This window comes from Domibacillus aminovorans (genome assembly GCF_001643235.1).
Lineage (GTDB): Bacteria > Bacillota > Bacilli > Bacillales > Domibacillaceae > Domibacillus > Domibacillus aminovorans.
Genome location: NZ_LQWY01000031.1, coordinates 1 through 57,671 on the forward strand (window position 1 = coordinate 1; position 57,671 = coordinate 57,671).

At 41.2% G+C, this 57,671-nt stretch carries 57 protein-coding genes, 1 pseudogene and 2 other annotated features (1 of these 60 running past the window's edge); of the genes and pseudogenes, 16 read left to right on the forward strand and 42 right to left on the reverse strand.

The genetic code is table 11. The features are described 5' to 3' along the window. Positions 1-1,192, forward strand: a 1,192-nt coding sequence (locus AWH49_RS11360; RefSeq protein WP_063965802.1) for a xylulokinase, incomplete at its 5' end; no start/stop codon positions are given. Positions 1,193-1,609: 417 nt separating this feature from the next. Here AWH49_RS11360 and AWH49_RS11365 read toward each other — a convergent pair. The 4 genes from AWH49_RS11365 to AWH49_RS11380 are packed head-to-tail and all read right to left on the reverse strand — an operon-like array spanning position 1,610 to position 4,158. Further along, positions 1,610-2,083: an acyl-CoA thioesterase gene (locus AWH49_RS11365; protein WP_063965803.1), complete on the reverse strand. Its 474-nt coding sequence runs from the start codon at positions 2,081-2,083 to the stop codon at positions 1,610-1,612. Positions 2,084-2,124: 41 nt separating this feature from the next. Next, positions 2,125-2,544 (reverse strand): universal stress protein, encoded by a 420-nt coding sequence (locus AWH49_RS11370; protein WP_034285104.1) that lies wholly within the window; start codon positions 2,542-2,544, stop codon positions 2,125-2,127. A gap of 16 nt (positions 2,545-2,560) precedes the next feature. After that, a complete protein-coding gene (locus tag AWH49_RS11375) occupies positions 2,561-3,880 on the reverse strand; it encodes an FAD-dependent oxidoreductase (RefSeq protein ID WP_063965804.1) in 1,320 nt (439 codons plus the stop codon). Further along, positions 3,880-4,158, reverse strand: coding sequence for a GNAT family N-acetyltransferase (locus AWH49_RS11380; protein ID WP_063965805.1), 279 nt, complete (start codon positions 4,156-4,158; stop codon positions 3,880-3,882). Before AWH49_RS11380 ends, AWH49_RS11375 begins: the two co-directional genes overlap by 1 nt. 153 nt (positions 4,159-4,311) lie before the next feature. On the opposite strand from AWH49_RS11380, the gene trhA reads away from it, so the two are divergent. After that, positions 4,312-4,965: a PAQR family membrane homeostasis protein TrhA gene (gene trhA, locus AWH49_RS11385; protein ID WP_063965806.1), complete on the forward strand. Its 654-nt coding sequence runs from the start codon at positions 4,312-4,314 to the stop codon at positions 4,963-4,965. A gap of 186 nt (positions 4,966-5,151) precedes the next feature. Here trhA and AWH49_RS11390 read toward each other — a convergent pair. The 12 genes and pseudogenes from AWH49_RS11390 to AWH49_RS11445 all read right to left on the reverse strand — a co-directional run. Continuing rightward, positions 5,152-5,346: pseudogene (locus tag AWH49_RS11390) on the reverse strand (YebC/PmpR family DNA-binding transcriptional regulator); the annotation flags it as partial. Positions 5,347-5,766: 420 nt separating this feature from the next. Beyond that, positions 5,767-8,763 (reverse strand): response regulator, encoded by a 2,997-nt coding sequence (locus tag AWH49_RS11395; protein WP_063965808.1) that lies wholly within the window; start codon positions 8,761-8,763, stop codon positions 5,767-5,769. Between the two features lie 749 nt (positions 8,764-9,512). Further along, complete coding sequence (locus tag AWH49_RS11400) at positions 9,513-9,809, reverse strand: hypothetical protein (protein ID WP_063965809.1); 297 nt, start codon at positions 9,807-9,809, stop codon at positions 9,513-9,515. 278 nt (positions 9,810-10,087) lie between these two features. Further along, positions 10,088-11,008 carry a tyrosine-type recombinase/integrase gene (locus tag AWH49_RS11405; RefSeq protein WP_244886810.1) on the reverse strand — a complete coding sequence of 307 codons (921 nt, stop codon included), beginning with the start codon at positions 11,006-11,008 and terminating at the stop codon, positions 10,088-10,090. A gap of 223 nt (positions 11,009-11,231) precedes the next feature. Next, complete coding sequence (locus tag AWH49_RS11410) at positions 11,232-11,951, reverse strand: YebC/PmpR family DNA-binding transcriptional regulator (protein WP_063965811.1); 720 nt, start codon at positions 11,949-11,951, stop codon at positions 11,232-11,234. A gap of 133 nt (positions 11,952-12,084) precedes the next feature. Then, complete coding sequence (locus AWH49_RS11415) at positions 12,085-12,444, reverse strand: replication termination protein (protein WP_018393366.1); 360 nt, start codon at positions 12,442-12,444, stop codon at positions 12,085-12,087. Between the two features lie 101 nt (positions 12,445-12,545). After that, positions 12,546-13,211: a DUF421 domain-containing protein gene (locus AWH49_RS11420; RefSeq protein WP_063965812.1), complete on the reverse strand. Its 666-nt coding sequence runs from the start codon at positions 13,209-13,211 to the stop codon at positions 12,546-12,548. Continuing rightward, on the reverse strand, positions 13,211-14,194 hold the full coding sequence (gene spoVAD / locus AWH49_RS11425) for a stage V sporulation protein AD (protein ID WP_094777167.1): 984 nt from the start codon (positions 14,192-14,194) through the stop codon (positions 13,211-13,213). Before spoVAD ends, AWH49_RS11420 begins: the two co-directional genes overlap by 1 nt. 81 nt (positions 14,195-14,275) lie before the next feature. Further along, complete coding sequence (locus AWH49_RS11430; protein WP_063965813.1) at positions 14,276-14,599, reverse strand: phospholipase D-like domain-containing protein; 324 nt, start codon at positions 14,597-14,599, stop codon at positions 14,276-14,278. Beyond that, positions 14,586-15,650 carry an acetyl-CoA C-acyltransferase gene (locus tag AWH49_RS11435; RefSeq protein WP_082862799.1) on the reverse strand — a complete coding sequence of 355 codons (1,065 nt, stop codon included), beginning with the start codon at positions 15,648-15,650 and terminating at the stop codon, positions 14,586-14,588. The genes AWH49_RS11430 and AWH49_RS11435 overlap by 14 nt, the downstream gene beginning before the upstream one ends. Then, positions 15,647-17,053, reverse strand: coding sequence for an AMP-binding protein (locus tag AWH49_RS11440; RefSeq protein WP_082862800.1), 1,407 nt, complete (start codon positions 17,051-17,053; stop codon positions 15,647-15,649). Before AWH49_RS11440 ends, AWH49_RS11435 begins: the two co-directional genes overlap by 4 nt. A gap of 29 nt (positions 17,054-17,082) precedes the next feature. Further along, positions 17,083-17,637 carry a biotin transporter BioY gene (locus AWH49_RS11445; protein WP_018393372.1) on the reverse strand — a complete coding sequence of 185 codons (555 nt, stop codon included), beginning with the start codon at positions 17,635-17,637 and terminating at the stop codon, positions 17,083-17,085. A gap of 364 nt (positions 17,638-18,001) precedes the next feature. Here AWH49_RS11445 and tatA (AWH49_RS11450) point away from each other — a divergent pair, with 364 nt between their 5' ends. The 5 genes from tatA (AWH49_RS11450) to tatA (AWH49_RS11470) all read left to right on the forward strand — a co-directional run bounded on the left by tatA (AWH49_RS11450) (position 18,002) and on the right by tatA (AWH49_RS11470) (position 22,120). Then, positions 18,002-18,199, forward strand: a complete 198-nt coding sequence (gene tatA, locus AWH49_RS11450; protein ID WP_063965814.1) for a twin-arginine translocase TatA/TatE family subunit — start codon at positions 18,002-18,004, stop codon at positions 18,197-18,199. A gap of 12 nt (positions 18,200-18,211) precedes the next feature. Next, the gene (tatC, locus tag AWH49_RS11455; protein ID WP_063965815.1) at positions 18,212-19,066 is read left to right on the forward strand and encodes a twin-arginine translocase subunit TatC; all 855 of its coding nucleotides are present in this window, start codon (positions 18,212-18,214) and stop codon (positions 19,064-19,066) included. Between the two features lie 289 nt (positions 19,067-19,355). Continuing rightward, on the forward strand, positions 19,356-20,114 hold the full coding sequence (locus AWH49_RS11460) for a gluconate 2-dehydrogenase subunit 3 family protein (RefSeq protein ID WP_063965816.1): 759 nt from the start codon (positions 19,356-19,358) through the stop codon (positions 20,112-20,114). Positions 20,115-20,183: 69 nt separating this feature from the next. After that, positions 20,184-21,896, forward strand: a complete 1,713-nt coding sequence (locus tag AWH49_RS11465) for a GMC family oxidoreductase (RefSeq protein WP_063965817.1) — start codon at positions 20,184-20,186, stop codon at positions 21,894-21,896. A gap of 17 nt (positions 21,897-21,913) precedes the next feature. After that, positions 21,914-22,120 (forward strand): twin-arginine translocase TatA/TatE family subunit, encoded by a 207-nt coding sequence (gene tatA, locus AWH49_RS11470; protein ID WP_018393377.1) that lies wholly within the window; start codon positions 21,914-21,916, stop codon positions 22,118-22,120. A 101-nt stretch (positions 22,121-22,221) separates the two neighbouring features. On the opposite strand, the gene trhO is transcribed toward tatA (AWH49_RS11470), so the two are convergent. Beyond that, positions 22,222-23,178: an oxygen-dependent tRNA uridine(34) hydroxylase TrhO gene (trhO, locus tag AWH49_RS11475; protein WP_063965818.1), complete on the reverse strand. Its 957-nt coding sequence runs from the start codon at positions 23,176-23,178 to the stop codon at positions 22,222-22,224. Between the two features lie 245 nt (positions 23,179-23,423). Here trhO and AWH49_RS11480 point away from each other — a divergent pair, with 245 nt between their 5' ends. Both AWH49_RS11480 and AWH49_RS11485 read left to right on the forward strand, forming a co-directional pair. Beyond that, positions 23,424-24,593: an aminotransferase class I/II-fold pyridoxal phosphate-dependent enzyme gene (locus AWH49_RS11480; RefSeq protein ID WP_063965819.1), complete on the forward strand. Its 1,170-nt coding sequence runs from the start codon at positions 23,424-23,426 to the stop codon at positions 24,591-24,593. Positions 24,594-24,609: 16 nt separating this feature from the next. Continuing rightward, complete coding sequence (locus AWH49_RS11485) at positions 24,610-25,968, forward strand: TrkH family potassium uptake protein (RefSeq protein ID WP_280512827.1); 1,359 nt, start codon at positions 24,610-24,612, stop codon at positions 25,966-25,968. Positions 25,969-26,004: 36 nt separating this feature from the next. Here the strand turns inward: AWH49_RS11485 and AWH49_RS11490 are convergent, their stop codons facing one another. The 3 genes from AWH49_RS11490 to bioB all read right to left on the reverse strand — a co-directional run bounded on the left by AWH49_RS11490 (position 26,005) and on the right by bioB (position 27,820). Beyond that, entirely contained in the window at positions 26,005-26,355 is a 351-nt protein-coding gene (locus AWH49_RS11490; protein ID WP_063965820.1) for a MaoC family dehydratase, read from the reverse strand. Continuing rightward, positions 26,348-26,746, reverse strand: a complete 399-nt coding sequence (locus AWH49_RS11495) for an FAS1-like dehydratase domain-containing protein (RefSeq protein WP_063965821.1) — start codon at positions 26,744-26,746, stop codon at positions 26,348-26,350. Before AWH49_RS11495 ends, AWH49_RS11490 begins: the two co-directional genes overlap by 8 nt. 75 nt (positions 26,747-26,821) lie before the next feature. Beyond that, positions 26,822-27,820: a biotin synthase BioB gene (gene bioB, locus AWH49_RS11500; RefSeq protein WP_063965822.1), complete on the reverse strand. Its 999-nt coding sequence runs from the start codon at positions 27,818-27,820 to the stop codon at positions 26,822-26,824. A gap of 180 nt (positions 27,821-28,000) precedes the next feature. On the opposite strand from bioB, the gene yidC reads away from it, so the two are divergent. The 3 genes from yidC to AWH49_RS11515 all read left to right on the forward strand — a co-directional run bounded on the left by yidC (position 28,001) and on the right by AWH49_RS11515 (position 30,761). After that, on the forward strand, positions 28,001-28,762 hold the full coding sequence (gene yidC / locus AWH49_RS11505; protein ID WP_063965823.1) for a membrane protein insertase YidC: 762 nt from the start codon (positions 28,001-28,003) through the stop codon (positions 28,760-28,762). Between the two features lie 180 nt (positions 28,763-28,942). Further along, positions 28,943-29,635: a 5-bromo-4-chloroindolyl phosphate hydrolysis family protein gene (locus AWH49_RS11510; RefSeq protein ID WP_063965824.1), complete on the forward strand. Its 693-nt coding sequence runs from the start codon at positions 28,943-28,945 to the stop codon at positions 29,633-29,635. Then, on the forward strand, positions 29,580-30,761 hold the full coding sequence (locus AWH49_RS11515; RefSeq protein ID WP_063965825.1) for a toxic anion resistance protein: 1,182 nt from the start codon (positions 29,580-29,582) through the stop codon (positions 30,759-30,761). Before AWH49_RS11510 ends, AWH49_RS11515 begins: the two co-directional genes overlap by 56 nt. A gap of 45 nt (positions 30,762-30,806) precedes the next feature. Here AWH49_RS11515 and AWH49_RS11520 read toward each other — a convergent pair whose 3' ends face one another. Both AWH49_RS11520 and AWH49_RS11525 read right to left on the reverse strand, forming a co-directional pair. Further along, a complete protein-coding gene (locus AWH49_RS11520; protein ID WP_063965826.1) occupies positions 30,807-32,690 on the reverse strand; it encodes a vWA domain-containing protein in 1,884 nt (627 codons plus the stop codon). 1 nt (position 32,691) lies between these two features. After that, on the reverse strand, positions 32,692-33,564 hold the full coding sequence (locus AWH49_RS11525) for an ATP-binding protein (RefSeq protein ID WP_082862803.1): 873 nt from the start codon (positions 33,562-33,564) through the stop codon (positions 32,692-32,694). A 236-nt stretch (positions 33,565-33,800) separates the two neighbouring features. Between AWH49_RS11525 and AWH49_RS11530 the strand changes: the two genes are divergently transcribed. Together AWH49_RS11530 and AWH49_RS11535 are read left to right on the forward strand one after the other, a co-directional pair. Continuing rightward, positions 33,801-34,085 (forward strand): hypothetical protein, encoded by a 285-nt coding sequence (locus AWH49_RS11530; RefSeq protein ID WP_034290409.1) that lies wholly within the window; start codon positions 33,801-33,803, stop codon positions 34,083-34,085. A gap of 300 nt (positions 34,086-34,385) precedes the next feature. Then, positions 34,386-34,889 carry a MerR family transcriptional regulator gene (locus AWH49_RS11535; protein WP_063965827.1) on the forward strand — a complete coding sequence of 168 codons (504 nt, stop codon included), beginning with the start codon at positions 34,386-34,388 and terminating at the stop codon, positions 34,887-34,889. Between the two features lie 101 nt (positions 34,890-34,990). Here the strand turns inward: AWH49_RS11535 and coaD are convergent, their stop codons facing one another. The 5 genes from coaD to AWH49_RS11555 form a co-directional block, all read right to left on the reverse strand. Continuing rightward, a complete protein-coding gene (coaD, locus tag AWH49_RS11540; RefSeq protein ID WP_018393391.1) occupies positions 34,991-35,473 on the reverse strand; it encodes a pantetheine-phosphate adenylyltransferase in 483 nt (160 codons plus the stop codon). Between the two features lie 201 nt (positions 35,474-35,674). Continuing rightward, positions 35,675-35,800, reverse strand: a complete 126-nt coding sequence (locus tag AWH49_RS20040) for an IDEAL domain-containing protein (RefSeq protein ID WP_152333498.1) — start codon at positions 35,798-35,800, stop codon at positions 35,675-35,677. 323 nt (positions 35,801-36,123) lie between these two features. Further along, positions 36,124-36,540, reverse strand: coding sequence for a Rok-like winged helix domain-containing protein (locus tag AWH49_RS11545; protein WP_051928013.1), 417 nt, complete (start codon positions 36,538-36,540; stop codon positions 36,124-36,126). 31 nt (positions 36,541-36,571) lie between these two features. Further along, positions 36,572-36,778, reverse strand: coding sequence for a DUF6501 family protein (locus AWH49_RS11550; RefSeq protein WP_063965828.1), 207 nt, complete (start codon positions 36,776-36,778; stop codon positions 36,572-36,574). Positions 36,779-36,780: 2 nt separating this feature from the next. Beyond that, positions 36,781-38,220, reverse strand: a complete 1,440-nt coding sequence (locus tag AWH49_RS11555; RefSeq protein ID WP_063965829.1) for a bifunctional ADP-dependent NAD(P)H-hydrate dehydratase/NAD(P)H-hydrate epimerase — start codon at positions 38,218-38,220, stop codon at positions 36,781-36,783. A 192-nt stretch (positions 38,221-38,412) separates the two neighbouring features. On the opposite strand from AWH49_RS11555, the gene sda reads away from it, so the two are divergent. Further along, positions 38,413-38,547 (forward strand): sporulation histidine kinase inhibitor Sda, encoded by a 135-nt coding sequence (sda, locus tag AWH49_RS11560; RefSeq protein ID WP_018393397.1) that lies wholly within the window; start codon positions 38,413-38,415, stop codon positions 38,545-38,547. A gap of 45 nt (positions 38,548-38,592) precedes the next feature. Here sda and odhB read toward each other — a convergent pair whose 3' ends face one another. From odhB to AWH49_RS11575, 3 genes are all read right to left on the reverse strand, one after another. Further along, positions 38,593-39,828 (reverse strand): 2-oxoglutarate dehydrogenase complex dihydrolipoyllysine-residue succinyltransferase, encoded by a 1,236-nt coding sequence (gene odhB, locus AWH49_RS11565; protein ID WP_063965830.1) that lies wholly within the window; start codon positions 39,826-39,828, stop codon positions 38,593-38,595. Between the two features lie 90 nt (positions 39,829-39,918). After that, positions 39,919-42,744: a 2-oxoglutarate dehydrogenase E1 component gene (locus AWH49_RS11570; protein WP_063965831.1), complete on the reverse strand. Its 2,826-nt coding sequence runs from the start codon at positions 42,742-42,744 to the stop codon at positions 39,919-39,921. Between the two features lie 456 nt (positions 42,745-43,200). After that, positions 43,201-43,425 (reverse strand): hypothetical protein, encoded by a 225-nt coding sequence (locus AWH49_RS11575; protein ID WP_034290399.1) that lies wholly within the window; start codon positions 43,423-43,425, stop codon positions 43,201-43,203. Positions 43,426-43,645: 220 nt separating this feature from the next. Between AWH49_RS11575 and AWH49_RS11580 the strand changes: the two genes are divergently transcribed. Continuing rightward, the gene (locus AWH49_RS11580; RefSeq protein WP_244886823.1) at positions 43,646-44,446 is read left to right on the forward strand and encodes an ABC transporter ATP-binding protein; all 801 of its coding nucleotides are present in this window, start codon (positions 43,646-43,648) and stop codon (positions 44,444-44,446) included. A 51-nt stretch (positions 44,447-44,497) separates the two neighbouring features. Here the strand turns inward: AWH49_RS11580 and trpA are convergent, their stop codons facing one another. From trpA to AWH49_RS11640, 12 genes are all read right to left on the reverse strand, one after another. Continuing rightward, positions 44,498-45,280 carry a tryptophan synthase subunit alpha gene (trpA, locus tag AWH49_RS11585; RefSeq protein WP_034290396.1) on the reverse strand — a complete coding sequence of 261 codons (783 nt, stop codon included), beginning with the start codon at positions 45,278-45,280 and terminating at the stop codon, positions 44,498-44,500. After that, positions 45,280-46,488 carry a tryptophan synthase subunit beta gene (gene trpB, locus AWH49_RS11590; RefSeq protein ID WP_018393403.1) on the reverse strand — a complete coding sequence of 403 codons (1,209 nt, stop codon included), beginning with the start codon at positions 46,486-46,488 and terminating at the stop codon, positions 45,280-45,282. The genes trpA and trpB overlap by 1 nt, the downstream gene beginning before the upstream one ends. A 1-nt stretch (position 46,489) precedes the next feature. After that, positions 46,490-47,098, reverse strand: a complete 609-nt coding sequence (locus tag AWH49_RS11595; RefSeq protein ID WP_063965833.1) for a phosphoribosylanthranilate isomerase — start codon at positions 47,096-47,098, stop codon at positions 46,490-46,492. A gap of 1 nt (position 47,099) precedes the next feature. Beyond that, the gene (trpC, locus tag AWH49_RS11600) at positions 47,100-47,870 is read right to left on the reverse strand and encodes an indole-3-glycerol phosphate synthase TrpC (RefSeq protein ID WP_034290390.1); all 771 of its coding nucleotides are present in this window, start codon (positions 47,868-47,870) and stop codon (positions 47,100-47,102) included. Continuing rightward, the gene (locus tag AWH49_RS19255; RefSeq protein WP_018393406.1) at positions 47,867-49,480 is read right to left on the reverse strand and encodes a bifunctional anthranilate synthase component II/anthranilate phosphoribosyltransferase; all 1,614 of its coding nucleotides are present in this window, start codon (positions 49,478-49,480) and stop codon (positions 47,867-47,869) included. The genes trpC and AWH49_RS19255 overlap by 4 nt, the downstream gene beginning before the upstream one ends. Further along, positions 49,477-50,871, reverse strand: coding sequence for an anthranilate synthase component I (trpE, locus tag AWH49_RS11610; protein WP_244886824.1), 1,395 nt, complete (start codon positions 50,869-50,871; stop codon positions 49,477-49,479). Before trpE ends, AWH49_RS19255 begins: the two co-directional genes overlap by 4 nt. Before the next feature lie 53 nt (positions 50,872-50,924). After that, positions 50,925-51,138: a binding site (T-box leader), on the reverse strand. A 52-nt stretch (positions 51,139-51,190) separates the two neighbouring features. Continuing rightward, positions 51,191-51,425: a binding site (T-box leader), on the reverse strand. A 151-nt stretch (positions 51,426-51,576) separates the two neighbouring features. Continuing rightward, positions 51,577-52,443 (reverse strand): carbon-nitrogen hydrolase family protein, encoded by an 867-nt coding sequence (locus AWH49_RS11615; RefSeq protein ID WP_018393409.1) that lies wholly within the window; start codon positions 52,441-52,443, stop codon positions 51,577-51,579. 227 nt (positions 52,444-52,670) lie between these two features. Further along, complete coding sequence (thrB, locus tag AWH49_RS11620; protein WP_063965834.1) at positions 52,671-53,573, reverse strand: homoserine kinase; 903 nt, start codon at positions 53,571-53,573, stop codon at positions 52,671-52,673. Further along, the gene (gene thrC / locus AWH49_RS11625; protein ID WP_063965835.1) at positions 53,570-54,634 is read right to left on the reverse strand and encodes a threonine synthase; all 1,065 of its coding nucleotides are present in this window, start codon (positions 54,632-54,634) and stop codon (positions 53,570-53,572) included. The genes thrB and thrC overlap by 4 nt, the downstream gene beginning before the upstream one ends. Continuing rightward, positions 54,634-55,935 carry a homoserine dehydrogenase gene (locus AWH49_RS11630; RefSeq protein ID WP_063965836.1) on the reverse strand — a complete coding sequence of 434 codons (1,302 nt, stop codon included), beginning with the start codon at positions 55,933-55,935 and terminating at the stop codon, positions 54,634-54,636. Before AWH49_RS11630 ends, thrC begins: the two co-directional genes overlap by 1 nt. A 152-nt stretch (positions 55,936-56,087) precedes the next feature. Next, positions 56,088-57,578 carry a glycosyl hydrolase family 28-related protein gene (locus AWH49_RS11635; RefSeq protein WP_063965837.1) on the reverse strand — a complete coding sequence of 497 codons (1,491 nt, stop codon included), beginning with the start codon at positions 57,576-57,578 and terminating at the stop codon, positions 56,088-56,090. A gap of 39 nt (positions 57,579-57,617) precedes the next feature. After that, positions 57,618-57,671 carry the 3' end of an NRDE family protein gene (locus tag AWH49_RS11640; protein ID WP_063965838.1) on the reverse strand. 720 nt of this gene lie beyond the right edge of the window, so 54 of the gene's 774 nt are visible here — the last part of the coding sequence; the start codon falls outside the window, past its right edge; it ends in the stop codon at positions 57,618-57,620.

Here is a 57,671-nt window from a genome sequence, read left to right on the forward strand (position 1 = left end):
TGCCTTTTTCTCTAAATCGGAGATTTTAATTTTCATGGGAGTTGGAAGAGAAACAGTCAAAAAACTATTAATGAATTCTATATTCACAGGCTTTCAAATGCCATCGTTGTTATGGATTAAAAAGAATGAACCATTTGTTTACGAAAAAATAAATAAAGTGCTATTGCCGAAAGATTATATCCGTTTAAAACTGACAGGAGAATGTGGTACCGATTTTACAGATGCTTCAGCTACATTAGCATTTGATATTCAAAATAGAAAATGGGCTTTTGAATTAATCAAAAAAGTAGGTTTGAATCCCGATTTTTATCCGGAGGTACATGAATCGATTGATATTGCCGGCCAAGTTACAGTAAAAGCCGCTGAAGAAACAGGGTTGGCGGCTGGGACGCCTGTTGTTTATGGTGGCGGTGATCAATCCATGCAATCCATCGGCAACGGCATTGTGAAACCCGGCCAAGTATCTTTGACGATTGGAACTGGTGGTCAAACCTTTTCTATTATTCCAGAACCTATTTATGAGACTGAAATGAGAACTCACACATTTTGCAATGCAGTGCCCCAGACATGGAGTATCATGGGAGCGAATTTAGCTGCCGGTTTGTCGCTCAGCTGGCTTAATAAAAAAATATTAAATAACCTTTCTTACTCGGAAATCAATGAATTGGCCAAGCAAGTTACACCCGGTAGTGAAGGGTTACTGTTTCTCCCTTACCTATCTGGAGAAAGAACTCCTCACATGGATGATTTAGCAAGAGGAACTTTTTTAGGCTTGACTTTACAGCATAGCAGAGCACACCTTATTCGTTCTGTTATGGAAGGTGTAGTTTTTGCTTTAAAGGATTCCATAGAAATTTTTCATTCTTTAAATATAAAAATGGACACATTTATTGCTTCAGGTGGAGGAGCAAGAAGCGATGTATGGCTGAAAATTCAAGCTAATATTTTAAACAAAGAAATTTACAAAGTAAACCAGTTAGAACAGGCCTGTACTGGTGCTGCTATTACAGCGGGGGTTGGCATTGGAAAATATGATTCCATTCAAAGTGCTTGTGAAACTATTATTAGAATTAACCCTGAACCTGTTCGTCCAGATCCAACAGTTGCCGGATTTTACAACGAAATATACGAGCTTTATAAAAATGCTTATGTACAGAACAAACAATTGTTCCATCAACTTGCTATGAAGTAAGACCTTTAGGTCAGTTTCAAACCAATAACAGATTCAAAAAAAGATGCTTTATGCGGTATAGTGGTTAAAGTTTTACATTGTCTTTCGGAAACTTCAAATCAAATAACATCGGTCCTAGATCTTCAGTCAGGTCAATCGCTTCGTCTGCTTGTTCCGGCTCCGAAAAGTGAACGGCACATTCGCGAGTACCAAAGTAAGGCCGCTGAAAGCATTGTCCTTTCGCTTGATTTTTTTAAGTTAAAAACAAAAAAGGCGAACGATTGACGTGCTAAGAGACACGCTTCGTTCGACCTTACTTCTATTCCCTTGTCTAAAGACTATGGGAGGGAGGGATGCATATTATTGAACTGAAGAATTACCTGGGTTATTTTCTCATCGTTCACATACAAAAATAATATAAATTTAAGTACACTTACATTACCGAATCATGGATCTATTTTTTCTATGCTCCTTACGAGCAGGAGCCGTTTCGAACAGTCTTTTTTCTTCTTGTGTATGAGGTATTACTTTTGGAACAGGAATAGGTTTACCATTTTGATCAACGGCTACCATTGTAAGGAAGGACTCCGTCGTTAAAGTTTTCTTATCTGATAATAAATCAGTAGAGTGAACTTTTACATAGACTTCCATAGAAGTACGTCCCGTTGACGTAACAAAAGCTTCTAAACTAAGAGCATTTCCAACAGTGGCAGACGATAAAAAGTCCACAGAATCAATAGAAGCTGTCACAACTACATTGTTGCAGTGCTTCATAGCTGACAAAGCAGCAATTTCATCAATATAAGATAGAACCTTTCCACCAAAGATTGTTTGTAAATGATTAGTGTCTGGCGGAAGGACCAATTTTGTCTGAACGGTTCTTGAACGTTCTACTGAATAAGCTTTTTCCATAAATTCTCCCTCCATGTTGCATGTTGGCGGTTTTAGCTGTTTTATTTTACAATCATGACTGGACAATTCACTCGCTTGACGACTTTATGGCTGACACTACCTAGAACAAACTGCTGCAAGTTATTAAGACCGCGGCTGCCGAGAATAACAAGGTCCACTTTTTCTTCATTCGCATATTTTACAATCGTTGGGCCTGGTTCACCGTGCTTCAACATGACGGAATAGCGGATCCCTTTTTGTTTAAACAATAATTCATGGCGCTTCAGCTTGTCGCGCCGTTCTCTTTGCGCAGCGACAAGACTATCTTGATGAAGCACGGCTTTTTTTGAATCATCATAATTAATAATATAGAGCATCGTAATTATACAGTTAGACGACATTTTTGCAAGGTTCCCTGCTTGTTTTGCCGCCCGGTATGAATGATCAGATCCATCTGCGGCTAAGAGAATATGTTTATACATAAAATTCCTCCCACCTTTATTTCGCTCGGCGTGCTACCTGCTGAATTGGGTCCCATACACCGTTGACAGGAGGAGAATAGCTTAGGTCGAGATCTTCCAATTCTTCAATGGTCATTTTGTTAAAAAGAGCTGTTGCAAGCACGTCAATTCTCTTATCAGCTCCATTAATACCGATTGCTTGGCCTCCGAGAAGCAGGCCTGTATCCGGATGATATAAAAGCTTGATGTGAAGCGGCAATGCTCCAGGATAATAGCCCGCTATATCTCGTGTTTGAATGCTCGATGTTTTATACGGAATCTCGAGTTTTTTTGCGTCATTTTCAGTTATACCAGTAGACGCGGCGATTAAATCAAAAAATTTCATTACGGACGTGCCGGTAATGCCGGGAAATAATCGTGTTTTTCCTGACATATTCAATCCTGCAATCCGTCCCTGCTTGTTTGCCGTCGTGCCGAGTGGAATATAGTCCGGTGTTTGTTTGACGATATGAAAATGAGTCGCACAGTCGCCAGCAGCATAAATGCCAGGAATGGATGTCTCCATTTTATCGTTGACAATAATAGCTCCATTATCAAGCATATTCATACCAGTATCTTTTAAAAAGTCTGTATTCGGACGAATGCCGACAGATGCAATAATAAGATCGGCTTTGTGCGTATTAAGATCTGTTTTGATCTGTCCGTCTTCAATAGCTTGTATTTGTTCATTTAATGTGAGTACAACCTCATGACGTTCTGCTTCTAAATGAAGATGTTTAGACATATCCGCATCAAACATTTTCGCAATGTGGCTGCTTCGTTGTATAATCCGAATCCGTTTATGTAGCCGGTGAATATTTTCAGCCAGTTCAAGACCAATATACCCTGCCCCAATAATAGCCACGTCTTGAACACTATCATCAAGACTTTGGATAAGCCGCTCCGTATCAGGTATCGTCTTTACGACATGCACGTTATCCGCCGTTGCTCCTTCCCATTTTGGAACAATTGGGCTTGCACCGGTCGCAATCAGTAATCGATCGTATGGAATCGTAAACGACTGCCCATTTTGATGGTTTGTACCGGATACGTTTTTTTGTTTAAGATTGATAGAGGATGCTTCATGTAAAATACGAGCATCTATGCCGTATTTTGAGCGGAATGTATCAACACTTCTCGCAATGAGCTTTTCAGTTGATTCAATGAGACCGCCGATGACATATGGCAGCCCGCACTGACCATATGAATAAATAGGTCCTTTTTCAAGAACAGTAATCTCGGCTTGTTGATCATTGCGAACGATTTGCATGGCAGCGCTCATGCCAGCTGCGTCCCCTCCAATAATAACGTAGCGCATTATTTTAGTACCAACATGTCATTATATTGGCTGCCATGAGAAAATTTAGCCTTTACGTATGAACAGGTTGGAATAATTTTTAAGTTATTTTCACGCGCATAGGTAACGAGTGCATCAAGAAGCTTTACTGCTACACCGCCGCCACGCAATTCTTCTGATACATACGTATGATTGGCATTAATTTTCCCCTCACCTGCAGGAACATAGGTAATTTCCGCTACACGCTTACCTTCTCTTTCTATATAAAACATACCCTCTTTATGTTGAATCGTTTCCATTTTTATAAAACCCCTTTCAAATAGCCTTCTATATTAGTATACCCATTTACGCACAAGTGTTTAAACCCATTTACATATTCCGTACAGGAATAATACGGGATGAATATGATACAATAAAGTCATTATTTGATCGCTTGGAAAGGAGTTGTCGTGATGAAAGATTCTTCGACAACACATGTTTTTTCAAAAGGTGAAGAAATCGCCAATTCAATTACGCATGGCATCGGTGCATTACTCAGCATCGCAGCGCTTGTCTTGCTTATAGTCTTCTCTGCACTGTACGGGGACGGCTGGCATTTAGCGGGGTTTACAGTGTTTGGTGTCACAATGTTTATGCTGTATACGTCTTCTACACTTGTTCATAGCTTCCCACAAGGAAAAGTAAAAGACTTATTTGAAATTTTTGATCATGCGTCTATTTACTTTTTTATTGCCGGTACGTATACACCATTTTTACTTATTGCAGTGAAGGGTACACTCGGTTGGTGGTTGTTCAGCATTGTCTGGGGGATCGCTCTAATTGGTACCATATTTAAATGCTTCTTTGTGAAAAGATTTATCCTCTTCTCTACGTTGCTTTACGTTGTGATGGGCTGGTTGATTGTCTTTGCTTGGGGCCCTCTCGTTGCTGCACTGCCACCAGCAGAATTTGCATTTCTTATAATAGGGGGTCTTTTATATACTGTCGGTGCCATTTTTTATGTGTGGCGCGGATTTAAATATCATCATATGATCTGGCATTTGTTTGTTCTTGCCGGCAGCATATTTCACTTTTTTGCTGTCCTCGGTTTACTGCCAGACGCATAAAAAAATCCAACTTTGAATCCAAAATGGATTTTTTTTCGAATTAAAATAGAATAACCGAGAACATTCATGACTTCGTTCATGATTATTCTCGGCTTCAGATACGATTTTGCAAATCTTGATTAGAAAAAACGATCCAATCTAAATGAGCAGACCTTTCGTTATATCACAAAGGTCTGCTTTCATATATTATTCACCATAATCCACATTATGGTACACTTGCCCGACATCTTCTAAATCTTCTAATGCATCAATTAATTTTTCAAATTGTTCTTGTGCGTCTGCTGGAAGTGTTAGATCATTTTGTGCAAGCATTGTTAGTTCTGCAACGGTAAATTCAGTTATGCCAATATTTTTAAATGCTTCTTGCACAGCATGAAATTGACTTTTCAACGTTTATATTGCTCACTTTTTATATAGACATATATCATATCATAGTAAGCACTTTTTCACCATAGCATAGTCTGCGTATATCACTTTTAATACTATAAAAATTGGTGTTAACTGTTTCGTTTGCATCCGAAGGTTAAAAAACTGTAGGAGAAATTGGTTGTCCTATAGGTTTTTTTAATCTAACTCATCTTGAGTGTATTGTGTATATTTTATTGTAATATGGTTTTGTTTGTGTATTTTACACATTATGCATTTTTTCAATGAAATAAAACGGAGCGGCTCATGTGACAGAACCGCTCCGTTTGACAAAGACTTAATACATAATTTTCTGTCCAGATAAGTGTAGACGCTCCAATTGCTGTGCCTTTTCTTCAAGAATAGAATACTATATTTGCACCAGAACCCTCCCACCTATCTGTATAACCATACCCGTATGATTGAAAATAGCTGATCTAAATTGACCGGTTTACTAATATAATCGGATGCTCCTGCCTCAATACATTCCTGTCGATCATTTTTCATTGCTTTAGCTGTTAGGGCAATGATTGGGACACTTTGAAATTCAGGTAATTGACGGATCACTCGAATCGTCTCAAATCCATCCATTTCAGGCATCATAATATCCATAATAACGAGATCGATGTCTGGGTTTCCTTGCAAAACGGTAATCCCGTCTTTTCCATTTTCCGCAAACACCACCTCAACTTGATAGCTTTCAAGCGCTGTTGTTAAAGCAAAGACATTACGCATATCGTCATCCACTACGAGTATTTTCTTCCCTTCTAACAACGCTTTCCTTCCTTGTGCTTGTTTCCAAGAATCTTCCGTCTGAAACGGATACTCAGCCGAAGCAACAGGTGCGGTGCTTGGATTTTCAAGAAGCGCTGTCGCTGTCGCTGCTTCAGAAATGGCTATTTCCTTCCTTGCTATGTTTTGATCTTCCTCGCTTGCGATGTTTTGGTAATGAGGCAAATATAACGTAAAGGTGCTTCCATCGCCTCCTATGCTTTCGACTTCAATGAAACCGCCTAATAGATGAGCGAGTTCTCTGCTAATGGACAGCCCTAATCCCGTTCCTCCATATTTTCGGCTAATTGTCCCATCCGCTTGTTTAAATGCGTCGAAAATAATGCCTTGATTTTCTGCTGCAATCCCAATTCCTGTATCTTTAACGGAAAAGACAAACTCTATATTGGACTGAGTGAAAGCATCCTCTTGCTCTTCTCCAAACCTTCCTTTTTTCGCTTTTTCCATCGTTAATGTGACAGCCCCATGTTCGGTAAATTTAAAGGCATTTGATAATAAATTTTTCAAAATTTGCTGCAGCCGCTGTTTGTCCGTATGAATCATTTCCGGTAAATCAGAAGCGAGCTGAACATGAAGTTTAATATTTTTCTTGCGGGCGACAGGAGTAAATTGCGCCTCCACAAATTCTTTCACATTAGTCAGTTCCACGTCTTTCGATATCACTTCTGTTTTTCCAGCTTCAATTTTCACGATGTCTAAAATATCATTGATTAAATGCAATAAATCATTTCCTGATGAGTAGATGGTTTTCGCGTAACTCACCTGTTTATCCGTAAGGTTTCCATCGATATTATCGGTAAGCGTTTGAGCCAGTATTAACAAGCTGTTAAGAGGCGTTCTCAGCTCATGAGACATATTCGCTAAGAATTCTGATTTATATTGCGAACTGAGCGTTAACTGCTGTGCCTTTTCTTCCAGAGCATCTTTTACTTTTTCGACTTCTCTTGTCTTCTGTTCGGAATGTTCATATTGCTCTTCCAATTGTTCATTAACGGTTCTTAACTCCTCTTGCTGTGATTGAAGTTCTTCCGATTGGCTCTGCAATTCTTCCGTTAAAGCCTGTGATTCTTGAAGCAACTTTTCTATCTTCATTTGCCTCAAAATACTCTGAATATTAATACCAAGATTGCTCATTCCCTCTTTTAGCAACATTAGTTCTTGATCACTAAAGGATGTAAATGAGGCTAATTCAATAACAGCCAGTACCTCTCCTTTATATTCCGCTGGAATGATTAGGACATCGGACGGTGATGCCTTACCAAGTCCAGAATTAATTTTTATATAATCTTCTGGAACTTGATGAAGTGAAATAATGCGATTCTCTAGTGCACACTGACCTACGAGTCCTTCCCCTAACTGAAAGCTGCTAGCACCAACCTCTTTTTGATTTTCATAGTGATCCGCATAGGCAGCAAGTTTTTGAAATCTTTCCTGATTCCCTTCATCCTGTTTGACATAAAAGACGCCATAACTCGCCCCGACCATAGGTGTAACCTTTCTAATGAAAAGATGTGCTAAAGTCTCTAAATCACTAATTCCTGGATACATGTTAGCAATTTCAGCAATTCTCGTTTTTAACCAGCTTTGTTCATCTGCAGCCTCTTTTAATTCCAACTGTTCAATCTGTAGCCTTTCTAGCTCTTCCGTTCTCCCTTTTAGTTGGCGAACCAAAGTTCCATTTTCAGAAATTGTAATGACTTGCCGAATAACAATAAAAAATAGAACAACCATTCCTCCAATAAAAATACCTAAGATCGCTTCTTTTTTGATTATCGCAAGAATGACTAAAACCATTAAGCTTAAATAAGGGATGATAATGAATATACTATGAACCTTTTTAGCTTGATTTTTTTCTTCTTGTGGAGATTGAACGTCAATATGACTACCATAAAAACTTGATAAGCCTATTAAGATGACACAGATATTCCACACCGGGGTTATAAGGGATAAATAATTATAATTGTCATAAATGGCTCGATATAAGTAATAAAACTCTGCGATGGTATAAATAAATACGACCGCAGTATTGATGGTCAAAACAATAGGTGGGAAAGTCGATTTATAAGAAACGAATAGCATCACAATCCCTATCAATATCCCTAAGTGTGCAGCCGGATAAGTTAACGAAAGGATGAAATGAAAAGTACTAGTTTCATATTGCAATAATGGTTCTAAGAAATAAACCCACGTTATGGTTGTCAACACGGTCATGATGATAAACGAATCAAAAAACAACTGAATAGAACCGTATTGTCTCCTCTTCATATATACTTTATAAAGAATAGCAAGGCTATATAAAATCACAAACAGGTTAAAAAAGAAATTAGCCCAGCTAGGGAAAGGGTAATCCATTGCTACCCACATAAATTCGCCAATAAAATAACTAAAACACGCTGCGAATATAATAAACCAGAACCTTTTTTCCTCTAATTCCTTTATATGATATATCGCTACACCTAAAAATATTAGGGCTATGATGGGACCCGTAACGGCTACAATTCCCATTCCTAATGTGTTTGTTGACCAAAATAGAATAAACAAATAATAAATCAGCGCATAGATAATCGTAATGAAAATTAAGGGTTTCCTTAATTTCTCCAATGTACTTCACCACTTCCATTAATTTAAAATATATCATAGTTATCATTGGATAATATTACAAATATTGGAATGATAACACTAATTCAAACAACTTTTTTAAGGGACATTTTTTTAAAATCCACGGGGCTTACATAGCCTAGTGTTCCGTGAATGCGCAACTTGCTGAACCCCTCTTTACTAATGAAATTCTTCCCAACGGGAATTCTACCATTTTTTCCTTTAAAAATCTTTACTGACTTAACAAAAATTTGTCACTTTTTACTAGTGACAGATTTCTCAGAGGCCACCGATCCTCGTTTCCTTACACACAAAATAAGGACAGCTGATGTTCAGCCCTCCTTATTTTATACTTAAAAAAAGAAACCTCTTCATACTTGCTCCTTTCTGAAATTTCGAAATCCCCTGTGTTACAAGGTCACTTCTAGCTGCTCAGGGAAACAGTGAATGTTCCATAGATTTTTAATACGCCCGGCCTATGTAAATAAAAAAGAAACGGCTGTCGATCTTGCTTTCTTGTTTTTCTATGTATGATTTTGTATATGAATTTTGCATATTGTGTATTTATTTTAATGAGACTAAAAAAAGCGGCTCACATAACTGAACCGCTCCGTGTGATTAAGACTTAATACATAATTGAATAAAATCTGTCTTTTAACGTTTTATATATAGACTAATTTTACACTGAGCTTCTCAGTGTAATTATTTATCTCTTTAGGTGTCTGATCCGAGAAGTATAGGTACTTTTCTCCTTACAAAATCTCACGAATTAATATATTTACTTTACGCAACATGCGTTCAAACGTAGAACGACTAATTCCACCCATCTCGTTCTTCTCATGAGTAGCTGAAATAATTGTTTGGATTTTTGCATTACAAATACCCGGAATTTTAGCAGAGAAACGAAGAAGCCTTTTCAATGCAATCAATTCCGACTTTGTAAATGTTGATTTAATGTCGATCATCCATTGTTCGATATTTGAGTTGAAGTTTTTAAGTGAAGAAAATTTTGATAAGTGTTTGAAGTTGTTGATATGACCTGATTTCATGATATGTGCCCCTTTAATTAAATTTGGGCATACTCAAATAAGCATAACGCCTTGATTTTTTTGAAAAATTGGCTTATACTCTACATTGTTGATATGTATTTTTTGAGTACTGAGTATGCCCTACTCTTTACAGCAAGTTGAAGTCCCGTGTTGGTAGCACAGGGCTTTTTTGTGTTTATTTTTGTTTAGTTCGTCCGATGTTCATTAGTTGAAAGGGTTTTTCATATACTATTTTAATTGTCAAAGAAGAGTAGCAACAGAGATACAGCCACAAGTGTTTATAAATTCATTAAAGGACTTGCTGATCTTGCTATCTCAATGATATTTTCATCTTGTAAGGACTGTAAATAACGATTAGTGATAATAGTTGATTCATGCCCCAATAGCCGGCTTAAACTATAGACATCCAGACCCAAACGTAACTGTTTTTGTGCATAATAATGCCTTATGGTGTGCGGACTACAGCGAATTATCTCTCTTACATTCGCTCTTTTACCTGCTGTTTTCACAACAATCTCTATTGCTGTGTTTGTCAGTAATTTTCCGTTGCGCGACAGAAAATAGTTACAATCCGTCATCAGCTTGTCCTTGAAATACATATCTTTAATCCGTTCATACTTAATCATGTATTTTTTTAATACTGGTGAAATGTAAAGATGTCTCTCTTTGTTACCCTTCCCTTTTATCTTAATTGTAGTATCCATGACATCTAAATGAGTAAGTGAACATAACTCTAAATTCCTAATACCTAAGTCAACAAAACACATAATGATTAGTTTGTTTCTCATTTCTAAGTAGGTATTACTATTGTAAGCATCGATCATCTTTTTGACCTCGTTATCAGTAAAAGTCTTAATGATTACTTTGGGTTCTTTCATCAATTTGACACCGATAACTGGATTTCTTTTCTCGGCTATATATCCTTCTTCTAAACAGAACCTAAAGAGCGCCCTAATACTTTTTTGGATTCCATTGATATAGGATTCTTTCAATCCCTTCTTTTTCATGTGCATGAGGTAAGACTTAATATGACTTGTAGCCACTTCTTCAACTTCATTAAGATCGAACTCGTTCTTTAAATAATTTAAAAAGGCTCTTGTGTTATTCCTGTAACCTTTCATTGTTCTAATCGAGTAATTCTTAATTTCCAAATCAAATAAAAATTCTTTATAAACATCTTCTAATAACAAAAAACTCACTCCCTGTATGAATTATTTCCCATACAAAAAGTGAGTTCTAAGCACGTATTGTCTTTGAACAGGAGAATTACAGTACATCACAGTATCAAAGACAAATTAAGAACATGTATATCGTTATTCGTCTTGAATCGCCTGTAAATACACTAAATTCCCAATTGTTAAAGGCTATACAGTGTTTATATAAACGTTGATTTAGCAAGGATTCAGCAATCCATAATGTCTATTATTCACCATAATCCACATTATGGTACACTTGCCCGACATCTTCTAAATCTTCTAATGCATCAATTAATTTTTCAAATTGTTCTTGTGCGTCTGCTGGAAGTGTTAGATCATTTTGTGCAAGCATTGTTAGTTCTGCAACGGTAAATTCAGTTATGCCGACATTTTTAAATGCTTCTTGCACAGCATGAAACTGGTCAGGTTCGGCATAAACGATAACCGCTTCCTCTTCTTCTAAAATGTCACGCACGTCTACATCTGCTTCCATTAATATTTCCAGTACTTCATCTGCTGTTTTCCCTTCGAGACCAATGACAGCCGTCTTATCAAACATATAGGCGACAGATCCACTTACGCCCATATTACCACCGTTTTTACCAAATGCAGCACGTACATCTGATGCCGTACGGTTCACGTTATTTGTCAGGGCATCTACGATGATCATAGATCCATTTGGTCCGAATCCTTCGTAACGAAGTTCATCAAAGTTTTCTTCTGAACCACCTTTTGCTTTTTCAATTGCACGGTCAATAATTGTTTTCGGTACACTGTACGTTTTTGCACGCTCGAGTACGACTCTTAACGCCTGATTTGATTCTGGGTCTGGTTCCCCTTGCTTAGCCGCTACATAAATTTCACGTCCGAACTTTGCATATATACGACTCGTATTTGCATCTTTTGACGCTTTTTTTTCTTTAATATTGTTCCACTTACGGCCCATAATGAACACTCTCTTTCTCAACTTAGAATCTATACAAATCATTAGCCTATATATTATACATCAATGGCATAGAATCGTGTCAATATAGCAGTAAGCGAAAGAACATTGCACATATCCATTTTTATACGGTTATTTAATACACATCTTCCAACGCTTTTCTAAGAAGAGACATGCTACGATCAAGATCTGTTTTTACTTGCTTTTTATATAGTTTTGCTTTTTCATAATCCGCAAATTGATAAACGACAATCTCTTTATATTTAGCCCCTTCTTGAACTTTTTTCGTCCGCATTAAAATGCCATCGTCAATCAAATCATGCAGTGACCGGTAAATTTCAGAATGATTCGGCTCGTATCCTAACGGTTTAAATGATGTTTTTAGTTCATCCATTGCCTGCATGCCATACATTTTATGTTCTTCGACAAATCGAATCATATATAACTTTAAAAAAGCCCGTTGCTTAATTAAAAATTTACCTTCTCCTCTAGGCATTATGATCACATCCTCGTCTATACTATTTTTTCTATTTTACCATATTTTATTATAGACGTGTGTTTAAATTGATAAATTTGAATTTTGCACATAATGTATTATTATTTTTTATATAATTCGATCGTTAAATTTTTTTCTGAATCCGCTTGTGCAATAAAGACTTGCTCGATTTTCACTTTTCGTTTTTGCAGTTCCACTTGAAGCCAAGAAGGAGTTTGTTTCGCTTTTGCAAGCGCTTCAAACTGAATGTTCCCTTCTAAAATGACAACATATGGTTCTTTTTCGGTTTCATCGCCATCATATCTAATTGGACGTTTCCCTTTTTTTAACAACGCATTTAATGCCCCATTTGTTTCAATTAATGCATATTCGACATCGCTCAACTGAAAAATCCCCTTCATTCGAAGCAACTCGAGCAGTTCATCAGTTGAGTATTTTTCTTTTGCCAAGTTTTGCTCGATAATATGGCCGTTTTGAATAATGACAGTCGGTTTCCCTTCAATCCACTCACGTATTTTCCGACTTTTTAAAGTAGCTATACCAGCTAAAAGTGGGATTATGCCCCATATAAAGATCGCCGTTGCTCCATGCCAGAAGCTTTTTTCGAGCCCCGTCGACATTTCAGCGGCGATACCGCCAATTGTAATACCCGTCACGTATTCAAAGAATGACAACTGAGCGATTTGCCGTTTACCGGTTAATTTCGTCACAGCAAACAACAACAGGACAAGGACGATCGAGCGCCACATGACATGATATATATCCATTAAGCTTCGCCCATTCGCAGTTCGACAGCATGAGCGATGCATGGGATGGAATCTTTTTGCAGGACTGATAATGGTGACAATAATGCACCTGTTGCAGCGATTAATACACGTGTCCATTCTTTTGTGATCATTTTTTCATATATATATCCGCACGTCACAGCAGCTGAACAACCGGCACCAGATCCGCCCGAAAAGACTTGCGGCTCTGATCCATATAGCAGTTCACCGCAGTCCAGCATAGACGTCTGTGACAAGTTCATGCCGCTGTCTTTCAATAATTTCACAAAAATTTGTTTCCCTGTTTTTCCAAGATCCCCCGTAATGATGCAGTCATACTCTTCAGGATTTTTCACATGTCGAATAATCGTATCCGCAGCAGCCGGTGCCATAGCAGTCCCCATATTAAATGGATCCGTTACTCCATAGTCTAAAACCCGTCCTGGCGTAGCAGAATGAATATATGGACCTGTGCCGCTGCTTGATAGAACCGCTGCACCGCACGCTGTCGCTGTCCACTGAGAGATAGGCGGTTTTTGGCCACCGTATTCTGTCGGGTAGCGGAATTGTTTTTCCACCGCTGCATTATGACTTGCCGCAGCCGTTAGCACATTTGTTGCATATCCGCCATCAATCAGTGCGGCACCTGTCATAAAACCCGCCATTGACGTCGCACACGCATTATACAAACCAATAAACGGAATCGATAACGTCCGTGCTGCAAAGTTCGTCGGTGTCATTTGATTAATTAAATCCCCTGCTAAAAAAACGTCGACTTTCTCATTGGTCAGTTCGGCTTTTTTTAGCGCATGAATCGATGCATCTTCCATTAAGCGCCTCTGTGCTTTTTCAAAACTTTTCTCGCCGCCGTCCAGTTTTTCAAAAAATTGATCAAATGTAGACGCGAGTGGTCCTTTTGCTTCAAATGGACCACCGACAGAAGAAGCTGCGATAATGACCGGTTTTGTTTTGAATGTCCATGTCATGATCCAATCATCCTTTTTATTCATTAGAATGAAACAAACGACCATTTTTATGCACAAAAAAACGGCCGAAGCCACTTTTCGTTAAAACGTTGTAAAGTGAAAAAATTTTTGAATCATATACATCATTCGTTTAAAAAATGCCATTTCTTCATCGTGTTTATCATAATCAGCACTGTAAACCGCTCCGTCATTTTCCCATAACATATGAAAATAACTGTCCACTTCTTTCATAATTTCACTGTCATTCGCCGCTGAAATTTTCACATCGGTCTCCAGATTAAAGTTGTTTAAATTACGTGAAGTATGATTGGCTGATCCACTAATGACTACTGCCTCATTTTCATGTTTTACATACATCATTTTCGAAAGAACTAAACCAGGTGTGATTGCTTTAAACGTGTTCAAACAGCACAGCGACACCAATTCCACCGGCACTGCCGACTGCCGCAACGCCATATTTCGCTTTTTGCTCAGGCATTCCATAAAAAAGGCGGAGAGCCAGCATAGCACCAGACGCCCCGTAGGGATGGCCAAGGGCGAGTCCGCCGCCGTAGATGTTTATTTTATTAATCGGAATGTGTAATTCACGTGCAGTGTATAAAATTTTGACCGCAAACGCTTCATTGATTTCCCATAAATCAATGTCCCCTACCGTTAAACCATGTCGCTTTAACAGCCTCTGTATCGCTGGTACCGGTGTCGCTGCCGGAAAATTCGGATCCGCTCCAGCGACCGCACTGCCCACCAATTTTAATCCGTTTGCTGCGCTGGAAGTAAGCGTGACGGCACACGCGGCATCATTAAAAGAGGAAGAATTGATGGCGGTCACTGTTCCGCCTGACTTGAAAGACGTTTTAGCGCGCGATGCCAGCTTTTCAATAGAGCGCTTTTTCATACTCGCTTCATCTTCATGGATGTCACGTATCGGCACGATTTCTCGGTGAAATAACCCATGTTCAATGGATTCATAATAGTGGCGGTAACTGCGAATTGCGTATTCATCCTGTTCTGCGCGTGAAATATGCTCTCGTTCTGCAAGCCATTCTGCTGCCATCCCCATCTCCGGATCTCCAATATGATCTGGAGAAAAAATAGCTTTCTGAGGACGTGGTGATGTACTTGAACTTTCACATCCCCCTGCAATGACAGTGTCTGCTTCGCCTGATTGAATGAGCGCTGCACCGAGACGGATCGCTTCTAAGCCCGAAGAACACTGTCGATCTATTGTTAATCCGGGAACAGTAACAGGCAGACCAGCCATTAAGGAAGAAAGTCTCGCAATATTTCCTCCGGGCCCTGTGACATTGCCCAAAATCACTTCGTCTGGCGTTGATGAAAGACCGTTAAAAAGCTTTTTAATAACTGGTGATGCTAGTTCTGCTGCGCTTACATTTTTCATAATGCCATCTTTAATACCAACAGGTGTTCTATACGCTTCTGTTATGTATACACTCACATAAACACTTCCAATGCCATTTTTTTTAGCTCATTGCGGGCGATTTTCCCGTTCGTTGTGTGCGGCAGTGAATCAACACGAGCCCATTTACGCGGCATTTTTTCAATGGACAGGTAAGCTTTCGTATAGGCTTTTAGCGTGATTGGATCAATCCTTCCAGTGTACAGGCAAACAATGCGTTCTCCTAGATGTATATCGTGAATGGATGTCACAGCTGCTTCTTTCACACCCGCATATTTCAATATGACACGTTCCACTTCTTCCGGATAGACATTCACACCGCCGCTAATCATCATAAACTGTTCCCGCCCGATGATATGTAAATAGCCGTCTTCATCCATATATCCAGCATCACCGACCGTATAAAACCCATCTTCTTCGATATTCATTTCATACGAATCATCCTTTACATACCCGCTAAACAGCATCGAGCTCTTCACATAGACCGTGCCTGTTTCACCTGCTGGAAGCACTTGACTGCCGTGACGAATCTCAATCTCAACACCTGTGCTCAGTTTGCCCGAAGATGACGGCTTGTGATTGTAGTCCTTTGGCGTCATATACGATACAAAGCTTAACTCAGATGCACCATAAAACTCATATAGCGCCGCGTTTGGATATTGTGTTACCCATTGCTGCTTTCGTTCTGCAGACCACCCTGCTCCTGATAGAAAAACGAATCCTTTTCCCTCTATATCATTTGTCTTCATTAATGATTCAAGCATCGTTGGCACAGCATACATAACGAATGATGGCGTTTCTTTCAATGTTTGAGTGATGTGATGCGGCCAAAATTTTTCATGAAGAATGAGTCTTTGCCCTGTATACAGTGCAAAGGCAGCACCGTATAAGAAAAGAGAATGATGAATCGGGCCTGCTATAACCGCTGTTTCCTCCCCAGTTAATAGAAAATCGGTTAGGCCTGCCTCAAAACTTTTGATCCAGGAACGATGACTGCGGCCAAACTGTTTCGGTACGCCGCTTGACCCAGACGTAAAGCCTGAATAAAAAATCGCTTCTTCGTCATCGCTGCAAAAGTCTGTCGGTTCCGTGTTCATAATCAGTTGACCTATCTTAGCAAGTGAATCTTTTCCGATAAATAGCTTTGGAGCCGCCAGACGAAGCCGCTCTTCTCTTTCCGCCTTTGTCATACGTGGATCGAGCGGCATAAATGTCCAGCCGGCGCGGGCCGCTCCGCAAAAAATCACTAAGACTTCCCACCTGTTCAAAGCGGTCAGAGCAATCGTTTCACCCGGATGACCTACGGATAAAAGCCAGCCCGCCGCTCTTTTCGTCATGTCTTCCCACTCTTTATATGTAAATGTCTGCTCTTTTGTCTTAACAAAAAACGGCTCCGGACACGTTTGTGCCCGGAGCGGATATGTGGACGTTATATTCATCATTCACTCCCCCCACCCCATCTTATCAAAATTTACGCAGCGCGTCGAAACGATGGTACCGCCTGCAATGCGTTTCTCAGTTTGGGTACGAGGACGGCTGCCGCAACTGATTTAATCAAATCACCTGGAATGAATGCCATGCTTGCAACGGTTACCTCACGCAGTCCAACACCTGTAACAAACGATTGCACTGGAATGCCAATTGCGTACAATACAATGATGCCGCCGATCACGTTCGCAGCGAATGTGCGGCGTACCGTTAACTTAGCGGCACGTTGTGTGAATAATCCAATGACAAATGCACCGGCGATCCAGGAGATTAAAAACCCTGCACTTGGCCCAACAAATACGGCTAGACCCCCACGTCCCCCCGCAAGAAGCGGTGCACCTGCTGCAACGGTTAACAAGAAAATGATTTGGCTGACAGCACCGAGCCTTGCGCCAAGCACACCGCCTGCAATCATCACACCGAGCGTTTGAATCGAAATCGGTACTGGTGTAAATGAAAGTGGAATGGGTGGTAAAAAGCCCAGTACCGCCATGATCGCCGCAAACATGGCAGCTTGAACCCAATGAATTGTTTGCATTTTGTAGTTCCTCCATTACATTGTTTTTTTCAGTGTAATCGAGATTTGTTTTTGTTGTCAACCCATTTTTATTTTAGTTAACAAAAGGTTATCCTTATTATTCGTATAAATAATGAGCTTAATGGCAAAAATTGAAGAGTAGATTGCGCATGCTGTTCATTTATATAGATCAGTGAACAGCATGAAGCTGCAAGTAATAAAGCTCCAATGTTTTTTACGAACGACAAAGAGGTTAAGATTTTATCAGCAGAATATAGCTAAATTAGAACCAGAATCGTAAAGGTTTTAAACAGCAAGAAAAATAGGCATTTACGATACCCGCTTTCGTGTCAATGTTGTTGAATTGTTAAAGGAGGAAAATAGAATGGGACTTGCTCAAATTGGCGTACCCGGTTTAATCATTATCCTTGTGATCGTCCTAATCCTTTTTGGTCCGAAAAAGTTACCGGAAGTTGGGGGAGCCGTCGGAAAAACATTATCAGAATTTAAAAAATCAACAAAAGGCATTATGGATGAGGAAGAAGATTCTAAAAATGTAGAGAAAAAAACAGATGGATTGTAAGCAGGTGATGAATTGGATCCATATGGAGATCATAATAGAAAAATTTTAAGTCCGCTGGATAAAGTGTCAATGGAAGAAGTAGCAGTAAGCCAGGTTCAAGAGTCAGCCGTTACTGATCGTCCAAATGAGCTCTCAGAACTAGGCACGTCTTTAGTGGAGCATCTAACCGATTTGCGGAAGCAATTAATCAAAAGCACGGTTGTCTTCCTGTTCTTTTTTATCATTGTCTTCTCTTCAATCAACTTTTGGTTCCCATATGTGACGAGAGGCCATGAACTTATTATTCTCGGACCACTTGAAGTCATTAAGTTTTATATGTCTATTTCCCTTGCATTATCATTGGGACTGTCGCTGCCATTTGTTAGCCATTTTTTATGGCAGTTCGTAAAACCGGGGCTAAACGAAAAAGAGAGCCGTTTTATCGGCTTCTATTCCCCCGCGATGCTTTTACTTTTCATAGCCGGTGTTGCATTTGGCTATTTTGTCGTGAATCCGCTCAGTTATCAATTTTTGATTTCAATGGGCTCGTTGAATTTTAATGTCATGGTATCAGCACAAGAATACATCCGTTTTTTGCTGATGTCGACTGTCCCGCTCGGGTTACTTTTCGAAATGCCGATTGTTGCCCTATTTCTTGCAGCCATCGGGATTCTGACTGCTGAAACAATGCGAAAAGTTCGGAAATGGTCCTACTTGATCATCGCTGTTTTATCGGCCGTCATTACACCACCAGACTTTATCAGTCAACTTCTTGTTATGTTCCCTATGATTTTATTGTACGAGATCAGTATTTATATTGTCACGTTTATTGAACGTCGTCGTGCCAAATCAGAACATATACACATTCTTAACGAGACAAATGAATGATTGAATGAAAAAAGATTGATCAAAAACGGGTATCATTCACTCGTTTTGATCAATCTTTTTTTAAAAAAGCAGTTTCACACAACAACCAGATGCCTGCTTATTACTCTGCAATAATAGAGCTATTTTTTACCTAAATATTTCTTTAAGAGTATAAACAATGGATTTAATGGAGAATTATATAGAGGTAGATCACGCCATGCTGTTAGTCAGTCTAGCCAAACGGATGGAACTATAAGACTGCGTGGCACTCTAAGATAAATTAGTAAATGTGAATTTTAGGAGGTTTATCATGCCGGATAATGAAAAAGGATTGTCGAGACGCGGCTTTCTAAAAACAACGGGAATTGCTGCCGGTGCACTTGTTGGCGGCGGTCTGATCGGCGGGCTTGTCGGCTACAACACGAAAGATAATAAGCAAATAAGTAACGTAATGACAAGTGGTGAGCAGCACGGAGTTGCAAGCAGCAGAGCGCGTATGTTCTTTACGAACGACAAGGACTTTATGATTTTATCAGCAGCGACGGAACGGATCTTTCCAAAGGATGACCTTGGTCCAGGCGCCATCGAGCTTGACGTGCCTTATTTTATCGATCACCAGCTGGCCGGCAACTACGGTAACAATTCGAAAGAGTATATGCAAGGACCGTTTAAAGCAGGACAATCTACCCAAGGATACCAGAGCCGACTGACGCGTGCAGAAATTTTTCAGCAGGGAATTGCGAAAATAGAATCAGAATCGCAAAGTCGTTTTAAAAAAGGTTTTTCTGACTTAGAGAACAATCAGATGGATGAAATTTTAACAGCTTTCCAAAAAGATGAAGTGCCGATGACGGCTGTTTCCTCTGCCTTTTTCTTTAAGCTTCTTAGACAGGCCACTCTCGAAGGAGCATATGCGGATCCGTTGTACGGTGGAAACAATAATATGGATGGATGGCGCATGAAAAACTTCCCTGGTCATCAAGGTTCATATGCACAAGTGATTGATAAAGAGGCGTTCCAAAAAATCGAACCGAAATCACTGTCCAGTATGCAGAATATGCAGCATTAAAAATAAACAGCAGCCCTTTTTTATATGAATGACCAATGAATAATTACGTTTTTTAGTAGGAGGAGAAGAATGGCCAAAACATTGGAGAAAGTAGATGTTGTCACAGTAGGTGTCGGTTGGACAGGTGGTATTATTGCGGCTGAATGTGCAAAAGCAGGGTTAAAAGTAATTGGGCTTGAACGTGGTAAAGAACGCAGTACTGCCGACTTCGCACAAGTTCATGATGAATTCCGCTACGCCATCCGCTATGAACTTATGCAAGATTTATCGAAAGAAACCATTACATTCCGCAACAACCGAAAACAAGAAGCACTTCCGATGCGGCAGATGGGCTCCTTTTTGCTTGGTGAAAATTTAGGTGGAGCTGGCACACACTGGAATGGACACACATGGCGTTTCCTGCCTTATGATTTTGAAATTAAGTCAATAACCGATAAAAAGTATGGAAAAAATAAACTATCTGATGATTATTTGCTGCAGGACTGGGGCATTACGTATGACGAACTGGAGCCCTATTACGATAAATTCGAAAAAATGGCCGGCATTTCAGGAGATGGGAAAAATCCTTTCCAAGGAAAGCGTTCAGATAAGTACCCAACACCTGCGATGAAAAAAACACCTATCCTTCAAAAATTTGAAAAAGCAACGACTGATTTAGGTTATTCGCCATTTATGCTGCCATCTGCGAACATTTCTGAACCGTATAAAAATCCGGATGGCGAACAGATTAATGCGTGCCAGTATTGCGGTTTTTGTGAGAGGTTCGGATGTGAATACGGCGCAAAGACTTCTCCGGAAATAACGGTCGTACCAACAGCTAGAAAAACAGGCAATTATGAGATTCGCTTTCATGCCAATGTTGTCGAGATCTTAAAAGAAGGCAACAAAGTGGCTGGCGTCAAATATGTTGATCGGGTGTCAGGTGAAGAATTTATCCAGCCGGCAGAAGTCGTCGTATTGACGAGTTATGTTATGAACAATGCGAGGCTGTTAATGGTGTCGAAAATCGGTGAACAGTATGATCCGACAACCGGACGCGGCACACTTGGAAAAAACTACTGCTATCAAGTTCTTCCAGGCGCAACCGGATTTTTCGATGAACAGATGAATGTTTTCATGGGTGCGGGAGCACTCGGTATGAGTATCGATGACTGGAATGGCGACAACTTCGATCATAGTGATGTAGATTTCATCCACGGCGCGAGTATTTCGATGACTCAGCCAGGTGTACGGCCTATTCAAATGAATCCCGTTCCGCCAGATACCCCAACGTGGGGATCAGATTTCAAAAAAGCATCCATTCACAACTATACACGGACGCTAAATGTGGGTGGTCAGGGCGCAACGATGCCGTATAAAGAAAATTATATGTCTCTTGACAGTGTCTATAAAGATGCATACGGTGTTCCTTTATTGCAGCTAACGTATAACTTTACGGAGCAGGATCGGGCACTACATACGTATCTTACAAAAAAATCCGAAGAAATCATAAAAAAAATGGGTGCAAAAACAGTCGTGCCCGGCAGCCCATTGACAGATTATGATATTGTTCCCTACCAGACGACACATAATACCGGCGGAACGATTATGGGAACAAACCCTGAAAACAGTGTGGTGAACACGTATCTTCAGCACTGGGATGCAGAGAATCTTTTCGCTGTCGGAGCAGGAAACTTTGCCCATAACGGCGGCTATAATCCGAACGGCACAGTTGGTGCACTCGCCTACCGCTGTGCGGAAGGTATCATTAAATACAGCAAAAACGGCGGGTCGCTCGTTTAAAAAGGAGGAGAAGTAAAATGGGGCTTTCTGGAATTGGTGTGCCGGGGTTAATTGTTATTCTTGTGATTGTCTTAATTCTTTTTGGCCCGAAAAAATTGCCAGAAATCGGTGGAGCCGTTGGAAAAACATTATCGGAATTTAAAAAATCAACAAAAGGTATTATAGATGACGAAGAGGAACCGAAAAAGGAAAAGATAAAAATTCTTAACGATACAAACGAATGATTGAATGAAAAAAAGATTGATCAAAAACGAGTATCTTTCCCTCGTTTTGATCAATCTTTTTTTAAAAGCAGCTTCATAAAACAACCTGATGTCTACTTGTTTTATGAAACAGGTGCTTTTAATCTTTCCGCTACCTCTTCATCCGTCAGTCCATGTTCAGCGATATAACGATTTCGAGGATGTGTCCGGCATTCGTTCGAACAGCTTCTCATATAGAGATGTTCATTTTCTTCTGAGCAAAGGATTTGCTTGTTGCATTCTGGATTCGCACAATTTACATAGCGTTCACACGGTTCATTTGTAAAGTAATCTCTTCCAACGATCACATGCTCCACACGATTGATCGGCACACCTATTCGCTCATCAAATACGTAGCACTGTCCATCCCACAACTGACCCTTTACTTCCGGATCTTTTCCGTATGTGACAATTCCGCCGTGAAGCTGTGCGACATCTTCAAAGCCTTCTTTTAACAACCATCCTGAAAATTTTTCGCAGCGGATGCCACCTGTGCAATACGTTAAGATTTTTTTATCTGCAAACTGTTCTTTATTTTGACGGATCCATTCGGGTAAATCACGGAATGTTTCAATATCTGGCTTAATTGCACCTCTGAAATGACCTAATTCATACTCATAGTCATTTCTGGCATCGATGACGACTGTATCTTCCGACTGCATTTGTTCAAAAAAGGTTTTAGGATCAAGATGCTTCCCTGTCGTTTGTCTCGGGTTAATGTCATCCTCCAGCCGCAGCGTCACTAATTCTTTGCGGGGACGGACATGCATTTTTTTAAACGCATGTTCATCCGCTTCATCTATTTTAAACTCCATGTCTTCAAAGCGAGAATCGCTCTTCATTGCTTTTATATAGGCATCTGTCTGCTCAATTGTTCCAGAAACAGTTCCATTGATTCCTTCCTGTGCAACTAAAATACGCCCCTTTAATCCGAGTTCTTTGCAAAAGCTTAAATGCTCTTGTGCAAACTCTTCGGGATTATCAATTGTGACATAATTATAGTAGAGCAACACTCTGTATTCTTTTTTTTCCAAAATCATTTTCCCACCTTTATTTATTTCACTTGAAAGATCACATATCATCCGTGCTCTTTTTCATTGAGCATATATGTCCATTTTATCATAACTTTACACGTTGTTAATACGATTTGTCTTGCTTTACGATAGAAGTTCTTGACAACTTTGTATACGGCACTTTTTACTGATTTAGAATGAGCGGTTTTCCTGCTTCAAATATGATAAAATAGTGCCTATGCATACATATTGACACATAAGGAGTGCTCCTTTTGATTATTGAACCTTCTATCAAAATGGCATCGTTTCAGCCATCGATTTTCAGCGATTTAAAGAATTATACAGAGATAAAAAAGCGAGAAGGCATTGATTTAATTGATCTCAGCTTAGGCAGCCCAGACTTACCGCCCGATGAAAAAATCAGAAATGTTCTTGCCAAAAAAAGCGCAGCGATTTCTTCGTACGGATACACGCTCGGTGGGACGAAACGCTTTCATGAATCGGTCGCTAATTATTACAACCGCCGATCCGGCGTTAAACTAAATCCAGAAACAGATATTGTGCAGACAATGGGGTCTCAGGAAGGACTTGTGCATTTGCCGCTGGCGTTTTGTAATCTAGGCGATATCGTTCTAACAACAAACCCCGCCTATGTTGCCTATGAGTCGGGCATTACACTTGCCGGTGCGGTTCCCTATTATATGCCATTATTAGAAGAAAACGGATTTTTACCTGATATTTCGGTCGTTCCAGAAGACATTCTTAAAAAGGCAAAGCTTATGATTATAAATTTACCAGGTAATCCTGTTCCAGCTATGCCGAATCAAGCTTTTTTCGAACAGATAATCGCGGTCGCCCGTCGATATCATATTGCTGTGCTGCATGATGCGGCATATTCAGAATTTTATTTTACCGGTACAAAACCATTTAGCTTTTTATCCGTTCCAGGTGCAATGGACGTTGGAATGGAAATTAATTCTTTGTCTAAAAGCTTTAGTCTTGCCGGTGCGCGCATTGCCTATATTGTCGGCAATCCGGACATGATTGCAGTATTAAAACAGTTAAAAACTAATCTTGATTATGGTGTATTCGCGCCTATTCAGGAAGCGGCCGCAACGGCACTCGATCATGCAGAAGAGATAACAAAGCGGCTCCGTGCTGAGTTTACAGCGCGCCGTGACGTACTTGTCAATGGATTACATGAGATCGGCTGGAGCGTATCAAAACCCGATGGTGGTATGTTCTTATGGGCGAAAATCCCCTATGGTACCGATGACCGCGCCTTCGTTTTTGATGTAATCGACCGGTCAGGTGTCGTGATGATTCCAGGCAGCACATTCGGAACGGGCGGCATTGGATATGTCCGCATTGCACTCGTTCAGCCGGTATCTGTTTTAGAGAAAGCTGTCCATCAATTAAAAAAAGTGATCAAACAAACATGATCTGTGGAGTAAAATCATGATAATAAAAATGAAAACAAAAAAAGCACTCAAGCTTTCCCCATTCCAATTTATTGTTCTTCTCTATTTAACCGGCGCGATTTTTTCAAGTATTTTGCTGCTGTTGCCAGTCGCACATAAACCGGGTGTCGACATTACATTTGTCAATGCCGTTTTCGTTGCCGTCAGCGCACTGAGCGTTACTGGATTATCACCGGTCAGCGTGGCCGATACGTTTAGTACGACTGGTTATTTTTTCATCATGCTCATTTTGCAAGTCGGCGGCGTTGGCATTATGACATTCAGCTCGATGATATGGATTTTATTTGGAAAACGAATCGGAATACGCGAGCGGCAGCTCATTATGGCTGACCAAAACCGGATTGACTTAAACGGCCTAGTGAAATTAATGAGGGAGATCTTTTTGCTCATTTTAACGATTGAAGTGATCGGTGCGATCATTCTTGGCATTTATTTCACACAATATTATCCGACATTGTCTGAATCCTTTTTACATGGACTATTTGGATCAATCAGTGCTACGACAAATGGCGGGTTCGATATTACGGGTGCGTCACTCATTCCATTTGCAAATGATTATTTCGTTCAGTTTGTCAATGCCATTTTAATTGTTCTTGGAGCGATCGGCTTCCCCGTATTAATTGAAGTGAAAGACTTTATCACATACCGTGGTCCACGCAAATATCAATTTAGTTTATTTACAAAAATAACAGTAACGATGCACGCGATTTTAATCATCATTGGGACGGCAGGCATCTTTTTCTTTGAACGCCATCATTTTTTTCTTGATAAAATGTGGCATGAATCGTTCTTTTATGCTTCGTTTCAATCGATTGCGTCACGAAGCGGCGGATTGACTACGTTGGATTTAAATGACTTTTCATCACCAACGCTCATTTTATTGTCCGTTTTAATGTTTATCGGTGCCTCCCCTTCAAGTGTCGGCGGCGGGCTTCGAACGACGACAGTAGCGATTGCCGTACTTAGTGTGTTTACATTTGCTAGGGGGAAAAATACGATTAAAATCTTCAATCGCGAAGTTCATCCAATCGATGTTCACCGTTCATTCGTTGTTGTCGTCACGGGAACGTTTATATGGGGCCTATCCATTATGTTTATGTCTTACTTAGAACCTGACATTTCACTGCTGCCGCTTCTTTATGAAGTGTCATCTGCTTTTGGAACAACCGGATCTTCTCTTGGCATTACCAGCCATTTAGACACACCTGCTAAAATCATTTTAATTGTGCTCATGTTCATCGGCCGTATCGGATTGTTTTCACTTCTTTTCCTTATTCGCGGAAAAGAAATAAAAGAATCCTACCATTATCCGAAAGAACGCATTTTAATTGGATAACAAAAAAGCCGTCATCACCGACGGCTTTTCCTCATTTTAACCTGCAATAAAAGTGCCTTTCATTTTCACTTCACCCGCTGCATTTTCAACAGTCAACCCGCCTTTTCTTAATTTCTCATCGACCCAACTCCCTTTAAAAACAAGCGGCTCATCCGGATAAGTCATCGATAAAAAACGGGCGTCGTATGTGGCTAATGAAGATATACCCCATTCGCTTAAAGCACGGCTCCCAAGGGCCATAACAAGCATTCCATGAGCAATACACTCTGGTAAACCGGCTTTTTTAGCCGCTTCAGGATCCGTATGAATTGGATTAAAATCACCTGAAGCGACTGCATATTTTTTTATTTGTTCACGTGTAATCGTCATATATATGGGGTTAAACATGTGTTGCTCCTTTCTGCTCAATAATCGTCGATCGGGAAATGATCACTGTTTCGCCGTCCCGCTTGTATTCCGTTTCAAGCTTCGCAAATGTCATACCTCTTTTTGTCGTTTTCCCGATTAAAAAAACGACCGCTTCAATGCTGTCACCTATGTATATCGGTTGTTTGTATTCGTATTGCTGACTGCCATGCAGCACACAGGACGGATCAAATGTAAGCAAATCTGTCAACTTTTCAAATGACATGCCCCCTTGAAAATCGATGACCGTCGCATATGTCGGTGGAATCTCACTATTGGAATCGTTTAGATGAATCGCTTCTTTAAATGCCTGCACTTGCTTTTCTTCAATCCTGTGTGTGTAGCAATAGAGCTCCGTCTTTTCCTTCGTCATCTTCATCCTCCATTCTCTTTTTAAAATGGTACCATAAAAAACGCAGAAGTGATCCCAGCAGAGGGATCACTTCTATTATCCTATCACAGGTGTCTGTTCTTGTGCCGTTTCAACAACAAAGCCCATTTCTTCGATCATTTTATGGTCAGCCGTTGTCGATTGTCCTTCTGTTGTCAAATAATTGCCGAGAAAAATCGAATTGGCTGCATATAAACCGAGCGGCTGCAACGAACGTAAATTCACTTCGCGCCCGCCGGAAATACGAATTTCTTTAGATGGATTAATAAAACGGAATAAAGCGAGCACTTTTAAACAATACGCAGGTGTTAACGGTGCTGCATTTTCAAGAATTGTGCCTGGAATCGCATGCAAAAAATTGACTGGAATCGAATCCGCATCGAGCGCGCGCAAACTTTTTGCCATCGTCACGACGTCTTCCTTTGTTTCTCCCATGCCGATAATGACACCGGAACATGGAGACATACCGCTCTCTTTCACATATTCGACTGTTTCTGTCCGATCATCATATGTATGAGTCGTGGTGATCGCCGCGTGATGATCTTTTGATGTATTAATATTATGATTGTACCGGTCTACTCCTGCTGCTTTTAGCTGATTTGCCTGATCTGGCTTTAACAGTCCTAAACATGCACAAATACGCATCGGATATTTTTCTTTTATTTCTTCCACTGCACCAACAACCGTTTCGATTTCTTTTTTCGATGGTCCGCGTCCGCTCGCAACAATGCAATAAGTGCCAGCACCAAGTGAATAGGCTTTTTCAGCGGCTGAGACAATCTGCTCTTTTTCCATCATCCGATACTTTTCAATTGGCGCACTTGAACGAACCGATTGCGAACAATAGCCGCAGTCTTCTGGGCAAAGTCCCGATTTCGTATTGACGATCATGTTTAACTTCACTTTGTTCCCATAGTAATGACGGCGAATTTTATATGCACCATCCAATAGAAGCAATAATTCTTCATCTGGGCACTTTAAAATGGACATCGCTTCCTCATTTGAACATTCACCCCCAGTTAACACCTTTTCCGCCAAACTACTCCATTTCGACATCTTCCTCACTCCTTTTCCTCTACTGCCAGATTAAAGGAAAAGAATCTTTATTGTCAACCAAAATATAAATTAAGTTAACAATAATCGTTTTGCTAGTTCATTGTTTTCATTGATAAAATAGAGTATACTTTTTTTGTCTAAAGCAACTTGCCTGATTTCAGGCGCAGGAGGAAAATCAATTTGAAAAAACAATTATTACTCGCGCTCACTTTATTATCAGCTATCGTGTTATCGGGCTGTCAAAGTGCGCAGACGGAAGGTCATTTTTTTCATGACTATTTAGTCAATCCATTCGTCAAACTCATTCACGCCCTTGGCGAAATGCTCGGCAGTTACGGTTTAGCTATTATTGTGATTACGATTGTCGTTCGATTGATTTTAATGCCGCTCATGCTAAATTCAATGAAAAAGCAAGCGGTGATGCGTCAAAAAATGGAAGTCGTAAAACCGAAAATGACAGCCATTCAAGACCGCTTGAAAGCAGAAAAAAATCCGGAAGAACAGCGTAAAATTCAAATGGAAATGATGGGGCTGTACAAAGAGCACGATATTAACCCGATGGCGATGGGTTGCTTGCCTATGCTTCTTCAAACACCTATCTGGATGGGGCTGTATTATGGCATTACTATTTCACCAGATATTCGATCTCATGAATTTTTATGGTTCCGCCTCGGAAATCCGGATATTGCGATGGCCATTATTGCTGGAATTATATATTATGTTCAATTTAGAGTTTCCATGCAGACAATGCCTGCTGAACAGCAGCAACAAATGAAATTCATCGGTTTGCTATCACCAGTCATGATTTTAATTTTTTCCGTTTCCGCTCCCGCCGCATTGCCTATTTACTGGGCGGTTAGTGGATTAATTTTAATCTTCCAATCATGGCTCGGACGTAAATATTACCAAACACACCCACCCGTTGAAAATGCAACAAAGTAACGACCTAGGATGCCTTGCGTAATCAAGGCGTCTTTTTGTTGTATAAAAACCTATTTTTTTGTACAGTAAATGAAAGTACTTTTTTCATAGAAAAAGTGAAACTATTTGTTCCAAATAACCGTATAGAATAGATAGAAACGCTCACACTAGAGCGAAATGAACATATGGAGTGGATGTACGATGCGGTATTCTTTTTATTGGTTCCGGCGTTCGCTTGCTTCTCTTATTGCTGCACTGCTCGCAGCAAGTCCGTTTGACGGATTTTTAGCATACGGCGCGTTTGCCCTTTCGTTTGCGATTGTATTCGTGTTGTACACGAACCTGAGCAATATGCGGATCCAGAAAAAATACGGATTAAATCGGAAAGAATATTATTATATACGGGATCAATTGCAAGATGCGAAATTGAAGCTTTCTAGGCTGCAGCATTTATTTTTAAAAGTGCGCAGTTTAAGCTCACTCCGGCAAATGATTGAATTAAACAGCCTCGTCAAGCGTATTTATTCAGTCGTCAAAAAAGAGCCGAAACGCTTTTACGAAATTGAGTCATTCTTTTATTCTCATCTTGATTCAGTCGTCGAATTGGCAGAAAAATCAGCGCTTTTATCAAGCAAAAAAGTAAAAGGACTAGACTTAAAACAATCATTGATTGAGACGAAAGAAACATTAGGTGATTTATCTAAAACGCTTGAAGGAGACCTTAGACAGGTACTCGCCCGTGATATTGAACATTTGACCATTGAACTTGATGTTGCTCAAAGAAGAGTAAAAAAACAAGAAATTCCATTTGAACAAGATAAGGAAGGAGCACCCGAAAATGAACAACGAATTTCAGCCACAACCGGCACCCGCTATAGACGCAAAAAAAGATGATTTATTAGATGATTTACTAGCCGATCCGTTCGGTGATATGATTGCAGCACCGGAAACAACTGCGACGCCGTCTGCACAATCAAAACGGCTTGTTGACGTAATTCCTGCTGAACACCGGCAAAAAGCAGAGCAGCTTGCGGCTCAAATTGATGTCGGCAACCAGCAAGCCGTCTTTTCATTCGGAACAGCCGCTCAAACGAAACTATCTGATTTCTCTCATCACATGCTCGATCACGTACAGCGGAAAGATATCGGCCCAATCGGCGATATTTTAAATGAACTCATGAAAAACTTAAAAAATGTTGATCCGGATGAACTGCGTGACGAAAAGAAAAATATTTTTTCTCGCATGTTCGGTAAAGTATCTGATTCCGTACAAGAAGTGATGACACGCTATCAGAAAGTTGGCTCACAAATTGATCGGATTGGTGTGAAATTAGAACATTCAAAACGTGGACTTGTTGAGGATATACGTATGCTTGAGCAATTATATGATAAAAATAAAGAATATTTTCAAGCACTTAATATATATATCGCGGCCGGCGAGTTAAAGCTCGAAGAAATTGAAACAAAAACGATACCCGAACTTCGACAAAAAGCGGAGCGGACCGGTGATCAAATGGATTTTCAAGATGTAAACGATATGATCCAATTTGCTGATCGTCTTGAAAAACGGCTTCATGATTTAAAATTAAGCCGCCAGATTACGATTCAAAGCGCACCGCAAATTCGTCTCATTCAAAATACGAACCAGACGCTTGCGGAAAAAATTCAGTCATCGATCTTGACTGCCGTGCCACTCTGGAAAAACCAAATCGCTATTGCATTGACGCTCGTCCGCCAGCAAAAGGCCGTTGAAGCGCAAAAACAAGTGTCAAAAACGACAAATGAACTGCTTCTGAAAAACTCAGAAATGCTCAAAGTGAACTCCATTGAAACCGCGAAAGAAAATGAACGTGGATTCGTTGACATCGAAACATTGAAAAAAACGCAGGATAATTTAATTACAACGCTTGAAGAAACGATCCGCATTCAGCAGGACGGCCGGGCGAAACGAAAAGCAGCGGAAGAAGAATTGATTGTCATGGAAGACGATTTAAAACAGCGCCTGCTTCGGTTGAAATAATAGAGAAGCCGTTCCAGAATTTTTCCTGGAACGGCTTCTTTCATGCTAAATGCTTTCAAACAGTAATTTTTTCAAAATAGGTGTTAAGACAGCGGGTAGTTCTGACACATCAGGTACTATGATCGAGCCGTTTCCATAAATCGTTTTCATCGTTTGCTGACGGGCTTCGTCCAACGCTTCGTCACCGATAAATAAATTAAAAACGGTCAGTCCTTTTTTTCGGGCAAGCAAAACAGCTTCATGTGTGTCAAGCACACCATTTTTATCATAATCGGCAGCGGATGGCTCTCCATCGGAAAAGACGATTAAAAACTTCCGCTGTTCACTGCGGCGCTCCATTTTTTCAATCGCGATCCGCAATGCAAAGCCATCCCGGTTGTCTTCTTCCGATCGAAGTTGACATATTTGTGGACCTGATTCTGATTGATAGGAATGTTCAAATGGAACCACCGTTAAAAAATAATTCGGTTTCACAGCAGCGGACAATGTTGCTGTGTCTTCCCAAAAACCCGTGATTTCATGTGGAACGCGAAGTGATTTTAATGTCTCATGAAAGAGTACCGTACTTTTTTTCACTTCGTCCATTTTGTCATACATAGAAGCAGAACTATCAATCAACAAGAAAAAAGCGGCGTCAATCTCACGTGACGGCTCCTGTTTTTTATAAAAAAGCCGTGGATTATTGTCTGTATAAAAGCGAATTAAATGGCGGTCAAGACGCCCTGTCAATAAATTTGTACGTGGGCTTGTTTTTTTCTTTTCAATCGATTTTTCAATCATCCGTTTTAACTTACGAACGGCCGGTGCTGTCTCTTCTTTTAACAGTCGGTACTGTTCGCGCTCTTCATAAGATGGGACGCGTGGAGATTCGAAAAGCGCCTTTGCTCCTTTATTCTCTTTTCCGTACCGGGTATCGTCAGACTGTTCCGCTGCCGCACGGCGTTCCACCAGCAATCGGTTGTACTGTTCACGTGATGCTTTTTTAGACTGTCCTTGCACGGATGCAAGCACTGCATCCCCTTCATCGCCTTCACGCGCCATATTCCCCATCATCGGCGTTTTTGCGCCCTGTTCTAGATCAAACTGCATAAACGTGCCGCGCGTCTCTTCCGATTCACGGTGCCACGTTGAAAATGGTTCATCAAACTGCTCATTTTCTTTTTCATCTTGCTTATCATCATTTGCAAGAGGGTCACGCCGTCTACCTGGATCAACAGCGGCAGCTGACTCTTCTTGTTGATATTCCGGCAAGTGGCTGTATTCATTTACCATATCACGTACATCTAGATCATTTATTACGTCTGAAATATCGGTGACAAGACGAATGACATCGGCAGTTGATTGCGCGTCAAACAATAAGCGAGCTGTCCGATCGATAAACGGAATCGCGCCATCAATGATTGGGCTGATCTGCGGCCATTCAAAGGGAGAATCCGCCTGCCAAAGCAAATAGAGCGCATTATATACCGCATCTGCATAAAAGCCTTTAGCTATATTAACGGTCAGTTGCCCATCATGATAGCGCCTCATGACGCTCTTCCGCGTCTCAAACGCCCTTTTCGTTCCAGGCCTTGATTGAACACAGAGCGGTTCGATCCGTACATCTTCTGCGAGTGCGAACAACTGGCGGGCAAAAGATGATTGTTTTTTTTCTATAAAAGGCTGTATGTCTTCTGCATTTGTAAACGACTTCGTTCCGAGCGCACGTAAATAGACGTCTGACTTCATTCCATCTATCTCTTCGTGTTTAACGCGATGCTGCCAAAAATGGCTCACGTATAAAATGGCCGGCTCATATTGTAAATACGCAAGCGGGCCAAACTCCACTTTCATATCTGTGTCATTTGCTATAGCTGCAGCAAGATCCGACAGTTCCATCCAGAAGGCCGAATTGACCGTTTCATCGTTAAATTGAATAAACCGCTCCACGTTATGCGAACCACGTTTCTGCTACGTTTCTAACAGCTGCCTGTTCTCGCTCATCATCAAGCTTCCCGGCAATCGCACTTTCGATGGCACGCATCGGTGGAATATACAGCGCAAGATCACATGCATCTACCAGCGCGCGGATAGATGACGCTTCTTCCGGCAGACGGCCGCTCTCAACAAGCGTTGTTAAATCAGCAGACAGTGACACAAATTGATGGATCAAGCGCTCGTCCTGCAAAATGGATTCCTGCTTTAATACGCTGAATAATGCATCACCAGAAATATACGGAATCTTAAATGTCACAAATCGGTTTTTAAGTGCTTCATTAAGAGGCGCCGTTCCAGCATAGCCTTCATTGACAGCTGCAATCACACTAAATGTCGGTTTGGCTTTAACAACTTCTCCTGTAAACGGATTCGTAATTTGACGGCGGTAATCAAGAACGCCATTTAAAATCGGCAATGTTTCCGGTTTTGCCATATTAATTTCATCTATATATAATAAATGTCCTTTTTTCATCGCTTGAATAACCGGGCCTTCCACAAAATCAATACGGCTTTTCCCATCAATTTCTATAATCGTTTTAAAGCCGAGCATCGCTTCTGCATCAAGATCAACAGAACAGTTAATACTGTGAACAGGCTGGCCAAAATAAGCAGCAAGTGATTCTGACAGTTTTGTCTTACCAGAACCTGTTGGCCCTTTTAATAAAATATTTTTACAGAGTGCCAATGTAATGACCGTGTCGGTTAACAAATGTGCATCTTGCGCTACATATTGATTCGTCGCATTGTCTGTAAGATCTTGCTGAAATTGCTGCTTCCGTTCTTTTATGATTTGTTCAATTTTTTCTGGTAATGTTGAAATATACATAATATTCGTCCTTTCCGAGTGTCGTTGCGCGAGTATCATCATACACTTGATTCAGCGATAAAAGCAAAAAAGCCGGCTTTTAAAAGCCCTCCTTTCTCCTGTACAATCGTTTCCACTTTTTCAAGGCGCAGCATTCTTTCCTCGGCGTTCTTTAAGCATACATGGATAACTTTCAAAAAACAGACGATACTACGGTAAAAATCATTCAAATTGAAAAACGATAAGGTGGGATGAGCATGGATTTCCCTACAATACATACAAATTTTTGGGACGCCATTATTGCAGTTCCTGTGATAATGGTACTAACACAGTTAATAAAAATCTTTTTTAAAGTCCCTAAATCATACGTTCCGACTGTAGCGCTCGCCATAGGTCTTTTACTATCTGTTTTTGTAAGCCACAGAGGACACCTCGTTGCTGGGCTTTTTATGGGTTGGTTTTATGGTTATGCGGCAGTCGGAGCATATGCTTCTTTAAAAACAATGATCCTGTCCTATTTAAAAAAGGTGAGGCGAGAATAACGTAAACCTTGGCCGGAATAGATGAAGCTTTGCAATTCCGTTTCTACTTTGACCTAATTCAAATAGTGTGCCTACGTTTCTTTTCCTTCTTTACATTACGGTGGCCTCGAGTGATGTCCTTTTTTAAATCCGCTTGAAAAAGCCGCATAAATAAGATAAAATTATATGGACAAGATCGTTTACACAAAGGACTTGAGCAGGTGTTTTTCACGCTTGAGTCCTTTTTTCTTTTTATTTATCCGATCGTTTAATTACCGCAATTAGACAGTTAATAATCTACGTTTTCGGGGTGTTCCTGCTATGGATGAAGAATTTGTAAAATCCTATATGACTAGTGAAGTGGCTGCGATATTAGGTGTATCCCAGAGTACTGTACGAAATTACAGTATCGCGCTTGAGAAACATGGATACGTCATCGCTAAGCCAAAAAGATCTCGTCAATTTGTTGAGCAAGACGTTGCCACTCTGATGCGTATGAAAGAATTGAGAACCTCATCAAAATTGCCACTTAACGATATAGCTGAAATGATGGGTACTACACCCTTGGCACCGGCACTTCCAAGTGAAATGTCTGACGTCGAGGTACAAAAAAACGTCGCATCGAATGAACTATTGGCTACCATCATGGACGAATTTACCGCTATGAAAAAAGAAAATGCAGAATTAAAACAAGAGGTTAAGCGTAATACGGATCATATTAATGTAATCATACACGAGGTCCGAAGAACAAACAGTATGCTCTTTAAAGCTCTATCTGAACAACCAGAACAAAAGAAAAAACTGCTGTTTTGGAAATTGAAGTGACTTGTTCAACTAAAGAGCCCTTTAATTGAACAAGAGAAAACAAACCACATTATTCACATTGATGTCTCACGTAATCCTATAAAACAGCCCAATATTTTTACTCAAGATTGTTGCTTTAATTTTTCTTTCAATGCCTTTTCAACGTGGTTTGGTACATAATCAGATACACTACCATCATGAGAATAGATATTCTTCACTATACTGGAACTTAGAAATGAATATTTTTCACTTGAATGTATAAAAAATGTTTCAGCCTCCCTGTATAATTGTTTATTTATCAATGCCATTTGAGCTTCATATCCATAATCAGTAACAGTTCTTAACCCTTTAATAATTGCTTTGATATTGTTTTCTTTCATATAGTCAACAAGCAACCCTTGAAATGTAACAACTTTAACTTTTTCATTACAAGTAAATTCATTTTCAATTAATATACTTCGCTCTCCAATTGAAAACAAAGATTGTTTCTTAGAATTTACCAATACAGCTACTATAATCTCATCAAAGAAGTGACTTGCTCTATTGACAATATCAATATGTCCATTTGTAATCGGATCAAAGCTTCCTGGATATATAGCCTTCATTTAAATCACCTTCATTTTTAGATTAATAATAACATAACATTCGTTATTCAATGATTGTCATCCCTCATTAAATAACAAAAAGAGAGCACTGAAAAAAGGGCATGATTTTTCGAAATCACAGCCCTTTTTAGGTTCTGTTGTATTTTCATATCAAAAATAGAAGCTTAATGAACCCTTATAGGACTGACTTTATTTCCACTTTCATTCCGCACACTCCTTCGCTTTTCCAATTTGCACGGCAAGCTCACGGAACCATTCTCGATCCCGCAGTTCAAGTGCCATATCCATTAATTCCATTAATTCATCCGGTTTGAGTTGTTCGTCCAATTTCTCAAGATTGTGAGTACTCGAATTCGAGGTAACGAAGAAGTTCCCATTTCGTACATAAGTAACAACGGATGCGTAATGCGTTGATGCTACGATAAAACCTCGTGTTTGATTATTTTTATTAAAAACCCAATCTCCTGTATTATAGATGACAATCGCCCCTTTCTAAGGGTATTGTGCCTTATCTAACCATTTTAATTCACAAATTCCATTTCATGAATTCCATGCATAACAAAGTTTCATGGTCAAAATACAAAAACAGCCCTTTTTATTAAGAAAAAGGGCTGTAAACATTGTTTATAAAAATTTAAATAAAAATAAGTTCACATATCGTATTCGTACATATACAGTCCTCGACCAAGCTTTCGGACACGTTCATTTTCACGTTCAAGGCCATTCATAAATGTCGTCATATTCGCAATTTTTTTGCCTGTCCGCTCTTCCACAAAACGCTGCAATTCAATGCCCCGAATGGGTGTATTTTGCTCCTTCAGGACGACGACTGCTGTTTTACGAAGTTCAGTTAAACTTTCACTGCGGCGGCCCCGGCGGGCTCTTGGCGGCAGCCCTATTGTTGTAATTGTAGCGACCGAACGAGCATCTGGCTCATCCACACTGTCAAGCTCCTGTAAACGGGAAAAAATAACTTCCCTCTCTTTTTTAAACTCCTGCATCACCCGAACTTCCGCATCTGCCAACTGATCTAGTCTAATTTTTAACGCAATTCGTTCATCAAACACTTTGTTCTCCCCCTACAAATCGATCGTTCACTTAGTTTACATCTTGAAAATAATCTTTATAAAACCCGGATACGCGGCCTTTGTTATCAACAATAAAATAAAATTCATCTGTTTCATTTTTCAAATCGTACACATTGCCTTCTGTCAATACATTTTCAACCATGTACTTTTCTGCTTTTGTATGCACACATGTTACTTGTTTAATCGTTTCTTTTTCATGCCATTTTGCATGTATCATTTTCATGTCTCCTTTATAATTTCATTTGCAGTTTCAGCGATTAATTGCGAAATATAAGATGGACGCATTGTCTGTGCCGGATAAGCTTCCTTCCACCTATCCGCACAATGACCATGAAGATAGACCGCGTCGGCCACCGCTTCTTTTATATTTTTATTTCGGAGCACCAATGCGAGAATAAGACCTGTCAGCACATCTCCACTGCCTCCTTTTGACAAACCATCGTTGCCTGTCACATTCACATAGCCGCCGCCATCTGCAAAAGCCGTCACGGTATACTCCCCTTTTAATACGACCGTGACATTGTGCTCAACGGCATATGCAGAAGCGGCCGCTATACGCGTACGCTGAACATAAACGGTCTCTTTGCCTGTCATCCAGGAAAACTCTCCTGGATGTGGTGTAACGATGACCGGACATTTTTTCTTTGTATATGAGCGTGGATGCAACGCACCTGCATCAAGAATCACAGGCTTGTTTTGTGCTAAAAGTTCCTCGATCAATATTTCCATCTTGTCATCAGATGGTCGACCGCACCCTGCTGCAATGGCATCAAATGAATGGTCTAATTCGATGTGCGGGTTAAACTGATACATCGCTTCCGGTACATGGGAAGCAATAATCGGGATAGCTTCTTTTTCTGTCTGTACCGTCAATTTTCCAGCACCACATGCGACCGCGCCAGATGCAGCAAGCGATGCACTGCCTGGCATATCTTTCGCACCTGCGATTAATAGTCCGTGTCCAAACGTTCCTTTATGAGCATTCTGGCCGCTATATGTGAGTGATTTAGCCACTTCCTGTGCGCTTCTCACTTTCCAGTTCGATGTATGTGGCAACCCGATCTCGACCACTTCCGTATCACCATATAAAGAAGCGGCTGGATACAAAAAACGGGATGGCTTATATCCATGCAGTGAATACGTCCGATCTGCTTTAAACGCATGTTTGTCACAATCGCCATCATCTGATGCTGCACCCGTTGGTAAATCAATCGCCACCTTCATCGCTGTCTGTCTATTCATCCAGTCCGTCACACGTTGAACATTTTCCCGAAGCGGGAGCTTAATCCCTATACCGAACAAACTGTCAACGAGAATCGAACCTGATTGATCCGGTAAATTTGTCGATGCTGAAAAACCAAGTGACGAATAATAGTCAAAGTGAGCTTTTGATGCTGCGGATACCGGAAGTCCCAACGGAAAGAAAAGGCTACATGGCACACCAGCTATTTGAAGATAACGGGCAAGCACAATGCCATCTCCTCCATTGTTTCCTTTGCCTGCTATAATGGTAAATTGATGTTTATGTATATTCAAATCCTGTTTTATAGCGTTGAAAAGGCCAATTCCTGAAAGCTCCATCAACGTAAAAGCCGTCATCCCCTGCTCTTCTGCACATCTGTCAGCCTTTTTTATCTCACTGCTCTTATAAATATACAACAAATAGCCCCCCTTTTTCATGATTTTATTACAATTTTTTTAAAAAAGATAATATAAATTGGGAATATTATATCGTTTTTATTAGATTTTTGTTTATTGTTTGCATTTAGATTGATTGATTGCTAGTATAATAATCAGAAAATAAAGATATATATCTTTATTTTAATACCACTCAGAGGAGGTCATAAACGAATGAAGATTATGAGCAATGAACTGTTGGTGGCTGCTTATCGGGATGCATTGAACAATCGAGATGACAAGGAATGGATCAATGCATTGAAAATTGAAGTGAGAAAACGCGGATTATCACCTAAAAATGAAAAATAATAAAAAATCCCGCGGCTGCTAATAGCCGCGGGATTTTTGTATTACTTATCCTTCTAAAAGAAGATCTTCAGGATTTTCAATTAATTCTTTCACCATTTTCAAAAAGCTGACTGCTTCTTTTCCATCAATGATGCGGTGGTCATAAGAAAGTGCCACGTACATCATCGGACGAATTTCAATGGAATCGCCAATCGCAACCGGACGCTTTTGAATCGTATGCATGCCGAGAATACCGACCTGTGAACCGTTCAAAATGGGTGTTGATAGAAGAGATCCGAAAACACCGCCATTTGTGATCGTAAACGTACCGCCCTGCAAATCAGCAAGCGCCAGTTTATTATCACGTGCTTTTAAAGCCATATCCATAATAGATCCTTCGATTTCAGAGAAGTTTTTGCGGTCGCAATCACGGACAACCGGTACGACAAGACCGTCATCTGTTGATACGGCAATACCGATATCATAGAACTTTTTCAACAGGACTTCATTGCCATCGATTTCAGCGTTGACATACGGATATTTTTTCAATCCTGCCACAACCGCTTTTGTGAAGAATGACATGAAACCAAGACGCACATCATGGTCATCAAAGAATTTATCTTTTTTACGTTTGCGAAGATCCATAATATTCGTCATGTCAATTTCGTTAAACGTTGTCAGCATCGCAGCTGTTTGCTGTACCTCAACAAGACGTTTAGCAATCGTTTGACGGCGGCGGCTCATACGCTCGCGCTCAACCGGTTTCCCATCATCCTGTTTTTTCACAGGTGCCGCTGCTACAGGTGCTTTTTGTGGGGCTGCGGCTGGAGACGTAGGTACATCTTGATGCGTCTCTACATCTTGAACACGGACGCGTCCTAGCGGATCAGCTGGTTTAACTGCAGATAAGTCAATTCCCTTTTCACGTGCTAATTTACGTGCTGCTGGTGAAGCAACCGTCCGGTTATTCGGATCTTCTTTAGCCGGTTCCGCTTGTACTTCTTTCTCTTCTGCTTTCGGCGCTGCTTCCGCTGCTGGAGCCTTTTGAGCCTGTGCAGTACTTGCTGCGCCCGCTTCTACAATAGCAATGACTTGACCTACTTTAACCGTATCGCCTTCTGCCGCCTGTAGTTCTTTGATCGTTCCCGCTTCTTCTGAAATCACTTCGACGTTTACTTTATCTGTTTCGAGTTCAACGATGTATTCGCCTTTTTCCACATAATCACCGGGTTGTTTTAACCACTGTGCAATCGTACCTTCTGTAATTGATTCTGCCAGTTCAGGAACTCTAATTTCTGCCACGTTAAAAATCCTCCTTGTCGTCATTCATGATCATTTTCTTATTATGTACTAGCTGCAGCCGGGCTTAAACCGGCTGCGGGATTTTTGTTGTTACTGTTCTTTCGTCATGGCAGCACGCAACAGACGTGCCTGTTCTTTTTTGTGGACAATGGCATCCCCTTCAGAAGAGCTTGAACGGCGGCGGCGGCCCACGTAACGGACAGACGTGCCATCAGGAGCTACATCACGCAGTCTTGGATCCATATATGTCCATGCACCCATGTTTTGTGGTTCTTCCTGCAGCCAGATGATTTCATTAACATTTGGGAATTGTTCTAAAATACCAACAATCTCATTTTTCGGGAATGGATACAATTCCTCTACACGTAAGACATGAAGCCAGTCTAAATTGTCCTCTGTCTTGTCAATTTGCTCGGCAAGGTCGATTGACACTTTACCGCTGCAAAGAACGAGACGTTTGACTTTCTTAGGATTGCTTCCTGTTCTCGGTTCTTCTACAATAAGTTTAAATATACCATCAGAGAATTCCGATGCTTTTGATGCTGCAAGCGGATGACGAAGCAAGCTTTTCGGCGTCATGATGACGAGCGGACGTACTTCTTCTTTTTGTAGAATTGAAGCTTGACGGCGCAAAATATGGAAATATTGCGCTGTTGATGATAAGTTTGCCACCGTCCAGTTATTTTCTCCTGCTAACTGCAAGAATCGCTCCATCCGAGCACTTGAATGCTCCGGTCCTTGGCCTTCATAACCATGCGGCAGAAGCATAACAAGACCTGACTTTTGACCCCATTTCGCTCGTCCAGATGCGACGAACTGGTCAAACATTACTTGTGCCATATTCGCAAAGTCACCGAACTGTGCTTCCCAAAGAACAAGTGTTTCAGGAGAGAATACGTTATAGCCATATTCAAAACCGACAACAGCTGTTTCTGTAAGCGGCGAGTTAATGACATCAAATGACGAATTCGTGTTGCTTAACCCATGAAGCGGTAAGTATTCTGCTCCGCTGTTTTCATCATGCAATACGAGGTTTCTATGCGCAAATGTACCGCGCTGTGAATCCTGACCAGTCAGTCTGATTGGGGTGCCTTCTTTTAAAATTGATGCAAACGCGAGTGTTTCAGCATGTCCCCAATCAATATGACCATCTTCTTCAAATAGATGCTCGCGACGTTTCAAAATACGTTCAAGCTTTTTGAATGGCTGAAATCCTTCCGGCCACGTCAAAAGTTCCTGATTAATGATTTTTAGGTCGTCTTCACTCACGCCTGTTTTGTTGCAAGGTAGATCCTGTTCAACGACTTTCGGCGGATTCATCACGATATCTGGATTGTCGTCTGTTTTCGGAACGGTTTCAAACAAATCTTTCAGCTTTTGTTCATTTTCACTATACACTTTCTCTGCATAACCTGCATCAATGACACCACGATCGACAAGTTTATTCGCATACAACTCACGAACGGTTTTATGATTACGAATCATCTGGTACATTTTTGGATTCGTTGTCATCGGTTCGTCTGTTTCATTATGCCCGAAGCGACGGTAGCCGATTAAATCAATCACAAAATCTTTAGCAAAACGTGAGCGATAATCAACTGCCATAAAAGCAGCTGCCACACATGCTTCTGGATCATCTGCATTCACATGAACGATCGGCACTTCGAAACCTTTCGCCACGTCTGATGCATAACGTGTTGAGCGGGAATCATACGATTCAGTCGTAAACCCAATCATGTTATTTGAAATGATGTGAATGGATCCACCTGTTTTGTAACCGTTAATCTGACTCATGTTAAACGTTTCACCGACAATTCCCTGACCTGGGAATGCAGCGTCACCGTGGATAATAATCGACATTGCTTTTGACACATCAAGATCCGGTTTTCCTTTATTTGTCCGGTCTTCCTGCGCCGCTCTTGTGTATCCAGCTACAATGGGACTGACAACTTCAAGATGACTCGGGTTATTAGCAAGCGTAATGCGTGCTGTTGATGTATCTTCTTCTTTATAGCTGCGGTCCGCACCGAGATGATATTTTACATCCCCTGTCCAGCCGTAGTAATTCATTTTCATTGAACCAAGTGGAAGCATTTTTTTATTCGGTGCATGTGCGAATTCAGCGAAAATCATTTCATATGGTTTGCCGAGAATGTGCGCGAGAACGTTCAGACGTCCACGATGGGCCATACCGATGTTAATCGTTTGTGCACCTTTTACAGCAGAGTGATGAACGAGTTCATCGAGAAGTAGAACCATCGCATCTAATCCTTCGATTGAAAAGCGTTTTTGACCAACAAATGTTTTATGAATGAATTTTTCAAATCCTTCTACTTCCGTTAGTCGTTTCAAAAGCGCTTTTTTATGATCATCTGAAAATGTCGGATAATAATCGGTTGATTCAATTTGCTGACGAAGCCATTGTTTTTCTTCGAGATCATGTACTTGTGCGAATTCAAAGGCTACTTTATCCGTGTATACTTTCTTCAAATGCATAATCGCCTCATATCCGTCTTGTATATGAGATGGTGCACCTTTGCAAATGTATTGAACCGGAATAGCACGTAGATCCGCTTCTGTTAACCCATATGTCTCAAGGTCAATCCGGCGCGTATCTTTACGGCTGCCATCAAGCGGATTAATATCTGCTGCAAGGTGTCCGTGAATACGAATACCATCAGCTAGCTTTATGGCTCCATACAACTTATCAAGATCACCCGGTGATGTTGCTGCTGCGGATGGCGATGCACTGCCAGCCAGAGATACAGGTGCTCCCCATTGATCAAACAACTGTCTCAATTCTTGATCCACTGCGTCAGGATCAGTTAAGTAATGTTCATACACTTCCATTACGTATCCTAGGTTCGGTCCGGAAAAATCTTTCCATGGATTTCCCTGGCCATTCTGCATGTTCATTCTGAAAAACCTCCAACTGTTTCGCCCATTTGATTTTCTTTTTCGTTATTTTTTATACTTTCTTCGTATAAATATGTACACATAAATCCTAAAACGCTTACACCATAAGTCTAACATGGAAAAACGTCTTGAGAAAGAAAAAGGCCTTCTTACTTGAATAGACCATCCAGCATCCTGGATGTTGCCTTTTTCAAGTATCATCTTACTACTGTTCCATCTAAAAACCAATGCTTTTTTATAAATTTCTTTAATTAACTTTTATCTTTTTTCAAATTGCTTAAAATCCCGCTGTTATGCGGTTTTTCGACCTTAAAAAGAAACATATTGTCGTTATAGAATGAACCTTTTCTATTAGTAAAGCCTTATGTAAACCAGTAAGTGAAAAGTTTTTTCATTTTTAGATTTTATTTAAAAAAGCATCCCTTTAAAGGATGCTTACATGTAATCTGCTGGTGATTAAATCTTTTGATCACAAACTTCAGCTAACTCAATCACTGCCTCTTCAACCGAATATTTACTGCTTAGCTGCCAAGGTATAGATTGTTTAGACGTTTGTTCTGTTGCTGATACATAAATTTTTCTATTCACCTCAGCAACCTTAATTTCCCAGCAATAGATTACCGTCTTCATTCCTTCTTGTACTTCCACTGGGCGTAAAAATGTTTCAACTTCCCCGTACATATTATCCCTCCTCTTATTCTATTTCCCCTATAATATTATCTTTTTCACGCCGCCAAAAGTAAACGTGTAATTTTTGGCTATCTTGAATTTCGCTTTTTTTCTATTCCGCTCACGTACACTTTTCTAAACCATAAGGAACTATATCTTGTGGAATATGTACGTCGTTGAATATCCTATATTGTATTTTTCGCGTTTTTTTCTGATACTATTAAATAAAGGAGTGATAAGTTTGTCTAAAATAATTTCATATGAACATGTACGTTTTTTGCGGGAAAAACGAGTCATTTTAGATGATGTGAACTGGATTGTGAATGCGGGCGAACATTGGGCTGTGCTTGGATTGAACGGTTCAGGTAAATCAACAATGTTAAATATGATGGGCGGCTATGAATTTCCGACGAGCGGCACGATCCATGTATTTGGGCACCAATATGGGAAATATAACTGGGAATACATAAAGAAACGGCTTGGTTTTGTCGGGAATACGTTAAATCGTTTTTTGTCTACACTGGATCAGGAAACGGCACACGAAATTATTGTCAGCGGCAAATTTAATTCGATCGGTATTTATGAGCAGACGACTGACGAAGATTGGAAAAAAGCAGAACAGCTGCTCAAAGAGTTTCATATTACGTATCTAGCTGATCAGCCGTACCGATTTTTATCCCAAGGAGAACAGCGCCGTGTCTTAATTGCCCGGGCATTTATGGCACAGCCTGACGCGATGATTTTGGATGAGCCATGTTCCGGTCTCGACGTACGGGCGCGTGAAGATTTACTTGAATCGCTGCAGGAACAAGCGCTAAAAAATGAAACGGTACTGCTTTACGTGACGCATCACATTGAAGAAATTATCCCAGCTATTACACATGTTGCGGTCATAAAAGATGGAATCATGATCGCGGCAGGACCGAAAAAAGATGTGTTGACGAATGATATTTTGAGCGATGCTTTTGGTTTACCGGTTGAAGTAGAGTCGCGCGGCGGCCGGAGCTGGCTGCAAGTAGTGAAAAAATCATAGTCTGCTAAATAGAAAAGCTGTCCGGGGAACAGGCTCCGGACAGCTTTTCTATTATTTCACGCCGATTTTACCCGGCACTAACTCTTTAATCTCATGGCCCCGTCCTTCATGAAGAAGCGAGACGATTTTACTGCCAACAATCACGCCGTCACATGCAGTACCAAGTGTTTCAGCCTGTTCTTTAGAGGATACACCGAATCCTGCGAGAACCGGTACAGGGCTCTTTTCTGTAATACGGGCAAGGTGAGCGGACAGATCTCCAGCAAATCCTGCACGTGCGCCAGTGATGCCGTTTACTGTTACCGCATAAATAAATCCTTCTGCTCCATCAACGGTTTCATCAATTCGTTCATCAGAACTTGTGAGCGTGACGAAGCGAATGAGCGCGATGTCATGTTTTGTCAATGATTCTTTAAACTCTGTTTCTTCCTCTATTGGCACATCGGGAATAATGACGCCAGACACACCAGCTGCTGCACATTGATCAGCAAAGGTTTCTGCACCGAGTTTAAATACCGGGTTTGCGTATGTCATAATGACGACTGGAATGGAAATGTCGTCTTTAAACGACGCGAGTTCAGCAAGTACTCCTTGTAATGTTACTTTTTCAGCAAGTGCCCGTTTTCCGGCTTCTTGAATGACCGGACCGTCAGCCACGGGATCGGAAAATGGAATACCGAGTTCAACGACTGTTACACCTGCGTCTTCTAACAATAAAATCGTTTCTTTCAACGTATGAAGGCCGCCGTCACCAGCCATGATGTAAGCCGTAAATACTTTTTTGTCTTCTTCCTTTACACGTGCAAACGTTGCGGCCATTTTATACTTCGTCATTATTTTTGGCCCTCTCTTTCAAAACGTTCTTTAATTTGTGCAACGTCTTTATCACCGCGCCCTGACAGACAAATCGCGATAATCTCGTCTTCTTTCATCGTTTTTGCGAGTTTCAGCGCATACGCGATTGCATGAGAGCTTTCAAGCGCTGGTATAATACCTTCTGTTTTAGTCAGCATTTTAAAGCCTTCAAGCGCTTCTTCATCCGTAATATGTTCATAAATGACACGACCTGAGTCTTTTAAAAAGCTATGTTCTGGACCAACGCCTGGATAATCAAGACCAGCAGAAATGGAATGCGCTTCTTGAATTTGTCCTGCTTCGTCCTGCAGCAAATACATTTTACTGCCGTGCAGCACACCAACACTGCCCATCGTCATCGAGGCCGCATGTTTATCTGTATCTACGCCGCTTCCGGATGCTTCTACACCGTACATTTTGACCGATTCATCTTCAATAAATGGATAAAACATCCCCATCGCGTTGCTGCCTCCACCAATACAAGCCACAACGGCATCAGGAAGACGACCTTCTTTTTCCTGCAGCTGCCGTTTCGTTTCATTGCCAATTACAGCTTGAAAATCGCGGACAATTTGCGGGAATGGATGCGGACCAAGCACCGAACCCATAATATAATGAGTATCTTCCACATTTGTTACCCAGTAGCGAAGTGCTTCATTTACCGCATCTTTTAGTGTGCCGCTTCCTTGCGAGACACTTTCAACGCGCGCACCGAGCAGCTCCATCCGGAACACATTTAATTCCTGGCGGCGAATATCTTCTTCCCCCATAAAAATAACACAGTCCAGATTCAACAATGCGCAGACAGTAGCTGTAGCCACACCATGCTGTCCAGCACCTGTTTCAGCCACGACTTTTCGTTTGCCCATACGAACGGTAAGAAGCGCTTGTCCAATCGTATTATTAATTTTATGAGCGCCTGTATGATTCAAGTCTTCGCGCTTCAAATAAATTTTCGCACCGCCGGCTTCTTTTGTTAAGTTTTCTGCAAAGTAAAGCGGATTTTCACGACCGACATAATCGGTTAAATAATGATTTAATTCAGCTAGAAATGATTCATCGACCATCGCTGACTCGTATGCTTCTTCTAGTTCTTTAACGGCCCGCATAAGTGTTTCCGGCACGTAACGGCCGCCGTATTCACCGTAATGCCCTTTAGCATCCGGCTGGTTATATACATTACTCAATTTAATTTGCTCCTTTCGCACGCTGTACAAATTGAAACACTTTCGTTTCATCTTTCCGACCGTCCGTTTCGACACCGCTTGAAATATCCACCGCAAATGGCTGAACGGACTGCACAGCTTCTTCTATATTATCAGGTGAGAGACCTCCTGCCAAAATGAGACGGTTTTTATCAACATCCGGATTTTCAAGAAGTGACCAGTCAAATACTTGGCCGCTGCCTCCACGAAAGCGAGCCGGCGGACTGTCAATTAAAATATACTTGGCCGGGTAGGCAAACATTTCTTTGTACGGAATGTTTTCTTTTACTGAAAAAGCTTTTATAACTGGAACCGGCATATTTTCAGCAAATTCAGCTGTTTCATCACCGTGAAGCTGTACATAATCAAGACCGGCTGTTTTCACAATATCACAAATTACACCGGACTCTTCATTGACGAACACGCCGACTTTTTTTACGTTTGGGCCGACAGCTTCGCCGATCTCGCGGGCCAATTCAGCTGGAATGCGCCGGCTGCTGTTGGCAAAAACAAATCCAATCATGTCAGCACCAGCCTCACGTGCCCAACTCGCTGCTTCAAACGATGTAATTCCACAAATTTTAACGTTCATTTTACAATTCTACTTTCAGCGAACGGACTGCTCCCGCCACATCGCCAGCTAGCATTAATGTTTCACCGACAAGAAGCGCCCGGGCGCCGGCTTCTTTTAACCGAATCGCATCTTCCCGTGTTTTTATACCGCTCTCCGACACAAAAATAGCCTTTTCTTTTCCATAACGGGACATAAGCCGTTCCGTTACAGCAAGATTTGTTTTAAATGAGTGAAGATCGCGGTTGTTAATCCCAATAATATTGGCTTCTAGTGCAAGTGCCCGTTCCATTTCCGCTTCGTCATGCACTTCAACGAGCACATCAAGTCCATGCTCTTTTGAATGGCGGTACAATCTATGCATCTCTTCATCGTTCAGCGCAGCGGCAATCAGTAAAATGATATCGCCTCCTGAAGCTTTTGCCCGATCAATTTGAATTTCATCAATGATAAAATCTTTATTTAAGAGAGGGATCTCAACATTTTCTTTCACTGCTTTTAAGTCGTCCATCGTACCTTTGAAAAAAGGCGTATCTGTTAGAACAGACACGGCATCAGCGCCGTTGTCTGCATAAATCGTTGCTTGTTCAACCGGATCAACACCCAGATTTATATCTCCTTTTGATGGGGAAGCCCGCTTGACTTCCGCAATCAACGCTATCGTTTTCGATGCTACGACCCGATCATAAAAGGAAATAGGTGTCCGGTCTGTTTTGTATGTGAGTGCCGACTGTTTTAAAAGCGCTACTTCTTCGCGTTTTTTATCGATAATTTTATCTAAAATTGTTGTCATCCTGTTATCACTGCCTTCTGTCGTCTTTTTGAAAACTCAACTAAATAATTTAATTTTTGCAGCGCAGCACCTGAATCGATGCTTTCTTCCGCCATCTTCACACCTTCACGAATAGACTTTGCCTTGCCATTTGCGAATAAGCCGATCGCACTATTAAGCACAACCGTATCGCGCTGTGCACCGCGCTCCCCTTCTAAGATCCTCTTTAAAATTTCGGCGTTTTCAATCGCTTCGCCGCCTTTAATCGCTTCAAGTGGATATTCCGGCAGACCAGCGGATTCGGCTGTTACAATCATTTTTTCTATTTTGCCGTTTTCGAGCAAAACCAAATGATTTTCACCAGCAAGAGACGCTTCATCCATATAGCCTGCCCCGTTTAATACAACAGCGCGTTTGCGGCCAAGACGGTTTAACACATCGGCCATCATCTCTAACGAATCGCGGCGATAAGTGCCTAAAAGCTGCGATTCGAGCTTTACTGGATTCGTCAGCGGCCCGATCAAATTAAAAATCGTTGGAATTTTCAAATCACGGCGCACTTTCATAATGCGTTTTAATTTCGGATGAACGTGTGGTGCAAACAAAAATGTAATGTTGTTTTCTTCAAGAAGCCGGTCTGTTTCATCAGCCAGGAAGTCAAGTGACACCCCAAGATGTTCAAGCACATCGGCGCTGCCTGTTTTACTTGATACACTTCTGTTGCCATGTTTGGCTACTTTTACGCCAGCACCCGCAAGCACAAAAGCAGACGTTGTGCTAATGTTAAAGCTTTGTGAACCATCGCCGCCCGTACCGCAGTTATCCATCACGTTCTTCCAGTTTGTACGGGACGCCACCGCGTTTTGATGGAGCACATTGACAAATGCAGCGACTTCCTCTACCGTTTCCCCTTTTGCTTTTAGTGCGATTAAAAAAGCAGCGATTTCACTATCCGTCACATCTTCCTGTAAAATCTCCGTTACAGCATCTTCCATTTCCTTTGTTGTAAGAGATTCTCCATCGGATAATTTCATTAAATACTTTTTCATATTTTTTTCTTTCCGGTACGAACGGAAAAATTCGCTAATTAAATTATCGCCCACTTTTGTCCCGATCGATTCTGGATGAAATTGAAGGCCAAAGACAGGATATTCTTTATGACGCAGTGCCATAATTTCGTTGTCATCGGTTGATTCTGCTATCACTTCTAGCTTTTGACTAAGTGTTTCACGGTCAACGGCAAGAGAGTGATAACGCATGATAGGCACTGGACCTTGCACCGCAGAAAACAATCCTTTTCCTTCATGGCGAGCCATGGACAATTTCCCATGTTTAATCGTTTTTGCTGGAATGATATCCGTTCCAAACGCCGCTGCAATCGCCTGATGGCCGAGACAGATACCAAGAATCGGAATCCGATGATAAAAGGCGTGCACTACTTCAATCGAAATCCCCGCTTCTTCCGGTGTGCCTGGTCCTGGAGAAATGACAATCGCTTCCGGTGCCAGTGCTTCAATTTCATCGATCGTAATTTCGTCGTTGCGGACAACGCGGACGTTTTTGCCAATGCGGCCGATTTGTTGATATAGATTGTATGTGAATGAATCGTAGTTATCAATGAGTAAAATCATTTTTGCACCTCCAGTAATGCTTTCGCTTTATGCATTGTTTCTTCATATTCTGTATCAGGCACAGAGTCATAGACGATGCCGGCTCCTGCCTGTACGTGCGCCATATTGTCTTTAATGACCATCGTGCGGATCGCAAGCGCAAAGTCCATGCTGCCCGTTGCCGACAAGTACCCGACTGCACCAGAGTACACGCCGCGCTTCACTGGTTCGAGTTCATTAATAATTTGCATGGCACGAATTTTCGGTGCACCCGAGACCGTACCCGCTGGCAAACAGGCTGTCAGTGCATCAAGTGGATGATAATTTTCTCTTAATTCACCTGATACTTCCGACACGATATGCATCACATGTTTATATTTTTCAATTTTCATATACTTATCCAACGTGACCGAGCCAATTTCTGAAATTTTCCCGACATCGTTGCGGCCAAGATCGACAAGCATCCGGTGTTCAGCAATTTCTTTTTCATCCGCTAACAGCTCTTCTGAAAGACGCACATCTTCTTCTGGTGATGTGCCGCGCGGGCGAGTACCGGCAATTGGATTTGTTGTGACAGTCGTGCCGCTTACTTTTACAAGGCTTTCTGGTGATGTGCCTAACACCGTATAGCCATCGAAATCAATGTAAAACATGTACGGTGACGGATTAGATGTACGAAGACGGCGATACAATGTAAATGGATCTCCTTCAAATGGAGATGAAAGACGCTGTGAAAGAACAACTTGGAATATATCACCACGAATGATATGTTCTTTCGCTTTTTCAACCATTTCACAAAATGTTTTACGTTCCGTTTTTGAAGTGAATGCAAGGACATTTGTTTCATTGCCTGCAAATGGTTTTTGATCGGTATGAATGTCATTATATAAGCTTTCAATCGCTGCATCCATTTCAGCTTCCGCTCGGTCTCCGAATAAATCAACGGCAACGAACGAAACGAGTTGTGTTAAATGATCATAGACGACGAACGTATCGTAAAACAGCAGATGTACGTCCGGCATTTCCAGTTCATCCGGAAGCGGTTCGCCGATTTTTTCTTCAAAGAAAACCGTATCATAACCAATGTAGCCGGCTGCGCCACCGAAAAATGGAAATGGGTAATCATTATCACCATACACGGGCATGATCTCTTTTAATTTGTCCATGAACTTTTCTGAACCAGATTCCGTTTCACCCTCTTTTTTGGTTAGCGTATACCCGCTTCCATCAGCTATAAATTGCGCGACCGGATCCACCGCTATAAATGAATAGCGTCCGCTTTCTTCATGTTTCGCTGAGCTTTCAAACAACATCTTTTGTTTTCCACGCAGCATGTGATAGATGGAGATTGGTGTAACCATATCTCCTTCCATTTCTTTTCGTCTGTATTGAATCGTTTCCTGTAATTTCATCGTCAGTTCCCCTTTCTTTCCATAAAAAAACTCCATAGATGATCTCATCATCTATGGAGGACGGTTTCCCGCGGTGCCACCTCTCGTTGAAGCAAAATTGCTTCCCCTTAAAACCGGTTAACGGACGGCTGCCGGGCGCTCTACTTTCAATGTTCAAGCTGCCACTCACGGACCCATTCGAGCTGTTGCTGCGTGCCGGGTTTCCACCATCCCCTGGCTCTCTGTAACGAGCAAAACAACTGTACTTTTTCCGATCATCGTATTCGTTTATATAGTGAAACTTCATTCATGGATAAATACAAAAAGGCCCCCTCATCTTCAAAAGGACGGGGAGCCGTGGTACCACCTTTATTGACCGCACGTATGCGATCCACTTTAACAGCAGAATTTCTGCCTGTCTTCTGTAACGTAAGACGTACGCCAGAGCCTACTTAACTTCTTGTTCGGTCCGGAAGCTCAGAAGCCCATTCACAATGTGTCCTGCACCAGCTTGCACCAACCGCCGGCTCTCTAAAGCATTATTCATTGCTACTCTTCTTCTTCATTGCTCATGTATTTAACTGATTATTATCATAATACAATCATTTTAAAATTTCAACTATTTTTAAAATGATTTTTTCATTCTATCATTAGATTTCATCTATTGGCGGATCACTGCTTTAACAGTCACCTTGTCTTAAAACGCCAAATATTTCTGATTATACATTATTCTGCTTCCCAGTCCGGATACAAGTCTGTCCGGCGGTCGCGCCACGTTGTAACCGATCCTTTTTTACGCACATCATATAAAAGCGAAAGATCAAGATCCGCGGTAATAATCATATCATCGTTCATGATACCTTCTGCCACGATGCCGGCTGGTGGGAAAGGAATGTCATTCGGTGCAATAACAACCGCCTGACCCGTATTTGCCCGCATTAAATCAACTGTTGGCAATGATCCGACTGTGCCTGTTCCAACTACATACACTTGATTTTCAACGGCACGTGCATGGCTCGTATAGCGGACGCGATGAAAACCGTGTCGGTCGTCTGTGCACGACGGACAGAAAATCACATCCGCCCCGCGTGCTTTTGCCATCCGGACGATTTCTGGAAACTCAATATCATAACACGTTAAAATTGCGATTGTTCCTTTATCTGTTTCAAAGATACGGAACGAATCGCCTTGCTGCATGTTCCATCCTTCGACTTCTGCTGGCGTGATATGAAGCTTTGGCTGCATCTGATACGAGCCATCTGGATAAAATAAATAAGCGGTATTTTGAATGCCGTCCCCTGCTGCTGTCACATGCGTGCCAGCGATAATATGAACGTCATAGTGACGTGCAAATTTAGAGAATGTTTGCTCATAACGTTCTGTAAACAACGGCAAATCAGTAATTTTTAACGCTTCACCTGTTTCTTCGTCGCCGATCGATAGAAGTTGTGTCGTGAAAAATTCGGGAAATAGAATAAACTCTGCTTCAAACTCCATCGCGGTTTTTATGTAATGTTCGCATTGTTCCGCAAATTCATCGAATGATTGGATTGTGTGCAAATGATACTGTACTGCTGATACGCGCATTTTCAAAATACGTCTCCCCTTTGTAACTGATTTTTTTATGATCTGCTTTTAAATTAAAGGATATTGGCCATTTTAGCAAGAAAAAAAGACAGCAACGATCGCTGTCCAATATCGGATGTGAAATTCAGTCCCAAAGAGGGGGTGATGAGAATGAATCTCAATTTCAATTATAGCGAGATTTGATGAAATGTCAACTCTCATTCAACATATTTTCTCAAAAAAATCCGGCGAAATTATTCGCCGGATTGAATCCATTCTGGTCCTATAGAATCCACACTGAGCTCTAGCACATCACAATCATTGAACTTCTCGCGAAATTGACCCGCAATTCCTTGTCCTTTTCCATGTGGAGCAACCGTTAATACAGTTGATCCTGCTCCGCTGATGACCGTTGCATAAGCTCCATGGCTTCTTGCAAGTTCGCGCGCGGGAACAAATTCTTTAATGAGTGATGTCCGGAACGGTTCGTGGAACACATCACGCTCCATCATGCGGCCGGCTGTTTCGTAGTCGTGTTGCATAAATGCAGCGACGAGCATATTTGAAACAGCACTGCCAAGCACCGCGTCTTTACGGGAAAATGACGCTGGCAATACATTGCGTGCGTCTTCTGTTTTCAACTCATATGGCGGGACAAGTGCTATTAAGTCAATGTCCGGTGCCGGAAGCTTTACCATTTCTGCCGTTTCCCCGAGTGATACACCGCATACCATCCCCCCAAAAAGAGATGCACCGATGTTATCAGGATGTCCTTCAAACTGGTCGCCAATATTGAGCTTTTCCGCATCAGTCAGCTGTAAACCCGCAAATTTATCGGCAATTTCAATGCCTGCTGCAATCGCTGCTGCACTGCTGCCGAGACCGCGGGCAAGCGGAATATCACTTTCTAAAATCGCTTCAATGGGTGGCATAACGAGGCCGCGAAGTTCGGCTGTTTTTTTTGCAACAACCGCAATTAAATGCTGCTCGTCTTCTGGAAGTCCGTTTAAAAGAGCCGAGCGGTGCGAAAATGCCCACCGGTCAGCTTTTTTTACTTCTACGGTTAAATAAAGACTAAATGCTAGGCCGATTGAATCAAATCCGGGCCCTAAATTGGCCGTACTTGCCGGCACTTTTAAAAGGCCGGATGACTTCATGCCTGCACAGCTCCTTTAATGAAATTAAATACCGCTTCTTCATCGTTTGGAAGAACAGTTGGTTTTTTCTCAATTTGCGCAATTGCTGTTTGTGGATCTTTCAATCCATTCCCTGTCAAGACAGCGACGATATTAGCCCCTTGCTCGATTTCACCTGATTTGACATGTTTAATAATACCCGCAATCGACGCGTTTGAAGCCGGTTCTGCGAAAATACCTTCTTCTCGCGTCATCATTTCATACGCTTCTAAAATTTCAGCGTCTGTTACAAAATCAATTTTCCCATTCGACTCGTCTCGTGCTGCCTCAGCAAATGCCCAGCTAGCTGGGTTTCCGATACGGATGGCAGTTGCGACTGTTTCCGGCTGCTCAATTGGTGCACCTTGTACGATCGCTGCTGCACCTTCTGCTTCGAAACCATGCATGCGCGGAAGACCTGTACCGAATTTTTCATTATATTCTTTAAAACCTTTCCAGTAAGCTGTGATGTTCCCAGCATTACCGACTGGAATTGCAAGTACATCTGGTGCTTGGCCAAGCTGATCGCACACTTCAAATGCTGCTGTTTTCTGACCTTCGATACGGTATGGGTTTACCGAGTTGACGAGCGTAATCGGTGATTTTCCGCTAATGTTGCGAACCATTGCTAATGCTTCATCAAAGTTCCCCTCGATTGCGACGATTTCTGCACCATACATCATCGCCTGAGCCAGTTTGCCCATTGCGATTTTACCGTCAGGAATAACAACAATTGTTTTCATGCCAGCACGTGAAGCGTATGCCGCAGCTGCAGCTGATGTGTTTCCTGTTGATGCGCAAATAACCGTGTTGCTGCCTTCTTCTTTCGCTTTCGCAACAGCCATTACCATCCCGCGGTCTTTAAATGAACCGGTCGGATTCGCGCCTTCTACTTTAACATGAATGTTTACACCCAATTTTTTCGAAATATTCACGAGTGGAATAAGCGGTGTATTTCCTTCCATTAATGAAAGCATCGGTGTGTTTTCGTTCACCGGTAAAAATTCTTTATATTGATGTAGTAAACCTTCCCATTTAGCCATTATTTCGCTCCTTCTCCTTCAACGCGGTAGAAACTTTCAACTGAATGCACAACCGCTAGATCTTTAATTTGTTCAAGCATTTGACTGTAGTTTTCCATCGATGCTTTATGTGTCACGATGACAATTTCCGCCGTTCCTTCTTTATCAAGCGGCAACTGGAGAATTTTTTCAAAGCTAATTGAATTAGATGAAAATAGTTTCGTTAGTTCTGAAAACGCACCGACTTCATCACGCACATGAAGACGGATAAAGTATTTGGCGAATTTTTCTTCCGCGCTTTTCAGCTTTTTTTCAAATTGAGGCGCTGAAATGCTTTTGCCGTTCACGCCAAGGCGCATATTTGTTACAACGGCAATAAGATCGCTCACAATCGATGTTGCTGTTGGCATACTACCGGCACCAGGTCCATAAAACATCGTCTCACCGACCGCTTCCCCGTATACATACACCGCATTGTATTCATTATTCACTGATGCCATTGGGTGATTATTTGCAAGGAATGTCGGCTGTACACTTGTTTCTACACGTTCATCGGACTGATCCGCATAGCCGATCAATTTCATCGTGTAGCCAAGTGTCTGACCGTGTTTCAAATCGCTGTCTGAAACCGTTGAAATGCCGCTCACATCTACGTCTTCAAGCTCGATATTCATGGAGAACGCAAGACGAGCTAGAATCGCCATTTTACGAGCTGCATCCAGACCTTCCACATCAGCAGTCGGATCGGCTTCCGCAAAACCAAGATCTTGCGCTTCTTTCAATGCCACTTCATATGACATGCCTTCTTTATGCATTTTTGTCAAAATAAAGTTTGTTGTTCCGTTTACGATCCCCATCAATTTTTGGATTTTATCAGAGGCTAGGCCATCTGCTAATCCACGGATAATTGGAATACCACCGGCTACACTCGCTTCATAATAAAAATCGCAGTCGTTTTCAGATGCTGCTTTTAATAGCTCAGAGCCATATAGCGCAACTAAGTCTTTGTTCGCAGTGACGACATGTTTCTTTTGATTCAAGGCATCTAGCAAATATTGCTTCGTTTCATTAATACCGCCCATTACTTCGACGATCACATCGATATCCGGATCGTTAATGACGTCGTATGGGTCAAGTGTTAATGACTCTTTCAACAGATTTACATCACGCTTTTTGTCCACGTTTTTCACAAGTACTTTTGTTACTTCTACCGGGCAGCCGACGCGATGAACGAGCTGTTCCTGATGGTTTTGAATGATCTTCACGACGCCCGTTCCAACCGTTCCAAGACCGAGTAGTCCCACTTTTACGTTATCTTTCATCTAAACGTCACCTCAACTATGTATTTGTATGATGTACATTTGTTTTTACATAGTAGACATTATATCGGTATTTTTTGCTTTTTACAACCTAATGTTTTCGCAAAATAGAATTTTTCTGTCTTTTCTTATCTTAAAGAAATATTTGTCTGCTTTCAAGCAATTGTTATATTTTTTGACGGTACCACGTTCACATCTTTCGCTACATAGAACGGTTTTTGACCGCAATTTTTGAAAACGACGTCTTTAATGGATACATCCTCTGCTTTTTGTGCACCACCGAATACTTTTAACGCAGGGGCCGCTGTTTGAAAATCTTCCATGATAACGTTCTGCACATGAACATGCTTTGATTTGTATTGAATCCCCGCTATAGGCAAGCCTTTGTAATTATAATCAGCGTTTCCGATCGCCCGCATCCCGTTAATGACGACGTGTTTGTACGCAGAAATGGTCAGCGCACGCGGCTTTGAACTTGTATATAAATCTGTGTAGATTGGATGAACAGATACGATGCGCGTCGCGGTAATAAAGCAAGCTGTTTTGGAATCGGGGTCCGTTTTACTATGGTGGCCGATATGACGGAAATTGTATGAACGGTTATCATTGACAGACAGGTGGCCAGTAATATGAACGTTCGCAGCCGCCGAACTCGTTGCATGGGCTTTCACTTCCACACCTCCAAAGCAACGTGCTGATGCATTGTTGATCAGCCACACATACCGCGAACCATCATCTGCTTCGAATCCATTTGAATTAGAAAAGCCTTTTTGATGGCTTCGTCCAGATGGATCGCACATGAAACAGTTCGAAATGAGGATGTAGTCGCTATGGTGCGTCGTCACGCCATCATCGCCAAATCCCGACCCTGTGCAGCCATCAATCCAAACATATCGACTGCCGCCTCGTGCCCGGTGGCCGTCTCCTGAATAATCATACAAAGTGGACGACACATCATAACAGTGCAGACCCGGATTTTTCGCATCACAGTTTTTGATCCAGCCATATTCGACATTGGCGAATGTTAAACAGCTTGAACGGTTATTGCCGCTCGATGATTTTTCATCAAGTTGAAGTCGCTCTATGTTCCAATCAAATGTGATTCCTTCAATCAAAATATGGTGGTTACCTTTCACATGGTTTTCATTTGTCATCATAAAGCTTCGTTTCGGTGCAGTGTCACGCAGTTTCAATACCGTTTTCCCCGCCCCCGCTCCTTTTACAATTGTATAAGATGGCACGTGAAGTTCATCAATAATAAATATGCCTTCCGGAATATAAACGGTCCGTTCACCGCCCGATAAAGCTGTCTCAATATCGCTGTCTGCTTCCACATATACTTCTTTTTTCGCTTTTTCCTGTAACATGTCCCATTCTTTATCAAGTGTTTCTTTCCAATCCGGATACACACCATTTTTACCCACAATCGTATGATGCATCTTCATCGGCTCTTTTGTTTTTGACCATACTGACTTGATTTTCGTCAAAATAGATTCTTTCTGTTGAGAAGGTTCCCACTTAGCAACCGATTCAAAAAATAACCGATCTGTTTCGGTAACCATTTTTGCTAAAGACTCATTTTCTTCAAAATATGCGTTAATCAATGTAGCATTATCATTTGGGTTATGATGAGTAGTTAATGGCATATTTTTCTCCTTTTAATTTGAATTTTTCACATAATGTATTTAGTTTTTTGTAAATGAAATACATTGTTCCTGTTCAAATACGCCTGCTTCAAA

What these genes read in the sequence shown, in the direction of transcription:
- AWH49_RS11460 (WP_063965816.1), top strand. Translation starts at nt 19,356, where the DNA reads ATGCCGGATAATGAAAAAGGATTGTCGAGACGCGGCTTTCTAAAAACA.
- AWH49_RS11635 (WP_063965837.1), bottom strand. Translation starts at nt 57,578, where the DNA reads ATGCCATTAACTACTCATCATAACCCAAATGATAATGCTACATTGATT.
- AWH49_RS11575 (WP_034290399.1), bottom strand. Translation starts at nt 43,425, where the DNA reads ATGTACGGGGAAGTTGAAACATTTTTACGCCCAGTGGAAGTACAAGAA.
- AWH49_RS11485 (WP_280512827.1), top strand. Translation starts at nt 24,610, where the DNA reads ATGATAATAAAAATGAAAACAAAAAAAGCACTCAAGCTTTCCCCATTC.
- AWH49_RS11445 (WP_018393372.1), bottom strand. Translation starts at nt 17,637, where the DNA reads ATGCAAACAATTCATTGGGTTCAAGCTGCCATGTTTGCGGCGATCATG.
- sda (WP_018393397.1), top strand. Translation starts at nt 38,413, where the DNA reads ATGAAGATTATGAGCAATGAACTGTTGGTGGCTGCTTATCGGGATGCA.
- bioB (WP_063965822.1), bottom strand. Translation starts at nt 27,820, where the DNA reads ATGTCGAAATGGAGTAGTTTGGCGGAAAAGGTGTTAACTGGGGGTGAA.
- AWH49_RS11440 (WP_082862800.1), bottom strand. Translation starts at nt 17,053, where the DNA reads ATGATGAATATAACGTCCACATATCCGCTCCGGGCACAAACGTGTCCG.
- AWH49_RS11570 (WP_063965831.1), bottom strand. Translation starts at nt 42,744, where the DNA reads ATGAACATGCAGAATGGCCAGGGAAATCCATGGAAAGATTTTTCCGGA.
- AWH49_RS11490 (WP_063965820.1), bottom strand. Translation starts at nt 26,355, where the DNA reads ATGTTTAACCCCATATATATGACGATTACACGTGAACAAATAAAAAAA.
- AWH49_RS11400 (WP_063965809.1), bottom strand. Translation starts at nt 9,809, where the DNA reads ATGAAATCAGGTCATATCAACAACTTCAAACACTTATCAAAATTTTCT.
- tatA (WP_018393377.1), top strand. Translation starts at nt 21,914, where the DNA reads ATGGGGCTTTCTGGAATTGGTGTGCCGGGGTTAATTGTTATTCTTGTG.
- AWH49_RS11375 (WP_063965804.1), bottom strand. Translation starts at nt 3,880, where the DNA reads ATGCGCTACGTTATTATTGGAGGGGACGCAGCTGGCATGAGCGCTGCC.
- AWH49_RS11515 (WP_063965825.1), top strand. Translation starts at nt 29,580, where the DNA reads ATGAACAACGAATTTCAGCCACAACCGGCACCCGCTATAGACGCAAAA.
- AWH49_RS11550 (WP_063965828.1), bottom strand. Translation starts at nt 36,778, where the DNA reads ATGATACATGCAAAATGGCATGAAAAAGAAACGATTAAACAAGTAACA.
- AWH49_RS19255 (WP_018393406.1), bottom strand. Translation starts at nt 49,480, where the DNA reads ATGATTTTACTCATTGATAACTACGATTCATTCACATACAATCTATAT.
- AWH49_RS11530 (WP_034290409.1), top strand. Translation starts at nt 33,801, where the DNA reads ATGGATTTCCCTACAATACATACAAATTTTTGGGACGCCATTATTGCA.
- trhO (WP_063965818.1), bottom strand. Translation starts at nt 23,178, where the DNA reads ATGATTTTGGAAAAAAAAGAATACAGAGTGTTGCTCTACTATAATTAT.
- trpE (WP_244886824.1), bottom strand. Translation starts at nt 50,871, where the DNA reads ATGAAATTACAGGAAACGATTCAATACAGACGAAAAGAAATGGAAGGA.
- AWH49_RS11495 (WP_063965821.1), bottom strand. Translation starts at nt 26,746, where the DNA reads ATGACGAAGGAAAAGACGGAGCTCTATTGCTACACACACAGGATTGAA.
- AWH49_RS11595 (WP_063965833.1), bottom strand. Translation starts at nt 47,098, where the DNA reads ATGAACGTTAAAATTTGTGGAATTACATCGTTTGAAGCAGCGAGTTGG.
- AWH49_RS11630 (WP_063965836.1), bottom strand. Translation starts at nt 55,935, where the DNA reads ATGAAAGATAACGTAAAAGTGGGACTACTCGGTCTTGGAACGGTTGGA.
- AWH49_RS11370 (WP_034285104.1), bottom strand. Translation starts at nt 2,544, where the DNA reads ATGTATAAACATATTCTCTTAGCCGCAGATGGATCTGATCATTCATAC.
- thrB (WP_063965834.1), bottom strand. Translation starts at nt 53,573, where the DNA reads ATGAAGTCATCCGGCCTTTTAAAAGTGCCGGCAAGTACGGCCAATTTA.
- AWH49_RS11415 (WP_018393366.1), bottom strand. Translation starts at nt 12,444, where the DNA reads ATGCCTAGAGGAGAAGGTAAATTTTTAATTAAGCAACGGGCTTTTTTA.
- AWH49_RS11380 (WP_063965805.1), bottom strand. Translation starts at nt 4,158, where the DNA reads ATGGAAACGATTCAACATAAAGAGGGTATGTTTTATATAGAAAGAGAA.
- AWH49_RS11410 (WP_063965811.1), bottom strand. Translation starts at nt 11,951, where the DNA reads ATGGGCCGTAAGTGGAACAATATTAAAGAAAAAAAAGCGTCAAAAGAT.
- AWH49_RS11535 (WP_063965827.1), top strand. Translation starts at nt 34,386, where the DNA reads ATGGATGAAGAATTTGTAAAATCCTATATGACTAGTGAAGTGGCTGCG.
- AWH49_RS11525 (WP_082862803.1), bottom strand. Translation starts at nt 33,564, where the DNA reads ATGTATATTTCAACATTACCAGAAAAAATTGAACAAATCATAAAAGAA.
- trhA (WP_063965806.1), top strand. Translation starts at nt 4,312, where the DNA reads ATGAAAGATTCTTCGACAACACATGTTTTTTCAAAAGGTGAAGAAATC.
- thrC (WP_063965835.1), bottom strand. Translation starts at nt 54,634, where the DNA reads ATGGCTAAATGGGAAGGTTTACTACATCAATATAAAGAATTTTTACCG.
- tatA (WP_063965814.1), top strand. Translation starts at nt 18,002, where the DNA reads ATGGGACTTGCTCAAATTGGCGTACCCGGTTTAATCATTATCCTTGTG.
- AWH49_RS11510 (WP_063965824.1), top strand. Translation starts at nt 28,943, where the DNA reads ATGCGGTATTCTTTTTATTGGTTCCGGCGTTCGCTTGCTTCTCTTATT.
- AWH49_RS11465 (WP_063965817.1), top strand. Translation starts at nt 20,184, where the DNA reads ATGGCCAAAACATTGGAGAAAGTAGATGTTGTCACAGTAGGTGTCGGT.
- trpA (WP_034290396.1), bottom strand. Translation starts at nt 45,280, where the DNA reads ATGACGAAGTATAAAATGGCCGCAACGTTTGCACGTGTAAAGGAAGAA.
- AWH49_RS11420 (WP_063965812.1), bottom strand. Translation starts at nt 13,211, where the DNA reads ATGGATATATATCATGTCATGTGGCGCTCGATCGTCCTTGTCCTGTTG.
- trpC (WP_034290390.1), bottom strand. Translation starts at nt 47,870, where the DNA reads ATGACAACAATTTTAGATAAAATTATCGATAAAAAACGCGAAGAAGTA.
- coaD (WP_018393391.1), bottom strand. Translation starts at nt 35,473, where the DNA reads ATGAAGGCTATATATCCAGGAAGCTTTGATCCGATTACAAATGGACAT.
- AWH49_RS11365 (WP_063965803.1), bottom strand. Translation starts at nt 2,083, where the DNA reads ATGGAAAAAGCTTATTCAGTAGAACGTTCAAGAACCGTTCAGACAAAA.
- spoVAD (WP_094777167.1), bottom strand. Translation starts at nt 14,194, where the DNA reads ATGACATGGACATTCAAAACAAAACCGGTCATTATCGCAGCTTCTTCT.